This window comes from Arthrobacter psychrolactophilus, from assembly GCF_003219795.1.
Lineage (GTDB): Bacteria > Actinomycetota > Actinomycetes > Actinomycetales > Micrococcaceae > Specibacter > Specibacter psychrolactophilus.
Map to the genome: position 1 here is coordinate 1 of NZ_QJVC01000001.1, position 57,671 is coordinate 57,671.

The 57,671-nt window shown below is 60.8% G+C and carries 46 protein-coding genes (1 of these 46 running past the window's edge); 20 read left to right on the forward strand and 26 right to left on the reverse strand.

The window, feature by feature from the left end; all coding sequences use genetic code 11:
- Nucleotides 1–232 (forward strand): hypothetical protein (locus CVS30_RS18070; RefSeq protein WP_220033840.1); only part of this gene is annotated, 232 nt, incomplete at its 5' end.
- Nucleotides 233–815: 583 nt separating this feature from the next.
- On the opposite strand, the gene CVS30_RS00010 is transcribed toward CVS30_RS18070, so the two are convergent.
- The 6 genes from CVS30_RS00010 to CVS30_RS00035 all read right to left on the reverse strand — a co-directional run bounded on the left by CVS30_RS00010 (nucleotide 816) and on the right by CVS30_RS00035 (nucleotide 8,745).
- Nucleotides 816–2,939: an HNH endonuclease signature motif containing protein gene (locus tag CVS30_RS00010; protein WP_110483292.1), complete on the reverse strand. Its 2,124-nt coding sequence runs from the start codon at nucleotides 2,937–2,939 to the stop codon at nucleotides 816–818.
- Nucleotides 2,940–3,270: 331 nt separating this feature from the next.
- Entirely contained in the window at nucleotides 3,271–3,597 is a 327-nt protein-coding gene (gene trxA, locus CVS30_RS00015) for a thioredoxin (protein WP_110483293.1), read from the reverse strand.
- Between the two features lie 16 nt (nucleotides 3,598–3,613).
- Entirely contained in the window at nucleotides 3,614–4,570 is a 957-nt protein-coding gene (gene trxB, locus CVS30_RS00020) for a thioredoxin-disulfide reductase (RefSeq protein ID WP_110483294.1), read from the reverse strand.
- Nucleotides 4,571–4,693: 123 nt separating this feature from the next.
- Nucleotides 4,694–6,097, reverse strand: a complete 1,404-nt coding sequence (locus tag CVS30_RS00025) for an ABC transporter substrate-binding protein (protein ID WP_110483295.1) — start codon at nucleotides 6,095–6,097, stop codon at nucleotides 4,694–4,696.
- A gap of 134 nt (nucleotides 6,098–6,231) precedes the next feature.
- Nucleotides 6,232–8,028, reverse strand: coding sequence for a murein biosynthesis integral membrane protein MurJ (murJ, locus tag CVS30_RS00030; protein WP_181419635.1), 1,797 nt, complete (start codon nucleotides 8,026–8,028; stop codon nucleotides 6,232–6,234).
- 177 nt (nucleotides 8,029–8,205) lie between these two features.
- A complete protein-coding gene (locus tag CVS30_RS00035; RefSeq protein ID WP_181419636.1) occupies nucleotides 8,206–8,745 on the reverse strand; it encodes an NUDIX hydrolase in 540 nt (179 codons plus the stop codon).
- 127 nt (nucleotides 8,746–8,872) lie between these two features.
- Between CVS30_RS00035 and CVS30_RS00040 the strand changes: the two genes are divergently transcribed.
- The 4 genes from CVS30_RS00040 (at nucleotide 8,873) to CVS30_RS00055 (ending at nucleotide 13,965) form a co-directional block, all read left to right on the forward strand.
- On the forward strand, nucleotides 8,873–10,315 hold the full coding sequence (locus CVS30_RS00040; protein ID WP_110483297.1) for a CCA tRNA nucleotidyltransferase: 1,443 nt from the start codon (nucleotides 8,873–8,875) through the stop codon (nucleotides 10,313–10,315).
- 37 nt (nucleotides 10,316–10,352) lie between these two features.
- Nucleotides 10,353–10,982: a histidine phosphatase family protein gene (locus CVS30_RS00045; RefSeq protein ID WP_110483298.1), complete on the forward strand. Its 630-nt coding sequence runs from the start codon at nucleotides 10,353–10,355 to the stop codon at nucleotides 10,980–10,982.
- 74 nt (nucleotides 10,983–11,056) lie between these two features.
- Nucleotides 11,057–12,505, forward strand: a complete 1,449-nt coding sequence (locus CVS30_RS00050) for a glycosyltransferase family 87 protein (RefSeq protein ID WP_146233274.1) — start codon at nucleotides 11,057–11,059, stop codon at nucleotides 12,503–12,505.
- Between the two features lie 2 nt (nucleotides 12,506–12,507).
- Entirely contained in the window at nucleotides 12,508–13,965 is a 1,458-nt protein-coding gene (locus CVS30_RS00055) for a phytoene desaturase family protein (RefSeq protein WP_110483300.1), read from the forward strand.
- A 60-nt stretch (nucleotides 13,966–14,025) separates the two neighbouring features.
- On the opposite strand, the gene CVS30_RS00060 is transcribed toward CVS30_RS00055, so the two are convergent.
- From CVS30_RS00060 to CVS30_RS00070, 3 genes are all read right to left on the reverse strand, one after another.
- A complete protein-coding gene (locus tag CVS30_RS00060) occupies nucleotides 14,026–14,415 on the reverse strand; it encodes an META domain-containing protein (protein ID WP_110483301.1) in 390 nt (129 codons plus the stop codon).
- Between the two features lie 91 nt (nucleotides 14,416–14,506).
- The gene (locus CVS30_RS00065) at nucleotides 14,507–15,211 is read right to left on the reverse strand and encodes an ABC transporter ATP-binding protein (RefSeq protein WP_110483302.1); all 705 of its coding nucleotides are present in this window, start codon (nucleotides 15,209–15,211) and stop codon (nucleotides 14,507–14,509) included.
- Between the two features lie 33 nt (nucleotides 15,212–15,244).
- On the reverse strand, nucleotides 15,245–16,354 hold the full coding sequence (locus CVS30_RS00070) for an ABC transporter permease (RefSeq protein ID WP_110483303.1): 1,110 nt from the start codon (nucleotides 16,352–16,354) through the stop codon (nucleotides 15,245–15,247).
- 196 nt (nucleotides 16,355–16,550) lie between these two features.
- Between CVS30_RS00070 and CVS30_RS00075 the strand changes: the two genes are divergently transcribed.
- From CVS30_RS00075 to CVS30_RS00090, 4 genes are all read left to right on the forward strand, one after another.
- On the forward strand, nucleotides 16,551–17,843 hold the full coding sequence (locus CVS30_RS00075; RefSeq protein WP_110483304.1) for a sensor histidine kinase: 1,293 nt from the start codon (nucleotides 16,551–16,553) through the stop codon (nucleotides 17,841–17,843).
- Nucleotides 17,836–18,486 carry a response regulator transcription factor gene (locus CVS30_RS00080; protein ID WP_110483305.1) on the forward strand — a complete coding sequence of 217 codons (651 nt, stop codon included), beginning with the start codon at nucleotides 17,836–17,838 and terminating at the stop codon, nucleotides 18,484–18,486. Before CVS30_RS00075 ends, CVS30_RS00080 begins: the two co-directional genes overlap by 8 nt.
- 228 nt (nucleotides 18,487–18,714) lie before the next feature.
- A complete protein-coding gene (locus CVS30_RS00085; RefSeq protein ID WP_110483306.1) occupies nucleotides 18,715–19,902 on the forward strand; it encodes a C40 family peptidase in 1,188 nt (395 codons plus the stop codon).
- Between the two features lie 354 nt (nucleotides 19,903–20,256).
- A complete protein-coding gene (locus tag CVS30_RS00090) occupies nucleotides 20,257–24,939 on the forward strand; it encodes an NPCBM/NEW2 domain-containing protein (RefSeq protein ID WP_245934351.1) in 4,683 nt (1,560 codons plus the stop codon).
- A gap of 90 nt (nucleotides 24,940–25,029) precedes the next feature.
- On the opposite strand, the gene CVS30_RS00095 is transcribed toward CVS30_RS00090, so the two are convergent.
- Together CVS30_RS00095 and CVS30_RS00100 are read right to left on the reverse strand one after the other, a co-directional pair.
- Nucleotides 25,030–25,686, reverse strand: coding sequence for a response regulator transcription factor (locus CVS30_RS00095; RefSeq protein WP_110483308.1), 657 nt, complete (start codon nucleotides 25,684–25,686; stop codon nucleotides 25,030–25,032).
- Between the two features lie 23 nt (nucleotides 25,687–25,709).
- Nucleotides 25,710–27,020, reverse strand: coding sequence for a sensor histidine kinase (locus tag CVS30_RS00100; RefSeq protein ID WP_110483309.1), 1,311 nt, complete (start codon nucleotides 27,018–27,020; stop codon nucleotides 25,710–25,712).
- 133 nt (nucleotides 27,021–27,153) lie between these two features.
- On the opposite strand from CVS30_RS00100, the gene CVS30_RS00105 reads away from it, so the two are divergent.
- Together CVS30_RS00105 and CVS30_RS00110 are read left to right on the forward strand one after the other, a co-directional pair.
- Nucleotides 27,154–28,836 carry an ABC-F family ATP-binding cassette domain-containing protein gene (locus CVS30_RS00105; protein WP_110483310.1) on the forward strand — a complete coding sequence of 561 codons (1,683 nt, stop codon included), beginning with the start codon at nucleotides 27,154–27,156 and terminating at the stop codon, nucleotides 28,834–28,836.
- A gap of 197 nt (nucleotides 28,837–29,033) precedes the next feature.
- Nucleotides 29,034–30,236: an MFS transporter gene (locus CVS30_RS00110; protein WP_110483311.1), complete on the forward strand. Its 1,203-nt coding sequence runs from the start codon at nucleotides 29,034–29,036 to the stop codon at nucleotides 30,234–30,236.
- On the opposite strand, the gene CVS30_RS00115 is transcribed toward CVS30_RS00110, so the two are convergent.
- Nucleotides 30,233–30,979: a phosphatase PAP2 family protein gene (locus tag CVS30_RS00115; RefSeq protein WP_110483312.1), complete on the reverse strand. Its 747-nt coding sequence runs from the start codon at nucleotides 30,977–30,979 to the stop codon at nucleotides 30,233–30,235. The genes CVS30_RS00110 and CVS30_RS00115 overlap by 4 nt on opposite strands.
- A gap of 179 nt (nucleotides 30,980–31,158) precedes the next feature.
- On the opposite strand from CVS30_RS00115, the gene CVS30_RS00120 reads away from it, so the two are divergent.
- The 6 genes from CVS30_RS00120 to CVS30_RS00145 all read left to right on the forward strand — a co-directional run bounded on the left by CVS30_RS00120 (nucleotide 31,159) and on the right by CVS30_RS00145 (nucleotide 37,674).
- Entirely contained in the window at nucleotides 31,159–32,103 is a 945-nt protein-coding gene (locus CVS30_RS00120; protein ID WP_110483313.1) for an ABC transporter ATP-binding protein, read from the forward strand.
- 2 nt (nucleotides 32,104–32,105) lie between these two features.
- Nucleotides 32,106–32,996 (forward strand): ABC transporter permease, encoded by an 891-nt coding sequence (locus CVS30_RS00125; protein ID WP_110483314.1) that lies wholly within the window; start codon nucleotides 32,106–32,108, stop codon nucleotides 32,994–32,996.
- Between the two features lie 10 nt (nucleotides 32,997–33,006).
- Nucleotides 33,007–34,287 carry a sensor histidine kinase gene (locus tag CVS30_RS00130; protein ID WP_110483315.1) on the forward strand — a complete coding sequence of 427 codons (1,281 nt, stop codon included), beginning with the start codon at nucleotides 33,007–33,009 and terminating at the stop codon, nucleotides 34,285–34,287.
- A 33-nt stretch (nucleotides 34,288–34,320) separates the two neighbouring features.
- The gene (locus CVS30_RS00135; RefSeq protein WP_110483695.1) at nucleotides 34,321–35,004 is read left to right on the forward strand and encodes a response regulator; all 684 of its coding nucleotides are present in this window, start codon (nucleotides 34,321–34,323) and stop codon (nucleotides 35,002–35,004) included.
- A gap of 65 nt (nucleotides 35,005–35,069) precedes the next feature.
- A complete protein-coding gene (locus tag CVS30_RS00140; protein ID WP_110483316.1) occupies nucleotides 35,070–36,356 on the forward strand; it encodes a M18 family aminopeptidase in 1,287 nt (428 codons plus the stop codon).
- 73 nt (nucleotides 36,357–36,429) lie between these two features.
- On the forward strand, nucleotides 36,430–37,674 hold the full coding sequence (locus tag CVS30_RS00145) for a low temperature requirement protein A (protein WP_110483317.1): 1,245 nt from the start codon (nucleotides 36,430–36,432) through the stop codon (nucleotides 37,672–37,674).
- A gap of 4 nt (nucleotides 37,675–37,678) precedes the next feature.
- On the opposite strand, the gene CVS30_RS00150 is transcribed toward CVS30_RS00145, so the two are convergent.
- Nucleotides 37,679–38,329, reverse strand: a complete 651-nt coding sequence (locus tag CVS30_RS00150; RefSeq protein WP_245934352.1) for a DUF1345 domain-containing protein — start codon at nucleotides 38,327–38,329, stop codon at nucleotides 37,679–37,681.
- A gap of 7 nt (nucleotides 38,330–38,336) precedes the next feature.
- Nucleotides 38,337–42,002: a TM0106 family RecB-like putative nuclease gene (locus tag CVS30_RS00155; protein ID WP_110483697.1), complete on the reverse strand. Its 3,666-nt coding sequence runs from the start codon at nucleotides 42,000–42,002 to the stop codon at nucleotides 38,337–38,339.
- 143 nt (nucleotides 42,003–42,145) lie between these two features.
- On the opposite strand from CVS30_RS00155, the gene CVS30_RS00160 reads away from it, so the two are divergent.
- A complete protein-coding gene (locus CVS30_RS00160; protein ID WP_110483318.1) occupies nucleotides 42,146–43,618 on the forward strand; it encodes a TIGR01777 family oxidoreductase in 1,473 nt (490 codons plus the stop codon).
- A 252-nt stretch (nucleotides 43,619–43,870) separates the two neighbouring features.
- Here the strand turns inward: CVS30_RS00160 and CVS30_RS00165 are convergent, their stop codons facing one another.
- Complete coding sequence (locus CVS30_RS00165) at nucleotides 43,871–44,761, reverse strand: LysR family transcriptional regulator ArgP (protein WP_181419637.1); 891 nt, start codon at nucleotides 44,759–44,761, stop codon at nucleotides 43,871–43,873.
- A 68-nt stretch (nucleotides 44,762–44,829) separates the two neighbouring features.
- Here CVS30_RS00165 and CVS30_RS00170 point away from each other — a divergent pair, with 68 nt between their 5' ends.
- A complete protein-coding gene (locus tag CVS30_RS00170; protein WP_110483319.1) occupies nucleotides 44,830–45,450 on the forward strand; it encodes a LysE/ArgO family amino acid transporter in 621 nt (206 codons plus the stop codon).
- Here CVS30_RS00170 and CVS30_RS00175 read toward each other — a convergent pair.
- The gene (locus CVS30_RS00175; RefSeq protein ID WP_110483320.1) at nucleotides 45,447–46,514 is read right to left on the reverse strand and encodes a LacI family DNA-binding transcriptional regulator; all 1,068 of its coding nucleotides are present in this window, start codon (nucleotides 46,512–46,514) and stop codon (nucleotides 45,447–45,449) included. The two genes, CVS30_RS00170 and CVS30_RS00175, sit on opposite strands and share 4 nt — an antisense overlap.
- A gap of 119 nt (nucleotides 46,515–46,633) precedes the next feature.
- Between CVS30_RS00175 and CVS30_RS00180 the strand changes: the two genes are divergently transcribed.
- Nucleotides 46,634–48,403: a glycoside hydrolase family 35 protein gene (locus CVS30_RS00180; protein WP_110483321.1), complete on the forward strand. Its 1,770-nt coding sequence runs from the start codon at nucleotides 46,634–46,636 to the stop codon at nucleotides 48,401–48,403.
- 25 nt (nucleotides 48,404–48,428) lie between these two features.
- Here CVS30_RS00180 and CVS30_RS00185 read toward each other — a convergent pair whose 3' ends face one another.
- From CVS30_RS00185 to CVS30_RS00230, 10 genes are all read right to left on the reverse strand, one after another.
- Complete coding sequence (locus tag CVS30_RS00185) at nucleotides 48,429–48,836, reverse strand: hypothetical protein (protein ID WP_110483322.1); 408 nt, start codon at nucleotides 48,834–48,836, stop codon at nucleotides 48,429–48,431.
- A gap of 68 nt (nucleotides 48,837–48,904) precedes the next feature.
- Nucleotides 48,905–50,026 (reverse strand): GmrSD restriction endonuclease domain-containing protein, encoded by a 1,122-nt coding sequence (locus CVS30_RS00190; RefSeq protein WP_245934353.1) that lies wholly within the window; start codon nucleotides 50,024–50,026, stop codon nucleotides 48,905–48,907.
- 88 nt (nucleotides 50,027–50,114) lie between these two features.
- Nucleotides 50,115–50,927, reverse strand: coding sequence for an HAD family hydrolase (locus tag CVS30_RS00195; protein ID WP_110483323.1), 813 nt, complete (start codon nucleotides 50,925–50,927; stop codon nucleotides 50,115–50,117).
- Nucleotides 50,924–52,093, reverse strand: a complete 1,170-nt coding sequence (locus CVS30_RS00200; protein ID WP_110483324.1) for a cysteine protease StiP family protein — start codon at nucleotides 52,091–52,093, stop codon at nucleotides 50,924–50,926. The genes CVS30_RS00195 and CVS30_RS00200 overlap by 4 nt, the downstream gene beginning before the upstream one ends.
- On the reverse strand, nucleotides 52,090–53,520 hold the full coding sequence (locus CVS30_RS00205) for a phosphoribosyltransferase domain-containing protein (protein ID WP_110483325.1): 1,431 nt from the start codon (nucleotides 53,518–53,520) through the stop codon (nucleotides 52,090–52,092). The genes CVS30_RS00200 and CVS30_RS00205 overlap by 4 nt, the downstream gene beginning before the upstream one ends.
- A complete protein-coding gene (locus CVS30_RS00210; RefSeq protein ID WP_245934354.1) occupies nucleotides 53,517–54,686 on the reverse strand; it encodes an HpcH/HpaI aldolase/citrate lyase family protein in 1,170 nt (389 codons plus the stop codon). The genes CVS30_RS00205 and CVS30_RS00210 overlap by 4 nt, the downstream gene beginning before the upstream one ends.
- Nucleotides 54,687–54,770: 84 nt before the next feature.
- Entirely contained in the window at nucleotides 54,771–55,520 is a 750-nt protein-coding gene (locus tag CVS30_RS00215) for a hypothetical protein (RefSeq protein WP_110483327.1), read from the reverse strand.
- Between the two features lie 9 nt (nucleotides 55,521–55,529).
- Nucleotides 55,530–56,081 (reverse strand): TerD family protein, encoded by a 552-nt coding sequence (locus CVS30_RS00220; protein ID WP_110483328.1) that lies wholly within the window; start codon nucleotides 56,079–56,081, stop codon nucleotides 55,530–55,532.
- Nucleotides 56,069–56,611: a hypothetical protein gene (locus CVS30_RS00225; RefSeq protein ID WP_146233276.1), complete on the reverse strand. Its 543-nt coding sequence runs from the start codon at nucleotides 56,609–56,611 to the stop codon at nucleotides 56,069–56,071. The genes CVS30_RS00220 and CVS30_RS00225 overlap by 13 nt, the downstream gene beginning before the upstream one ends.
- Before the next feature lie 50 nt (nucleotides 56,612–56,661).
- Nucleotides 56,662–57,671 carry the 3' portion of a toxic anion resistance protein gene (locus tag CVS30_RS00230; RefSeq protein ID WP_110483330.1) on the reverse strand. The gene runs 184 nt beyond the window's last position, so the window shows 1,010 of its 1,194 coding nt (coding positions 185–1,194); its start codon lies beyond the right edge, outside the window; the stop codon is at nucleotides 56,662–56,664.

Consider the following 57,671-nt stretch of genomic DNA (forward strand, 5'->3'; position numbering starts at 1 on the left):
AGCCACTGGTCAAAACCACTGCCGCGAACGGTCAATCCAAATTGCCGTCTCTGGTCAGTTTAAAGTTGCAGCTAACAGGATTCCAAAGAAATCTGATTTACTGACGCCGCGGTTCTTCTTGGCGTCCATGCGCGAGGCCTTGATGACCACGAATCCGTGCGTGGCATTGCTGCGGTGTGTGACCCATATGAAGGTGCTGTTGATTGAGCATTCGACGTTAGTCGTTGGATGACGAGCGCTCTTTCATCTCAAGCTCGTGCCGCCATCAGCAATGACGATCCGCCATGCAAGATCCGTAAGTAGTTCAAAGCCGCTGGTTGGACTGCAGCTCACGACGTTCTATCTACTTTGAAGAGAGCCAGTAGGAGCGGTCCCCGGCGGGTAGGTGTGGCGCAGAGTCACCGATAGCCACGAACCTCGAAAATTGGGGCACGGAACCAGCTTCCTGTTTCGCCTCCAAGAGGACATCCATGAAGGCATCTCGGTTGAACGGAAAGAACGCTACCAACAGCTATACCTTGCAGAATTACTTAGGGCTGCGTGCTCAGTTCCAGCCCGGGAACAGCAGCGCATACGCTTCCTTCTAGGACTTCTCCTGCACCTCTCATCCAGATGATGCTCGAAAGCGTCGAGACGTTTCGTCCCAGTGCTTTACTCTATAGATGCTGTTCCTTCTCCATGGCGGCTAAACAAGATATTGCTGGAGCCTAAGAAAGAAAACATTCAGTAGAAGCTAGCCCTTCATCGCCGGAAGTGCCTGAGCTTGAAGAAAATCTCGTGTTTCACGTGAAACGCAGATCGGATGAAAGGTAGCTTCAATCATCATTGCTGTCGTCAGGAGAAGAACTACCTTGGCCTTCATCCGCTATCTCTGGATAGTCCAAGAGGTATTGGCCACTCGCAAAATATTGTGTGCGGAATTTGCGCCTAACAATCTTCATGAGCCACTTTGGGAGACGGGGTCCTTGAATATCTGGCGACTCAGGAGGGATGTATCTACCAGACGGGGATGTCCAAGCAACTCCTGATTCGGTCTTGCTAGGAGTCCAGCCACGAAGACGAATGGCTGCCCGTTCCGGAGTTTGATCGCTGCGATGGTGACCCGATCGAGTGCGGTCGTCCTTGAAGTGCTTGAGCTGGTGATGGTGTTTACACAGACATTCAAGGTTATCGAAGATGGTCAGTCCACCGCTTCCAAATCTTCTGATGTGGTCAACTTCGGTGTACGCCGCCTTAGCCGTGCAGCCTGGGAACTGACAGTATTCGTCCCTGATACGCAGCATGGTGCGCATTGCTTTGGTGATGCGATACTGCTGCGGAGCGCAATCAAGTGGCTTGTTGCTTATCGGATCGGTGATAACGCGGTACAAGCTGGGCGCCTGATCCATGAGGCGTTTGGCAACATCCATGCTGATCGGGCCGGCACCTTCCATCCATGCTGGTTCATTTGTAGAACCCAAAAGTGATAACAGCGGAACCACGACGATTGGCATCGCTTGGGGGAGCGGCGGCCATCGTTCCGCAGAGGGTGCAAAAAATGCGGATGATGACGCAGTTTTCCCCTCAGTCGATGAGCCCATTTGAGCGGAGGGGTACCCCGGGCCTTGAGCAGGGGAATTACTTTGCAGCTGCGGCATGGGAAGCAGTTGTGGCGGGTTGGCAGTGTCAATCCAATCCGGGCCATTCCTAATATCTGGTTCCCGAAAAGCAGGCTCGCTGTAGTCGGGATCTTCGAAGCTTGGAAGTTGATTAGCTGCAAATATCATCTCACCACGGCCTGGGTCGGGGAACGCCCCCTCGGAACAAAGTTCAGCTTCGGACGGCAGAAGTCTGGAGAGCTCTTCCTCGACGTCGTCATATGAATCTGACACGTAGCTGAGCTGTGCCGGGATCTCAGAACCACAATCAGTCGAGCCGGAAGTCACTGCCTTGGAAGATCCCTCATTTGAGGCAGGAGCAGGAACAATCGCTTCAGCAAGGGCAGGCGTGGGTGGTGCGTAGATGTTGTTCTGTGCCATGGACTGATTCAGCAAGAGCGTCGCCGCAACATCCGCACGAAGCTGTTTAAGAGTCCGTTCTTCATGAACGCCTTGCGCCGCTTGAGCGGTGAGGGTGCACTGATCCCAGATACCTTCCACGGTTGGCGACGGTGCGTAGAGGCTAAGCCACGACATGCCATCCCGGGCTCGACTCACCTGCAGGGATCTATTCGAATAAGCCTGCAGGGTCCGTGGAGTGATGGTTTCGGGATAAGACCGCTCCCTTAGCCGACGAGCCTTCTCCCGAAAACTTGGCAAAGTAGCATTCTGCGCCTTCGTTAAAAGTATGGATTCAAAGGAATCAATAGTCTCGGCAGCTATACCGGCGGTGCGTAGAAGCTCGCATTCTTCGACAATAATGAACGCGTAATCCCAAGCGACTTCACCGTCGTTCATCCCGCGCAACGTTGCAGGGCACTGCCGGACAAGGGCGGTGGCGGCCTGAATCAATCGATTAGCGACGCCTTCAGGTATCTGAAGAACGGCCGCGATTTCCGCTCGAATGCCGGTGAGGGCCGTCTGCCGTTGCCACCCATCAAGGGCGAGTATGCCAGCCTCTAGAAGAGCACTGGACTCCAAGCGTTCAATGAGCACAGCGACAAGTGCCGCACATTGATTTTGATGGCGCTTCATGGCGGCAATGCCATTTGTGCATTCGTCAGAAAGAACTCGGGCTGCATCCATTCGTGACCAGGTGGACTCCGGAAGTTGCATGGGAGGCTCGCCGTCGGGCGAGGGGCTGAAACGTGGAACCGGTAAATCCGGAAGGTCCTCAATGGTGGCCAGGATATCGCTGAATGCTTCGACCTGGGGAAGGGCCAGCTCAGCGATAGCGTCCGCCACACTCCCTGCGGCGGATGAAGCATCCCGAGCAAACGGGAAATTCATTGAACTGCCCATATTCCAATTTTAGTACTGGCATTCTAGAGAGTCAATAGAAAGTTCAAAACATTGAACATTAGTACAGTCACCCCAAGGGCAAGAGGATGCCTGCCAGTGACGGCGCATAAACACATGAAGCTCGCGAAGTTTCACGTGAAACTGAGTCGGGATCTTGAAATTAGCTAATAAGGAAGGAAAAGTACCCTTCCAGCAAGGAATCGACAAGAAATTTTTGACGCTTAGGATCAATCTGGGGGAAGTTGAAATACGCTCAAAAAGTTGTGGGCCAGACAATGTCTGGCCCACAACGTCAATAATGCAAGATGCCACTAAGTGGCATCCGCAGCTCCTACTTCAGAACGTCTGCAAATTCCTTTTCAAAGTACTGCTTGGGGCGTGCGCCGATGACGGTGCTGGTAACCTCGCCACCCTGGAACAGGTAAACGGCGGGGATTGAGGTGATTCCGTACTTCGCAGCAATTGCGGGGTTGGCGTCGACATCAACCTTAACAACCTCGACCTTGTCCGAGTAGTCCACTGAGATCTCATCAAGGATGGGACCAAGCTTGCGGCACGGACCGCACCATTCTGCCCAGAAGTCCACGATGACGGGCTTCTCAGACTTAAGGACTGCTTCGTCAAACGTTGCGTCAGTTGCGCTCTTTGCGTTGCTCATGGCGAACTACTTTCTCTTAGGAATTCTGTTGGGCTAGGAAGTGCTCCACGTCAAGCGCAGCGGCACAACCGGAACCGGCAGCCGTGATGGCCTGACGGTAGGTGGAGTCAATAACATCGCCGGCGGCAAAAACGCCGGGCAGGCTGGTCTTGGAAGTGCGTCCCTCTACGGCAATAGTTCCGGCCTCGGTAAGTTCAAGTACTCCCTTGACCAGATCCACACGAGGGTCGTTTCCAATGGCAACGAACACGCCTGTTACTGCAAGTTCGCTCTTCTCACCAGTGACCAGGTTGTTCAGCTGAAGGCCGGTGACCTTAGCATCGCCTTCAACAGCAACAACTTCAGAGTTCCAAACGAACTTGATCTTCGGATGGTTCAAGGCGCGATCGGCCATGATCTTGGACGCGCGCAGTGTGTCGCGGCGGTGGACCACGGTTACAAAGTCGGCAAATTTCGTCAGGAAGATTGCTTCTTCCATTGCGGAGTCGCCACCGCCGATCACGGCAATGTTGTGACCCTTGAAGAAGAATCCGTCGCAGGTGGCACAAGAGCTGACGCCGTGGCCAACTAGACGCTTTTCACCCTCTACGCCGAGCTCACGGTAAGCGGAGCCGGTGGAAAGGATAACGGTGCGGGCCTTGAATTCCTGGCCGTCAGCCAAAGTGACCGTCTTGATTTCGCCCTCAAGTTCGACCGACGTGACGTCGTCGTACATGATCTCGGTGCCAAACTTCTCAGCCTGAGTACCCAGGTTTTCCATGAGGTCGGGGCCCATGATGCCTTCGGGGAATCCGGGGAAGTTCTCGACTTCGGTGGTGTTCATGAGTTCACCACCGGCGGTAACGGAACCGGCGATCATGAGCGGCTTGAGGTCCGCGCGCGCGGTGTAGATCGCAGCGGTGTAACCTGCGGGACCAGATCCTACGATGATGACGTCACGGACATCGCTTACGGGGGTGGCTTGCGTGCTCACGGGTGGGTGTTCCTCTTCCTTCTTGATGGAACCGCACCAGGCGGCCCATTGGGACCTTCGATATCCACAACCGGCCCGAGGGCGTGGTTATTCCACCACGGCAATGCGCGGTGCGATTGTGAGCTACTTAACGCTGATTTCGGTGATCTTCAAACCGTACGGGTAAGTGTTGAACGGCTGAAGTTTAGGTAGCTCTGTGAAGTTGACGATGATGTATTTTGCCTTGACACCAGAAGCTGCGGTCAACGTGAAATCAGGGGCGCTGAAGGAGCCGCTGCCAATCTTTGTCGCTCCGGCAAGTTCCGGTTGGCTGTTAGTCAAAATGTTGAATTGTCCACCGGTGCCAGCGAGCTGATTGATCGTCACGGAGCTGATGGTTGATTCTTCGGCCAGCTCCACGACCAAATTGACTCCGTCGGTGAGGCTACCAAAGTTCGCGTCAGAGAATTCCACAGTGGGCCAGTACGTGGCCTTGTTGCCGTCGAAGGCATCCTTGAGGCGCGGGTAATAAGTCTCGCTGTAGTTCTGAACGCCAGGGGCGTAGGCAGTGATGTCGGTGAGGTTCTTGACGACAGGTGTCACCGGAGCAGGTTCGGCGGGTGCTTCAGAAGTCTGCTCCTGAGTGGCGTCCGCAGTGCTTGCCGCGGAGGTGCTGCTCCCCGCCTGGTTACTTGAGCCACCAAATAGTCCGCCAATGTGCTGGACGGCAAAAATCAGGGCGACAATCAGCAGGACAGCAACGATTCCGCCAGTGAGTAGTCGCCCACTCGTGCGCGGGGCATTCTCGTCGTCGTCCTCGTCGTCGAGCAGTTCCGCTGCCGCATACTCCTCTGATGAGCCACGCAATTCCGCCGGGAAGGTACCCGGGCGGCGTGCCTCGACAGGGGCCTCCGCGGGAACTTCGTCGACAGCGTCATAGTCCTGCTCGTCCCAGAGCGTGACTTTCTCTTCCACTGGTGCCTCCGGAGCCACAGGGGCTGCCGGAGCGGCAACAGCGGGAGGTACGACGGCGGGTGTCGGGATTGGCGTCGAGGTCACCGCCGCAGTGCGAGGGGCCGGCTGCTTGGTTACCTTGGGCAGTGCTGCCGATGGTGGCAGGGGTGAATTGTCGTCGTAGACATAAGCGCCTCCGGAGGGAGCCTCATCACGGGCTCGGCCGAAAATTTCGGTGCTCAGCGTGTCTGTAAAGAAGGGTTCTTGGTAGACATCCTCGGCCGGTTCGGTGGGAACAACGAGGTCCAATAGATCCGCAGGCGTGGTCCGGGACGCGATGAGGTAGGTGCTGTTGTCCTGAACTCCTAAGTCCAGAATCGAGACGTTGGAGACGCGGGTGCCGATGGCTACCTCACGCGAACTTTGCGTCAGATGCGCAGAGTTCTCAACGGCAGCAACCAATATACTGACTGGTCGGTTAAGGACTTGGTCCAGACCGTCAAGGATGACATCGTTCTCGGCGGAGGCCAAGATACGTCCGGTCACCTTGTAGCGGCCGCCTAGGATGGAGCCCACATCAATAGGTTGTGGCACCAAATCCTCCTCTTAAAGCACGGGGCTGGTGCGAGTTATGCACACGAAGCCATATTTTGACTGATTCTATAGGAAAACACGGTAAATTCCATGGTTGCGGTCTTGACAGGCCGCTAGCAATTAGTGAAATTTACTCATCTTGCGGGAAGCCGGTTACGTACCTTGGCCATGACAGGATTCAGCAGGGCATCTACCTCGGCTACGCGCAGCTGTTTCAGGATGACGATGTAGACCACTGCCATGACAGTTCCCACTACGGCCAGAGTTACCAGTGCAGCCGGAATTGAAGACCACATGAAGCCACCCGTCGTGGAACTGCCGAAGAGGTGCAATATGAGTTCACCGATGATTCCGGCCACCAATGCCGCGACGAGGAAGCGCATGTGCGCGCGCATGATGAGTCCGCCACCGTAATCTCCGAGTTTGGCGCGGAGGAAGAAGTGACTCACGACCGGTCCCAGGACATTCGTCAGTGTGTAGCTCGCGGCGAGCCCATAGATGATGAACTCCTTAGGCAGGAGAGCTGCTGACAACGCAGCGACCAGACCGATGCACACCATAATGCACTGAATAACAAAGGGTGCGCGGGCATTTTCTTGAGCGTAGAAGGCCCTATTGAGAATGAAATTAACGCTGTAGAAAGGTGCGCCAATAGCCAAGATAGACAAGGTGATGGCTATCTGGCGAGCCACGACCTCTTGGCTACCACTGAAGAGCATGCCGAAGGGGCCCGAGAGAATGAGAAGGGCTACGGCGGCAAATACTGTCGCGATGCCCGTGCTCCGCAGAGCCCTCGCTATGGAGTTTCGAAGCTCAGACTGGTCGTTGTTGGCAGCCGCATGTGCCATGGCCGTAAACATCACCGTAGCGATCGACAAGGCAATGATCGAGTGCGGCATGATGTAAAGCTCGGTCGCTCGATTCAAGACAAGGTTTCCAGGAATACTGAACCCGGAGGTGCTGTCGTCAGCGTGAGGAAGGGTCGCAACGCGGGTAATGACAATGAAGCTGAGATTGCCAATGACCATGGTGCCCATGGCCCACGCAGCAATTTTGGCCGTCCCTCCGAGCCCGGAGTTGCGCCAATCAAACTTTGGACGCAAATTCAGACCCAGACGATGCACGGGGATCAAGAGCACAGCCGACTGAACAATGATGCCCAGAGTTGCCGTGCCCGCCAAGATCCACGTTTGGACAGGGGTCCAGTTATCTACTGTGGGCGGGTTCGCGGTGGCGGTTCCGGACACTGCAAGAAAGACCAGTAGACCGGCAATCGCCACCACGTTGTTGATAACAGGCGCCCAGGCATAGGCCTTGAAGGAATTGTGGGCGTTGAGTACCTGCCCCAACAGCGAGAACAGGCCGTAGAAAAAGATCTGCGGCAAGAGGAATAAGCCAAAGGTGATAGCTAGATTCAGGTTGTTCCCAGAATATGAGGTGAAAACACTCATGATGGGCGACACCAACACCAAAACAATCACCGTGATCGCCAACAGGCCGACAACGCCCAACGTCAGCAGCCGTGAGATGAAGTCGGATCCTCTATCTGGATTTTTGCTGGCCTTGGCGATTTGCGGGATAAGCACCGCATTGAATACGCCGCCGGCCAGCATCAAAAAGATCAGATTGGGAAGCATGTTGGATGCCTCGAAAATGTCACCCACGACAGTTCCGGCCACCGCAAAACCAAGCACAATTCCCTTGATGAATCCAAGGATGCGCGATGCCAAGGTGCCGATGGCCATTGAGGCACCCGAGCGGGCTGCGCTGGGTGTGGCATTCGGAGAACCGTTTGCGGAGTCCTCCGCTACCGCCTCACTCAAGGGCGACGGTGCTCGACCGGCATTGATGTGGGTTGCGGCGGGCTGCAATTGGGTATGCGGCACCGCCTGCATGGCCGACTGCGGAGAAGCCTGGACAGCTGTCAACATGGAGGTATCCAAGCTGACTGGAGCTGAAACAGACCGTGGCGCTGCGCTGGGTTTCGGCGGGACAGAGCCCCGTTCATGGTTAGACATTGTTTCCATCATCTCACTGCAGGCTCAAAGAGTCTTGATAGCGACTATTTTCCGAGTGTGGGAACGGACACGGCCAAAGCTGACGAAGCTCTAAAAGTATTCGGGCAACAATTCTCGAGCCAGATCGGTGATCCGACGCTCATTGGGGAAGGAGAGCTTCTTCGCCAGTTCGCCCAAGGGGATCCAGGCAACGTCAACAGCCTCGTGATCGGGATCGTTCTCAATGGTCAGGTGTCCACCCGTGGCACGCAGGAGGAAATGATGAACGGTCTTGTGAACCCGATGGCCACTGACCGTGAACCAATAGTCAATGCTGCCAAGTGTGGCCAAGACAACTCCGGCAATGCCGGTCTCTTCTTCAATCTCACGCACAGCGGCTTCGGCATGATTTTCCACACCTTCGGGGTGCCCCTTCGGCAGACACCACTCCAGGCGACCACCGCGATTGATGCGGGCGATGATGGCAACTTGAGGGACGCCGTCGCGCATGTCAATGACGACGCCGCCGGCAGAAACCTCTTCAACTGTGGGTAACTGGCTCGGGGTACTCGTTGTGGCGGGCACAACCTGAGAACCCATTGCCACAGGCAATGGATTCTTCTTGGGCGCGCGCGGCACAGGGTGAACCATGAAGTCCACTCTAGCTATCTTTGACCATGGATGATGACAGGGCCGGGGAGTGGTTTCCCGGTGTCTTGCAATAACGCCGGAGGAGGGCAATCGCGCGGGGGCAAAAGTCTGGCATCCTTAAGGAACCATGGATTTAGTGCTTGATACCTCAAAATTTGACCCGGTGGTTCTTGAGCTAGGCCGGCTTTTCGCCGACGCCGGCTTTGAACTCTCCCTCGTGGGTGGACCCGTCCGCGACCTCTTCCTCGGACGCACGTCCCCGGATTTGGATTTCACGACGAATGCCACGCCCGATGAGATTCTCGCCGTGGCCAAGAAATGGGCGGACTCGCATTGGGAAATGGGCCGAGAATTCGGCACGATTGGTTTCCGCAAGCGCAACGCGGCAAAAGAAGTGTTGCTCATCGAGGTCACCACATACCGGGCCGAGGCCTACGATCCGGAGTCGCGTAAGCCCGTCGTAGCGTTCGGACGGTCCCTGATTGACGACCTGCAGCGTCGTGACTTCAGCGTCAACTCCATGGCTCTGCGTCTGCCGGAGATGGAACTCATCGACCCGTTTGGTGGTGCGAAAGACCTGGCCGCCGGGCTTCTGCGTACCCCGGGTGCGGCGGAAGATTCCTTCTCTGATGACCCCCTGCGCATGATGCGCGGCGCTCGCTTCGCCTCTCAGCTGGGCTTTTCACTGCACCCGGACGTCTTGACGGCCATGAAGGGTATGGCCGAGCGCATCAGCATCATCTCGGCCGAGCGTGTGCGCGATGAACTCGTCAAGCTCATCTGTGGTGCCCACCCGCGCGCCGGCATCGACATCCTGGTCGAGACCGGTCTGGCCGATCTGGTCCTGCCGGAAATTCCCGCGCTTAAGCTCGAAAGCGATGAGCATCACCGACATAAGGACGTCTACCAGCACTCCTTGCAGGTTTTGGAGCAGGCCGCTTCCTTAGAAACGGGTCCTGATGGTCCCGTTCCCGGCCCCGACTTCGTCCTGCGTTTTGCCGCTCTCATGCACGACGTCGGCAAGCCCAAGACCCGCCGTTTTGAAACCGGCGGTGGCGTGAGCTTCCGGCACCATGACCTGGCAGGGGCGAAGCTTACGGCCAAGCGCATGCGTGCACTGCGCTTCGACAATGACTCCATCAAGGCGGTCTCGCGCCTCGTGGAGCTGCACATGCGCTTCTATGGCTATGGCGAAGCCGGCTGGACCGACTCGGCCGTGCGCCGTTACGTCACCGATGCAGGTCCCGTGCTGGAGCGCCTGCACCGTTTGACCCGATCGGACGTCACTACCCGTAATCAGAAAAAGGCCGACAGGCTTTCTTTTGCCTACGATGATCTTGAACAGCGCATCGCTGTTTTGGCAGAGCAGGAAGAGCTTGACTCGATTCGACCCGATCTTGATGGCGGAGCCATCATGGCCCTGTTGGATATCAAGCCGGGACGGGTTGTGGGCCGGGCCTATAACTTCTTGCTTGAACTTCGCATGGAACGCGGACCCTTGGGCCCCGAAGCAGCAGAAGCTGAACTTCGCGCGTGGTGGGCAGAACAGCCCGAGTCACAGCCTGAATAGCAAGCATCACTAAGTGCATTGATTGGAATATACGACCATGAGCCTGACTGAAAGTACCTCCGCACCCGCTGTATCTCCGGCCATCCCGGGCGGCCCGAAGCTTTGGCTGCTGCGTCATGGCGAAACCGAATGGTCGCGAAGCGGACAGTACACAGGTTTAACGGATCTGCCGTTGACCGAGCTGGGGGAAACTCAGGCTCGCTCCGCACAGGCCACACTGTCCGGCGTCGACTTTGATCTGGTTCTCACCTCACCACTGCAGCGGGCCCGGCGCACAGCCACCCTAGCGGGGTTCCCAGAGGCTCAGGTAGAGCCCAACGCCGTGGAGTGGGACTACGGAGATTACGAAGGCATTGACAGCGCCGTGGTCCGGGCCCAGAACCCGGGCTACTTGATCTGGGACAGCGGTGTGCCGAACGGTGAGGCGCTTGAGCACGTTGGCGCCCGCGCCGATGAGATCGTCAAGCGTGTCCAGGCTGTCACGCGCGAAGACGGCGCACCGGCCAATGTTCTGGTCGTGGCGCATGGACACTTCCTGCGTATCCTCACGGCTCGCTGGCTAGGTCTCGCGGCCGGGGAAGGACGCCACTTCATTCTGGGCACGGCCAAGGTCTGCACCCTTGGCTGGGATAAGAAGACTCCCGCCGTCGAGCAGTGGGGCCTCTAAATAGTTCGTTGAGCTGGCCGCAACTGCGCGGTTTGGCAGCAGGGTAGCTCCCCGGAACCGGTAGGCTCGTGGGCATGCAGGATTCACAGGCTTCGGGGAGTTCCACCCGGCATCCGATTGTTGTGCCCTCACGTAGCGATTCTCTGCTGCGCGCCATGACTGAGCCGGTGGGCGGCCCACTAGGTAAACACACCGCACCGGGCGTCGTTAATCCTGGGTTCTTCACGGTCGAACGGGTCTTGATCCTCATGGCTGCTGTGTCGGCCTTCATCGCCGTCATGGGGAAGGCGCATTGCCGCACGGTGGGATGGACGACGCCGGACCAAGAATCGACCGTTTGCTGGTCCCTCATCCCAAACTCCTTCCTTGACGACAAGATCGGGACACTTTTTCCGTTCTTCAGTCAAGGTTCGCCCTTTGACCAACCTGTCCTTGCTGGCTGGATTGCCGGTATTACGGCGTGGCTAACGGCGTCCTCCGGTGACGGGGCCCTGCGGCAGCTCGCCTTCTTTGACGTCAATGCGGCGCTCATCGCCGTGCTGTGGATTATCACCGTTATCATTGCGGCTCGCACAGCCGGGCGCCGCCCATGGGACGCCGCCATCGTCGCGGCGAGCCCCCTCTTGATTTTGACCGCATACGTCAGCTGGGATTTCTGGGCCGTGGCCCTCGTGAGCTTGGCGCTGTATCTTTTTGCGCGCCGCCACGTTTTGTGGGCTGGCGGCGTACTCGGCGTCGCCGCATCGGCCGCACCCTATCCCGTAGTCATTCTGCTTGTTCTATTGCTCTTGGGCATTCGCGCCGGCATGGCCACTCAGATGTTGGAGATGATCGCCGCGGCAGCCATCTCCTGCCTGCTGCTCCTAGCGCCGGTCATGGTGCAAAACCCGCCGGCTTTCCCAGACTATTTGAAGGGTCTCTTGGCGGCCGAGCCGTCAGAGTCCTCGATCTATGGCGGCTGGAACATTATTGCCGCGCAATTGGGATTTCCTTCGTTGAGTCTTGGCATGACTAATGCCCTATCGGCCATATTTGTGGCAGCATTAATTCTCGGTGTGGCATATGTAGCGCTCTCGTCGCTAACCCCGCCCCGAGTTGGGCAGCTCACTTTCGTAGCTGTGGCAGGCTTTGTGGTGTTCAATAAGACGACTCAGCCGTGGGATGCGATGTGGCTGCTGCCGCTCGTGGCATTGGCAATGCCGCGCTGGAGGCCGGTGCTGCTCTGGCAGGCCGCCATTGTCACGCACTTCATTGCACTCATGCTCTATCGCAGCAAGACCCTAGGAGACATTGGCAATCAACATGCCATTGATTCACCGTACTTTGTCATGGCGGCGTTCCTGGCCGGGGCGGCGAGCTGCGCGATGATCGCCCTAGTGATCAGGGATATATACTCGCCGAGGCATGATGTGGTGACGCATGGAATCGCGGCCGATCCTCAGGGTGGCGTTTTCTTGGAGGGGCCACGAGATCCGGCTGGGGCGTTGCGGGATCATGAAATATCCACCCGAGGTAGTGTCTAGGCATGGTGGACGTTGCTATCGTGGGCTCGGGGCCAAACGGCCTAGCCGCGGCGGTCACGATGGCTCGTGCGGGACTATCCGTAAAGGTCTTTGAAGCCGCAGATTCCTTAGGTGGCGGGACCCGCACCCAAGAGGTGACGTTGCCTGGCTTTCGCCACGACATATGCGCCGCGGTACATCCAATGGCCCTGGCGTCACCATTCTTTCGGGCTTTTGAGCTGAACCGCAGGATTGAGTTGATTGTCCCCGAGATTTCCTACGGGCACCCCCTCGATGGTGGTCGGGCAGGAATTGCTTACCGAGACATGGATCGCATGGTTGCGGCTCTGGGGGTCGATGGGCGCGCCTGGCGAGCCATGTTTGCACCGCTCCTGCAACGGCTCGACGGCGTTATTGATTTCACGCAAGCGAGCCTGTTGCGCATACCTCAGGACCCGCTGGCGGTGATTCGCTACGGGATGCGGACCCTACTGCAGGGCACCCCGGCTTGGAATCTCGGCTTCACAGAAGATGTTGCACCTGCCATGCTGACGGGAGTCAGTGCCCACGCCATGGGGCGCCTGCCGACACCTGCGACGGCTGGTGCCGGGCTGCTGCTGGGCACGCTTGCCCATGCGGGCGGCTGGGCGGTTCCCCGTGGTGGGTCGCAGGCCATTGCCCAGGCTATGGCCGAGGATTTCGCGGCTCACGGCGGCCAGGTAGAGCTGTCGCACAAGGTTGAGAGTCTCGCCGAGGTCAAGGAGGCGACCGGCGCGAAGGCTGTCATCTTCAACACCACACCGAGGGCCCTAGTTGAGATGGCTGGTGACGAACTTCCGGAGCGATATAGACGGAAATTGGCATCTTTCAAATACGGGGCCGGCGTGTGCAAGGTTGATTTTGCGTTATCGGGGCCCGTTCCGTGGTTGGCCGAGGAGCTACGCAAGGCGCCCACACTGCATTTGGGTGGGAGTCGAGAATCCATTGCCTTTGCGGAGAATGAGGTTTTGGCGGGACGGCATCCGGAAAACCCTTATGTTCTCGCCGTTCAGGCTAGCGTTGTGGATGACAGTCGTGCGCCTCAGGGGCAGCACACCTTCTGGGCCTATACACATGTTCCTGCCGGTTCCGCCCGTGATTGCACGGAGGACATCATTCGTGCCGTGGAAAAGTATGCGCCCGGGTTCCGAGACTTAATTCTGGCTAGCCGGACGGAAACCGCTCAGGATGTGGGCCGCTACAACCCGAATTACATCGATGGGGACATTAGCTCGGGTGCGGTGACCTTGCGGCAATTGCTGCAGCGCCCGGTCATGGCTCCAGATCCGTGGCGGACGCCCGTCGCGGGAATTTATCTGGGTTCGGCCTCGACCTCGCCGGGACCTGCCGTGCACGGAATGGGAGGCTGGTTCGCGGCTAGGTCAGCACTTAAAAACACCTTCCACTTGCCAGTCCCGGAGTTGGGGATTTCAACTCCTTAAACCACGACTGACCGGCACAAACGTGCCGGTCAGTCGTGAATCCTGTGAGGAGAGATGCCGTTAGTTGCGGCGATCCAGCGTGCCGAGAACGGCACCCTTGGCATCGGTCACGGTCATGACGTCGCCCTTGATGCTGGCGCCTGCGGCTTTGGAGAGCCAGGTGTCAATGTTGTCGCAGGCCATCATGGTGCCGCTGAGCTGCTGGAAGGTCAATTCATCCTCAACCAGGTACCACTGGCCGGTGATGCGGTTGCAACCATCGCTACCGGTTACGAATCCGGCCTGGTCAAAGCTGGCGTCATTCTCAGCTGCCAACGACATCTCGAAATAAGGCTTCTTATCAGTATCGTAGCCTTCACCCCAGGTGCCAACAGGGCCGGTTGCGGCACCGCAGGAAGAGATGGTCAAGGCAAGAAGCAAGCTGCCGGCAAGGGCTGCAAGGCGTTTCATAATGAGGGTGGCTCCGATCGCACTGGTCTAAACGTCCGTTTCCCTTATGCTATTGCATCCCCGGAGATTCATCCCCTTCCGGTGGAGGCGCTTAGCCCAGCAAAACGGGCTGATTGGCAGGCGCCGGATCGGTCAGCTCGCCGTCGAGCATGCTGGCCACAGCATCGCTTAACGGTACGAACTCGGTGTCGTGCGTGACCATGAGGGTAGCCACGTTGAACTCCTTGCAGACAGTGACCAGCAGCCGAACAATGGATTCGCTGCGCTCACGGTCGAGGGCAGCGGTGGGTTCATCGACAAGCAGGACCTTGGGTTGTGCCATGAGTGCCCGAGCAATATTGACCCGCTGACGTTGCCCTCCCGAGAGCTGGTGGGGGCGCTTCTTGGCTGCTGCGCCCAGACCCACAAGTTCGAGAAGCTCCCCAGCCCGCGACTTGGCGGCCCGCAATGAGGCGCCGCGCAGATGGTCCGTGATGATGAGTTGTTCGATGGCGGTCAGGGAGGGCAAGAGATTTGGCTGCTGGAAAATAATGCCAATCTTGTCGCGCCGCAGCACTGCCAATTCCTTCTCGTTCAGGGCGGTGGTGTCGACGCCGTCGACCATCACGAGCCCCGAGGTGGGTTTGATGAGGGTCGCAGCCACGGCCAAGAGGCTGGACTTTCCCGATCCGGAGGGGCCAATGAGGGAGATGAATTCACCCGGGTGGGCCGTGAGATTGACGGAGTTTAGCGCCGTCGTGGTTCCCTCGCCGTCGGGGTAATCGAGGGTGACATTGATGAGGTTCAGGGCAGTCATGATGTTTCCTTAGCTAAAAGTTGTAGGGGATTTCTAATTGCCGCCGAGGGCGATCATGGCGTCGACCCGGGTCACCTTGCGGACCGCTAGAGCGGCGCCAGCTAAGCCAAGGAGCACGATGCCGACGACGGGCAGCACAGTCGTTGCGGGAGTCAAGAGGAGAGGCGCGAATTGCCCCGCGAGGAGTCCACCGGCAACACCCACGAGTCCGCCGAGCCCGGCGCCGGCCACGAGCACCAGGGTTGCCTGGGTTAGCGCGTCGCGCAGCAGATAACTGCCGGAGGCGCCCATGGCCTTGAGAACAGCGATATCGCGGGTGCGCTGCACGGTCCAGACGGTCAGGAAAGCAATGATCACGAGCGCCGAAATCCCATAGAGGAACGCCTGCATCATGAGGAGCGAGCCGTTCTCACTCTTATAGCCGCCCAGCCCTTGGAAGGATTCGCTGCGCGTCGCGCTGACCGTTCCCGCGGCGGCATTGGCGGCGGCGCTGTCAACGCTGGCGCCCGGCTCGTACGTCACGGCCAACACCGTGGCCAGCTGCGAAGGGTCGCTCAGGTGCGCGATGTTCCTCCACGAGGCAAGCGTGGTCCACACAACCGAACTATGCGAGTACCACTGCTCCGGGACGATCGCGGAGACTGTCAGTTCGGTGCCTGCAATAGTGACGGCGTCGCCCACGGCCAGGGACAGTTCCGTGGCAGTGTTTTCGCCAATCACCACGGTCGAATCGCTAATGTCCGACGGCGCGATCCCGGCCGCCGCTTCCCCCTCACCAACTCCGAACACGGCAACGGAAGAAATTCCCTTATTGTCTCCCGCTGCCTGCAAACGGTTTTGGCTGATGCCGAGCGGGACCGCCGATTTCACGCCTGCGCTGCCGGCCCAAGAGGAAAGTTGTTGCTGCGTCACCTGACTTTCCGTGAAGGACACTTTGGCGTCATTGGCGCCGGGGGCCCCAAACACCAGCTGGTTAACCTTGTTACCAGAACCCAGCTGTTCGATAGCGGAGGTGGACTGATAGCCCAACCCCGTGGTGAGCCCGGACAGCAGCACCAGCAACAGGGAAATCAACGCCACAACGGCGGCCATGAGGGCAAACCGTCCTTTGGCAAAGCGGATGTCTCGGATCGCGAGGAACATGGTGGCGCTTCTTTCGTAGTCCGGAGGATTTCCGGGAAATTTTCTTGATACTTCTACTGTCCCTTTGACGGACGTCTGGCGAATCGTGGGGACGGTTGATCGTGAGGCAGCAACTGGTTGATGCCCAGATCAACCATTTGGTTGATTCGCTGCCGATGGCTCGGTGCGCGTCGACGACGGGGCCTAAGCTGGTGGCATGTCTGCTGTGGAAGCCTCACCCGTCACAAGTGGCACGATCCTGCGCTTTCTGCGCGTCACCCTGCATGTGGGCTTTGCCGTGTTGCTTGGCGTGGGCACAGTGCGGCTTCTCATCGCCCCGGCAGCCCAGCCAGCTCGGGGATGGTTTTTGCTCTTGGCCATCATCCTGGCCGTGACGTATTTGCTGGGCACGGTGGCCGAGAAACGTTTTTCTGCTGGCGCCCTACAGCGCAATCCACGACGCTATGCCGTGCTGTGGTTGGCTCTAGTCACCGTCATGTGGGCCGCACTGATGATTGGCTCGGTGGAGTTTTCTTGGCTGGTCTTCCCCCTATTTTTCCTGCACCTGCATCTTCTGCCGCGCTGGATTGGGCTCGGCACAACGATCCTCATGACCATCTGTGTCATTGCGGCTCAATGGGTGTCCTCGGGCGCAGCTTTTCCGCCGTTGCCCGTGATTGTCGGGCCTCTTTTTGGGGCGGCTTTCGCCGTCGCGACCTCAAAGGCGTACCGCTTGCTCTTTGACGAGGGTGAATATCAGCGCCTCGCGGCCGAGGAACTTCGGCGCACACGTGCAGAGCTGGCCGCCACGCAGCATGAGGCCGGGGTCTTGGCTGAACGGGCGCGCCTGGCGCGAGAAATCCACGACACCCTCGCCCAGGGTTTTTCCTCCATCATCCTGGTGTCCCGGGCAGCCCAGCGCAGCCTGGAATCAGGAGATCTGGAGTCCACGCAGGAGAGCCTGAGCATGGTGGAAGCCACGGCGTCGGAGAACCTTGCCGAGGCCCGGAGTTTTGTGCGCGGGCTATCGTCCCCCGCACTGTCCGAAGTCTCGCTCGTGGAGAGCCTGTCCCGATTGTGCAGCAAGACCCAGCGCGAAGCGGCCGCCCGGGGCGGAACCTTGCAGTGCAGTTTTCGTCTCGATGGTGAACCGCTGGAGCTGCCCCAGCCCTATCAGGTGACCCTGTTGCGCGCCGCCCAGGCGAGTCTGGCAAATGTCTGGCTACATGCGCAGGCGGGGTCCGCCGTCGTAAGTTTGGCGTTTCAAGGCAGTGAGGTGACCCTTGATGTGTACGACGACGGACGCGGATTTTCCCCGGAAAGCCTCACCGACACGGTACTTCCGCGGGCGGACGGCAGCGGTTTCGGGCTGATGTCGTTGCGGGAACGAGTAGTTGCTCAAGGCGGAACCCTGGCTGTTGAATCGGCGCCGGGGGAGGGAACGGTGGTGGCTGTCCGGCTGCCGCTGGAAGGAACCATGAGCCACAAGCTAGGTGCTGAGCATGACTGAGATTCGAATCCTCCTCGTCGACGACCACCCCGTGGTGCGCGCCGGATTGCGAGCCATGCTCTCAGGGTTCGAGGGGTTTAGCGTGGTGGCCGAGGCAGCCGAGGGCGCGGCCGCCATCAAAGAGGTGCAGCGCCAGCACGCACTGGGCGAATCGATCGACATGGTGTTGATGGATCTGCAGATGGGCGACGGGATGGACGGGGTCAGCGCGACCAAGGCGATCCGAGCGCTGGAGGATGCGCCGCCCGTGCTGATTCTGACGACCTATGACACGGACGCCGACATTCTGGCCGCCGTGGAGGCCGGGGCGAGCGGGTACATGCTCAAGGACGCGCCGCCCGAGCAGATTCGTGCGGCGGTGCAACAAGCTGCCGCGGGACAAACGGCGTTGGCGCCTGAGGTGGCGGCGCGACTCATGGGGCGAATTCGCAATCCCGTGCCGGTTCTGTCAGCGCGCGAGGTAGAGCTGCTGGAGTTGCTGGCGACCGGAATGAGCAATAAATCTATCGCGAAGGCACTGTTTATCTCCGAGGCGACCGTGAAGACTCATCTGGTGCATATTTACGACAAATTGGGTGTGGATAACCGCACCGCTGCTATCTCCGTGGCCGTTTCCCGTCGAATAATTCGTAACGCCGGGTGAATTTCTAGCGATAGTCCTAGCGCCCGAGGAGATCATGGTTCATGCTAAAGGGGTGAGTGCTTTTCCAAATTACTCCAACGAATGGATTCACGAAATATTTGGACTTTTTGGGATGAAATCGGTTGCGTCACTTGATGCGGCGTAGGCTCACGTGAACCGTATGCAATGAAGCAGGGGGACTAGTTAGTGTCGTATTCGGGAAGTAAGTCACGGCCGTATCAACTCAGCATGGCGGTGGTCTGCGCGTTGCTGGCCTCCGGTGGTTTCGTGGCAGCAGGATACGTTGGGACCTCCTCAGCCGATGCCGCAGCAGCTCTCAGCGCTCAGGCGGCGAGTCAAACGCCCACTAACTCTGTTGAGATTGAGCCGGCAGCTTTTGAGGTCTTCGCCGCCCCAGGGCTAGGGGCGAATATCGCGTTCGGCAACACGCTGATTTTGGCACAAAAGCCGGCGGCCGAAACCATCCTTGACCTAACCGATCCCACTAACCTCACCGATCCCAACGGCAACACCCCTCACCTGGCCCGTTCGGTGACCGCCATGCGTGGGGACATTCCCGAGATCTCCGCCGAGCTCATTTCACAAGTACGCAAGAATATTTTGGCCGCCGCTTATCAAGGGCTGGGCCATCGCTACGTCTGGGGTGGCACCAGTTTTGAAAACGGCTGGGATTGCTCCGGATTCGTCCAATGGGCCTATGGTCAGGCAGGAGTGGCTCTGCCGCGCACCGAACAATGGCTGCCCATGGTGGAGACCGCTAATCCCCAGCCGGGAGACATTGTGGTGCAGAACCCGGATGGGCCCTATCACTGGTCTCACATTGGTATTTACATTGGCAATGGAAAGATGATCAGCGCACTGAATCCTTCTGTTGGCACCATCCTCCACACGCCTGGGGCCGTGAGCAGCTCCTCCACGTACTTCACCATGGCGGCTTTTGCTACCGCCGATGAACGGGCCAAGGCAGATGCGGAAAAGGCTGCGGGCGACAAGTCCACCACAAAGCCCAGCACTGGCGCGGCAAGTAAGAGCCCCACGGCCAAGCCAACCACGCCAACACCCACCAAGACACCGAGCCCGACGGTTCCAGCCACAACAACGCCAGTCAACACACCTAGCCCCACAGTTCCGGCAACGACCGCTCCTGTCACCACGGCGCCGATAACAACACCTCCGGCAACCAAGCCGCCAGCGACTAGCGAACCGGCCACTACCGCCCCCGCGACAACGGAGCCGGAGCCAGCGCCAACTAACCTCGTCAAACCCAGTTCAGCGGAGCCAAGTTCGGAGGCAGTTGCCGTAACCGAGGTTCCGCCACCATCGAAGAGTGCTACCTCAGAGGCCAGCAAGGGCGTCTCGTCTACGTCAGCAACGCCCAGCATGAGTCGCAGTGCCACATCAGGGCCAACGCCTTAGCCAGCTAAATTCACAGCACGTCAATTTCTCTCGTTTCACCCTTAATCGTCATTCCAGAAGCCCTGTTCATCGGTATTGCAACGGTGAACAGGGCTTCTTGCTGTTTCGCCGCAGGAGTCAAGGGAGAATCTCCCACTTCGTCATAAAAAGCATGATCTGAATCACAATCGGTTTTTCCTTGACCTGCGTCACATCATTAAGTGATTGTTAATGCGTGTTTGAGTCAGAATTCCGTCAAGAACTATCGTCCATGCGTGAAAGCGAGCCCGAATGTCCCTGCTCCACGAAAGAACCCCAGCACAGCTGAGGACAAGACCTCCAGCCCGGAGAGCCATAAGCCGGAAAGCCACCGCCGTGGCTTTGGCCGGTTTGCTCGCCGTGGGATCAGTGCCCGCCCTGGCACTTTCGCAGGCTGCCATGGCAAGCCCCGGAACACCCATTGCCGCTTCGACGATCAAGCCCAATGTTCCAGTTGATGCCAACGGCGCCACGCTCGGGTCTATCAGCGCATTCGCGCAGGCCGACAATGTGGTCACGCTGACTCCCGCCAAGGGTGCCATTCGCGTGACCTTTCTCGATGATGGAAACTTCCGTCTAGAAGCAACACCCACGGGCACCTTCGCCGACCCGGCGAACACTCCCGCCGTCCCTGCCGACCCGCAGCGCACTGCCAACATTGTGGTTGGTCAGAATGATTTCACTCCTGGCGCCGTGACCGTGAAAGAGGCCGGAGGTGTCATTTCCATGACCACCCCAAAGGTCACGCTCGAGGTCAACAAGTCAACGGGGGCCTTCACACTCAAGAAGTCCGACGGCACTGTGGTGTGGCAGGAATCTTCGGCGCTCAGCTTTGGTAGCGGCACCACGACCCAGCACCTCAAGCCAGTGAGCGGCGAGCAATTCCTTGGCGGTGGCATGCAAAACGGCCGAGTAGTGCACACCGGATCCTCGATCAATGTCTCCAGCAATTACGACTGGGACGACGAAGGTCATCCCAACGCTGTTCCCTATTACATGACAAGTGCGGGTTACGGAGTTTTGCGAAACACCTTCTCCGCGGGTTCGTACACCTTCACGGACAATGAAACGACAACCCATCGGGAAAACCGTTTCGACGCTTACTACTTTGTGGGCGATTACAAGGAAAGCATCAACAGTTACACGAAACTCACGGGTCGGCCCAACCTGCCCCCTGTGTACGGGTTGGAGTATGGCGACGCCGATTGCTACAACCGCTCAAACCCCACATACCAATCTTCCGGTGGCTCCGGCAGTACACCGAAGCAAGTCACCTTTGACGCAGTTACGACTGCTCAGGCTTTTGCTGACAATGACATGCCTGCCGGCTGGATGCTCGTTAATGACGGTTATGGCTGTGAATACACGCCCGACGCTGCCGACTTTGATAAAAATGCTCCCTACGATCCTGCGAGCCCCGACAAAGGTCTCGGCAACACGGTCAAGGCCATTGAGGCTGTCTCAGGAATGAAAACTGGTCTCTGGACCCAGCGCAGTCTGACCAAGCAGGAAGTCGAAGTGGGCACGGATGGCATCGCCCTTCGTAAGCTCGATGTGGCCTGGGTTGGAGAAGGCTACCGCATGGCACTGACCGGTTGCGAAAGCGCCAAGGACGGTATTGAAACGTACTCCAGCGGTCGCGCCAACACCTTGATGGTTGAGGCCTGGGCAGGCGCCCAGCGCTGTGGTGTTCCCTGGACGGGCGACCACTCCGGAAACTTGGACTCCGTCCGCTGGGGCGTCTCCGCCCTGGCCGGGGCCACGAACTCCGGTCAGGCCTTCACGGCGTCGGATGTTGACGGGATTTTCGGTGGCAGCACCGAAAGCTACGTCCGTGACCTGCAGTGGAAGGCATTCGCCCCGGAGCTGTACTCCATGAGCGGCTGGGCCAGCGTGGACAAGCGACCGTGGCTCTACGGCGATGCAGCTACAGAGATCAACCGCAAGTACCTGCAGATGCGGCAGGAACTTATGCCGTACATTTACTCGCTCTCTGTCGAGGCCAACCGTAACGGTGTTGGCATGATGCGCAGCATGCCGTTGGAATTCCCCAACGATGCGCTGTCCTACACCAAGGAAGCCGAAACACAGTTCATGGTGGGCAGCGATTACTTGATCGCACCCGTGTCCACCTCCAGCTCGGTTCGTAACGGTATTGTCTTGCCAAGCGGTAGTCAGTGGGTTGATTACTGGTCGGGTGAACTTTACGCAGGTGGCCAGATACTCAACGGCTACAACGCACCACTCGAGAAGCTGCCGATATTTGTTCGTGCCGGCTCGGTCGTCCCTCTTGGCGAGATTGCCCGCAACGCATCATTGGTTGCCGAAGACTCAGCCCTGACGGTTGACGTTTTCCCCTCCGGCGAATCTTCCTTCACCTTGAACGAAGACGACAATGTCACCCGTGAATACAAGATTGGCAAGTCCAGCTCACAGAATTTCACTGTCAGTGCACCGGCTAAGAATGGTGGCGACGTAGTCGTCACGATCGGGAAGCGCGATGGCGACTACGCCGGCAAGGCCGCTGCCCGCCCGTACAACTTGGACGTACACAGCGGCTCACAGCCTGCCTCCGTCACGGTTGGCTCCACCACACTGACGAAGGTGGCAGACGCCGCAGCTTTCAAGGCCGCCACGACTGGTTGGTACTACGACGCTACTGACGCTGGCGGAACCGTCCACGTCAAGGCTGGCGATATTGCCTCCAACGCGACGGCTACCGTGACGTTGTCGGGCACCTCGGCCGTTGGTGGAACAGATTCCGATGCGATGGCCGCTCAGGTCGCTGTCAACCTCGAAGCCAAGGTTTTTCAGGGGCAGAAGACCACAGCGTCCGTCACGTTCAAGAACAATGGCAGCAATGCCAAGAAGAACGTCGTCATCACCCCCGTTCTGGCCGACGGCTGGACCGTAAGCAACGTTCAAGGCGCAACTGTTCCTTCGGTTGAACCCGGGGCAACCGTGCAAGCAACCTTTGACCTGGTCCCCGGAGTGAACTCGGCTGCTGGTCAGCAGAGCGTCAGCGCCAAGGCCAGCTACGAGGACTCGAAGGGCACGAGCCGGGAAGTTACAGGCTCCAATCAAATGTATGTTGCCTACGGTTCTTTGACTGGGGCGTTCAACAACATTTCGGTCACGACCGCCAGCGGTTCCCACGTGGACAAGCTCGGCAACTTCGACGGCGGGGGAGACTCCTTCAGCGCCGAACAGCTCGCAACCGCTCCCGTCCCGGCTGGCGGCGTCAAAGCTGGCTCCACCGTGACGGTCGACGCTGGCCTTGACACAGAGGTCAACTACACCTGGCCAGAGGTTGGCCCGAATAAGAACAACGCGGTTGCCCTTAACGGGCAGACCATCGCCGTTAGTGGCAAGGGCACGGATTTGGCTATTTTGGGATCCTCGGCCATCGGAGCTGGCGGCAGCCCTACCCTGACCATCACCTACGCGGACGGCACCGTTCAAAAGCAGGTGCCGTACTTCCCCAATTGGCTGCCCCAGGGAGACACCAAGGGATCCAAGGTGGCCATCAAGTCCATGGGTCGCAACAACCAAACCCAGCCAGCCAACCCGGAATACACCACCACCGGCTACCAGATCTACTCCGCGACGGTGCGTCTTCTGCCCAATAAGGAACTCGTCTCCATACAGCTGCCCGTCAATGAAAGCGTGAAGTTCTTTGACTGGCAAGTGGTGGACTTCCCGCTGCCCACGGCGCCGGACGCTGACTCGTTCATCTCCGATGTGGCACCCGTAAGCGCCACCAACGGCTACGGGGTCATTGGCAAGGACGTGGCCAACAAGGATTCGGCCGCATCGGCCGATATTCCGCTGACCGTTGTTGACCGCACCGATCCGGCCAACCCCAAGACAACCACCTATGAGAAGGGCATGGGCGTTCATGCGGCCTCCAACCTCACGTACTACGTGGGCGAACAGTGTTCGGCCCTCACCTCGGAGATTGGCCTGGAGGGCAACTTTGGTGGCACCATCATTTTCACCGTCGTTGGCGATGGCAAGGTGCTGTACCAAAGCCGCACACTGGTCAACGGTTTTGCTCCGGAGAAGTTGAATATTGACCTGACGGGCGTTTCCTATGTGGAGCTCAAGGTTGATCCGATCTCTGGAGGTTCCATCAACGGCGCCCATGGCGTGTGGGGTAACGCGAAGTTCCTGTGCGCACCGGCTGCTCCCGTTGATGAGGAGGCTCCCGTCACTACGGCGACCGTCAGCCCCGAAGCCCCGGCCGCAACGAGCTGGTTCACCACGGCACCAACTCTCACCTTGGCTGCCACGGATAACGATGGCGTTGCTTCGACCAAATACCAGATTGGTGCCGGCCCTTGGATGGACTACACCGGGGCGGTAACTCTTCCGGAAGGCGTCAATACCTTCAAATACCGTTCAAGTGATGCGGCAGGCAACGTTGAAAACGAAAAATCTGCTGGCGAGTTCAAGGTAGACACTCAGGTTCCGCTGATCACTGCGACAGTTGATGGTGACGCGCGAACCGTGGCGCTGGACGCCAGTGATTCCGGTTCGGGTATTGCCACGGTGGAGTACTCCACTGATGGTGGCAAGACCTGGCAAAGCTACACGGATGCCATCAAGGCGGGGAACGACGGCGTGTCCGTCGCCTACCGGGTTACCGACAAGGCCGGCTTGGGTGCCGCCTCAGCAGTCGACGTTGTCGTGGCACCGGTGGAAACACCGGAGCCCGCAGCGCCAACGATCAAGGCACCCGCCAAAGCCGTGTCCGGTGAGACGCTCACGATGCAGTTCACCGGGCTTGCTGCGGGCACCAAGTATGTCTTGATGACGAACGCCAAGCCCGGGAAATCCCAGGCGGCGGGCGACCTCAAGCTTGCCGATGTCACTGCCGGTGCCGATGGTTCCGCGACCGCTGAGGTGAGCGTGCCGGCGTCGTTGTCTCATGGCATGCATACCCTCTTCCTGCAGAAGGGGCAGACCGTGGTGGCTAGTTCCGCCATCGTGGTGAGCAAGGGGAAGGGTAACAAGTAGCCCGTCCTTAAATAGGCAGGGCCCGTCCGCATCATGCGGGCGGGCCCTGCCTGCGTTCTCGGCCGAACCATCTGGCATGCCGTGGGCGGCTCAGTTCCGGGTTTGCAGGAACGCCAGCACGGCCAGGACCCGGCGGTGGTCGTCAGGACCGGGGTGCAGGGCGAGTTTGAGGAAAATGGCACTGATGTGTTTCTCCACGGCACCGGCGCTGACCACGAGGGCCCGGGCGATCCCGGCGTTGGTGAGCCCCTGCGCCATGAGCCCCAGAACTTCAGACTCCCGCGGACTCAGCGCATTCAATGGGTCCGTGGCGCTCCGGTTACTTAGCAGCGCGCCCACCACCTCCGGGTCGAGCACCGTCCCGCCAGCGCAAACGCGTGTAACGGCGTCGGTGAAATCCTCAAATCGGGCCACCCGGTCCTTGAGCAGATACCCCAGCCCCGCGCCGCTGCCCGCACCCGCCAGCAATTCGCCAGCGTAGCTGAGCTCAACATATTGCGAGAGCACCAGAATGGCCACGTCTGGGTGCCTGGCCCTGACCTCCAGCGCGGCACGCAGCCCTTCAACCCGGTGCGACGGCGGCATGCGGACATCGGTGATGAGCAGCTCCGGGGCATGTGTCTCCACAGCCTCGAGAAGTTCGACGCCGTCTCCCACCGCCGCGCACACCTCGCCACCGATTTCCTCGAGCAGGCGCACGAGACCCTCTCGCAGCAGGACAGAATCTTCAGCTATGACAACACGCATGGCATCCACACTAGTGCCCGCGCTCAGCCATTAAGCGGGATGCTGGAGCGCAACGCGGTGGGCCCGCCCTCCGGACTGCTGATCTCTAACGAACCGTCAACACCGGACAGCCGGTCCACAAGCCCGGCCAGGCCGTGACCCTTGCCAACATGGGCGCCTCCGTCGCCGTCGTCCGAAACCTGAATGAGCAATTCGGCGGACTGGGCGTCAACGGTGACCGTGGCGGTGCGGGCGCCCGAGTGCTTGGAGACGTTGGCGAGGGCCTCGGAGACCACGAAATAGGCGGCATTTTCCGCACTTTCGGCCAGCCGGGCGCCATGGACAAGGCTGCCGTTGACCGTCACGGGGACAGCGGATTTCGCGGCCAGGGATTCGATGGCGGCACGCAACCCACGATCCGCTAGCAACGGCGGGGCGATGCCGCGGGAGAGCTGACGCAGCTCGGCGAGGGCCTCGCGGCTCTGCTCGAGGGCGCCATCCATGAGTGCGCGGGCGCCGTCGGGATTACTTTCCATTTGTCGCTGGGCTGCCTCGACATCCATCTGCAGGCGGATTAGTCGCTGCTGTGGGCCGTCATGGAGATCACGCTCGATCTTACGCAAGGTACTGGCCTCCTCCTGAACCACCTGCGCCCGGCTGACTGTCAGTCCCTCGGTGCGTGCACGCAGGGCTGCGGTTTCGTTGGTGAGCAGTGCGCGGGAGGTGGCGGCGTCGGCCAGAGCGAGGGCGCGAATGATGAAGGGGAGCAACAGCAGGAACACTGCGCCATACGCCAGACCAAACCAGGCCTCCACCGTTTCGGAGCTGACGCCCAAGTACGTGTCGAGGCCAATAAGTTCGGCAAGGTTGGTGTTTCCCGGTGGCAGGAATCGCATCCAGAACCATTGCGTCAGGCCGCCTGCCGTGGCGGCGAGGAAGGTGATTGCTGTGCAGAATGTGGCGGTGCGCAGCGGGAAGGACACGAGGAAACCGTGGATAAAGTCCTTCCATAGTTGCGGATCGGTCACGTTCTTGAACATGCCACCGATGGAATATTTATGAGGTGTGCGGTAGTGGACGGGCGGGATGGTTCCGGCCCAGCGGCGCAGTGCCGCGCGGTTGACGCCGGCGAACCAGCGGGCGGTGGTGAGGCAGGCAATGAGGATGGGCAGTCCCACCCAGATGATGAAGGTGCCGATGCCTAGGGTGAACAGCCCAGTCAACGCCGTGAATGAGGCCAGGGAGACAAAGAACCCGGGCAGGATGTAGGCCAGGTCGGAGCCTATGCGGCGCCAGGTTGTGGGCTTCCAGATGAGCCAGGACTGTTGACTTGCGGGTGCTGGGGAGTCGGTCATGTTTCAATTCTGGTTGTGGCGGCGTCCTGAAACCATCATGCCAGCCGGTCAAACAGGGGTGGGGATCTCCCTACCTTGCGGCGGCTGCGTGAGCGCGGCCGGTGCACGTCATAAGTGATGGGAGAATTAGCATGTGGGACACATTGACGTTGCAAACATTGACTATTTTCTCTCCGACGGCCGACAGCTGCTGAACGGGGTGAATTTTCGCGTCTCCGATGGCACCAAGACGGCGCTGATTGGCCCCAACGGCACGGGCAAGACCACGCTGTTGCGCATCATCTGCCAGGACATCAAGGCCGATGAGGGTGCCGTGTCGCGCTCTGGCAGCATGGGTGTCATGCGCCAGTTCGTAGGCCAGGTGCGTGACGAAAGCACCGTCCGAGACCTGTTGCTTTCGGTTGCCGCGGACAACATTGCCGCGGCAGGAAAAGCCGTAGACGACGCCGAGCAGGCCATGCTGGAACGCGATGATGAGCCCAGCCAGATGGCATATGCACAGGCGATCGCCGATTGGGGCGATGCGGGCGGCTATGAAATGGAAACGACCTGGGACGAAGTCACCATGGCCGCCATGGGTATGGATTTCTATACGGCCCAATACCGTAAAGCCGCAACACTCAGCGGCGGTGAGCAGAAGCGCCTCGTCCTTGAGGCCCTGTTCTCCGGACCAGATGAGGTCCTGCTCCTCGATGAGCCCGACAACTACCTTGATGTTCCGGGTAAGCGCTGGCTTGAAGCGAAAATGGCCGAGTCAAAGAAGTCTGTCCTGTTTGTCAGTCACGATCGTGAACTATTGGCGAACGCGGCAACCCGTATTGTCACGCTCGAACCGGGGATCAACGGCGCCTCCAGCTGGACCCACGGTGGCGGTTTTGAGTCGTATGTGAAGGCCCGCGAGGACCGCAATGCCCGTTTCGAGGAATTGCGGAAGCGTTGGGACGAGGAGCATATCAAACTCAAGGAACTCGTCAACATGTATAAAACCAAGGCAGCGTTCCGCTCGGATATGGCCAACCGCTACCAGGCAGCTCAGTCGCGCCTGGCACAGTTCCTGGAGCAGGGCCCGCCAGAGGCGTTGCCTATTGAGCAAAACGTGAAAATGCGCCTTAAGGGTGGGCGCACGGCCAAGCGCGCCATCATCGCCGAGAAGTTGGAACTGACGGGGCTCATGAAGCCCTTCAGCACCGAGGTTTGGTTTGGTGACCGCGTGGGAGTCTTGGGCTCCAACGGTTCAGGAAAGTCGCACTTCCTTCGCCTTTTGGCTGCCGGCGGCTCCGACCCGGACAAAGAACATGAGCCCGTGTCCGACGTCGATATTGCCCCCGTGCCGCACGAAGGTTCCGTGAAACTCGGTGCCCGCATCCGCCCCGGCTTCTTTGCCCAGACGCATGCCCGGCCGGATCTTTTGGCGCGCACGCTGCTGGACATCCTGCACCGCGGCGATGAGCACCGTTCGGGCATGGGCCGTGAAGCCGCTGCCGGCGCCTTGGACCGCTACGGACTCGCCTCTAGCTCGGAGCAGAAATACGATTCGCTCTCCGGCGGTCAGCAGGCGAGGTTCCAGATTCTGCTGCTGGAGCTCTCCGGAGCAACCTTGTTGCTGCTGGATGAGCCCACAGACAACCTGGATCTACATTCCGCCGAGGCGTTGGAGAAGGCCATCGATTCCTTTGAAGGAACCGTTCTCGCCGTGACCCACGATCGCTGGTTTGCCCGTTCCTTCGACCGCTTCCTCGTTTTCGGCTCAGACGGCAAAGTTTACGAATCCGACGAGCCCGTATGGGACGAAAAGCGAGTCGAGCGAGCCCGCTAAGGCGCCCACAACGAGAAATGACATAGTTGGGCATTCTCGCTACAGCTCGGTCTATAGCGAGAATGCCCAGCTATAGCGGAAACGTCAAACTGTGGCATATTTCATAGCTGCGCAAGACATGCCGCTAGAGTTGACGCAACGCCGTAAAACTTCGGCGTTATGTCGTTGCTCACCCGTGTGTAAAGAGTAAATCCCTTATGAATAAGCAGGCGGTCCGCGCGGCCACCATCGCCACTTTTGCCGTCTTCGCCATCAACGGTTTCGTGTTTGCCAGTTGGGCTGCGCGCATCCCGGCAGTGACCCGTATTCTCGATCTGACGTCGGGTGAAATGGGCTTGTTGCTGCTCATGATCGCCGCGGGATCTGTAATTGCGCTGCCGACCGCGGGAACCGTCATCGGCAAGGTCGGTACGACAGGGACGATCCGCACAGGCGGTTTCACGGTAGCTTTTGGCGGGCTCATCGTGGCGTTCGCCTTGTCGCAGCATAACGTTGCGCTCACGGCTGTGGGTTTGTTCTTCTTTGGCATTGGGATCGGGCTGTGGGATGTTGCCCAGAACATCGAGGGCGCCGATGTTGAACGGCTTTTGGGCCGGACCATCATGCCGCAGTTCCATGGCGGTTTTAGCGGTGGCGCCCTCGTCGGCGCGCTCGTGGGTGCCGGCCTATCCGCCTTACAGGTCAGTATGTCCGCCCACCTGCTCGTCATCGTCATCGGCGTCAGCATCTCCATGGTGATTGTGCCACGCTACTTCCTGCCGGAGACTGCCAACAGTGGCAGCCAGCAGACGCAAACCACCACGGCGCTGAAGGGGCGCAGCGCCTGGAGTGAGAAGCGCACGCTTCTCGTGGGGCTGGTAGTCCTCGGTGCCGCGCTCACCGAGGGGGCCGCCAATGACTGGATCGCCAAGGCAACGGTCGATGGTTTGGGCACGAGTGAATCCGGTGGAGCCATCATGTTTGCCGTGTTCGTCGCGGCCATGACACTCTTCCGCTTCTTTGGTGGCGGCCTCATCGACACCTTCGGGCGCGTCCCCGTGCTGTATGGCAGCCTCGGATCGGCCCTAGTCGGTCTGGTCTTGTTCGTCGTGGCACCTAACATGTGGCTGGCCGGACTCGGTGCCGTGTTCTGGGGTGCCGGATCGGCCATGGGCTTCCCCATGGGCATGTCCGCCGCGGCTGACGATCCCGCCCGGGCGGCCGCCCGCGTCTCAGTGGTCTCGACGATTGGCTATGTCGCCTTCCTCGCAGGCCCGCCCTTGCTAGGTTTCCTCGGCGACCACGTCACCATTCGATGGGCGCTCTTGGCCATTGCCGTCGCCATCATCGCCTCCATCCTGACGGCTCCTGCGGCCAAGCCCCTGCCCGCCAGCGAGTACCAAGGAGCAGGCTCACACTAATAAGGAGCGACGTCAGACGCTCCGCTAGGCGGTGGAGTGGCAATGACCTGCCCGGAGTAGGCTTCCGAGTAGCTAGGGTGTAAATCAAGCCTTGGAGTATTCCGCAATTGGCATTTATCCTTCACGGTGGCCCATAACAAAAGGGTGAGGCCCGCGCCGAGCAGCGCCCCGGCCACCGTGTCGGAGATCCAATGCGCGCCGAGATAGGTGCGGCTATACATCATGGCCACACTCAGAATGGCTCCGCTGATCCAGATCCATAACCGGCCAATCACAATCGCGGTCGTCACCATGGCCGCCACCGTGGCGCTCACATGCCCCGACGGGTATGACCCGGAATCAACGTCCACCAGACGGTCAACGGGCCGAGGCCTGGCCACGAGGAACTTGATCAGATGGGTTAGTGCCAGGGCGCCGAGATTAGCGCCCGCAACGAAAAAAGCCAGCCGGTGGTGGCGACGCAACAGCACAAGGAACAGCAGGCTCGCGTAGATGACCATGCCGGTGTTTCCGACAAAATCGAGCACCACGTTGGCCGTGGTGAGCCACGGTAAACGGGACGCCACCATGAAGTGGTACCAGGCGTCGTCGACCGTTTGAAAGAACGGCTGGTTAGCCGAGGCCCACACAGTCACGGCACCTGGGACAACAAGTGCCAAGGCCGGCAGCGCCAGCCACAAGAGTCTTACGCGGGATGTGGCCAAGGGGTGCAAGGCCGGGACCCTGGAATATCGTGAAGGCATTTGGCAAGTCTAGGCTGCTATTTCGCCGTAGCCATGCGGCATCATCCCTTCGGATTACCCTGAATGAACCCTGAATCATCCCTGAGGCAGACGAAAAGACGCTCGGCATTGCGTACGGTAGTTATAGATTCGCATACCGGGCTGACCTGGCCTGGAGATCATCCAAAGGGGATGTCCACATGATTGAGGCAGTAAACCTGGCCAAGCACTACGGTGCCAAGACCGCGGTCGGCGGTGTCACCTTCACGGTCCAACCCGGCATGGTGACCGGCTTCCTCGGCCCCAATGGTGCCGGCAAGTCCACCACGATGCGCATGATCATGGGCCTGGACAAGCCCACCCGTGGCACCGTGACCGTCAACGGCAAGCCGTACGTCCAGCACCGCGACCCGTTGCACCAGGTCGGAGCGTTGCTCGACGCCAAGGCCGTGCACACCTCGCGCAGCGCCTACAACCACCTGTTGGCCATGGCCGCCACGCACAATATCTCGACCAAGCGCGTCAACGAGGTCATCGACATGACCGGTTTGGCCGCCGTCGCCAAGAAGAAAGCCGGTGGTTTCTCGCTCGGCATGGGCCAGCGCCTCGGCATTGCGTCCGCTCTCTTGGGCGATCCCCAGACCCTGATCCTGGATGAGCCGGTCAACGGCCTCGACCCCGAAGGTGTGCTGTGGGTCCGTAACCTGGCCAAGCACCTCGCCAGCCAGGGCAAGACCGTTTTCCTCTCCTCGCACCTCATGAGTGAAATGGCGCAGACCGCCGATCACCTCATCGTGATTGGTCGCGGACAGATCATTGCCGATGCTCCCATCGCCCAGATCTTGTCCGGAGCGCAGCAGGCCAAGGTTCGTGTCCGCACCTCCGAGGTCACCCGACTGAGCCAGCTCCTGGGCAACAACGGGGTCAAGGTTGAGTGCAACGAGAATGAAACCCTGGAGGTCTCAGGTCTCGACGCCCGACAAATTGCCGCGATCGCCATGGAAAACAACGTCCTGGTCTACGAGCTGACGCCGCTAACCACGTCGCTCGAGGACGCATACTTCAACCTGACCAAGGATGCGGTGGAATACCATTCGCAAGAATTCAACAACGAGCCGGTTGCTGCCGCTGTGAAGGGACTCTAAAGATGAGCACGACGACGATTTCCTCACCTCAGCGCTCGGCCCGGGGGTCGCTGACCTTCGCCGGTGTCTTGCGCAGCGAGTGGATTAAGTTCCGTTCCCTGCGCTCCACTCAGCTGCTGTTGGCGTTCACCTTCCTAGCGGTTGTTGGCGTCGGCACCATGGCGGCATGGGTTCAGGCCATGTCGCTGGAGCAGGCGATGGCGAACGGCATGAACATGGGCATGCCAGGTGCTCCGGTTGAGCCGATGACCTTAAGCCAAGCCCAAGCGGCAATGGGCTTCAACATCTACGCCATCCCCAACGCCGGTCTGCAGATCGGCATCCTGATCTTGGGCGCTCTGGCCGTACTGCTGATCTCCTCCGAATTTGGTACGGGCATGATTCGCTCCACCATGACGGCTGTACCGAAGCGACTGCCGGCGTTCTTTGCCAAAGCCGTGGTTTTGATTGTTGTTTCCTATGTTCTGACCTTGCTGGCAGCCATCGCTACCACGGTCATTGCCATTCCGATCTTTAGCTCCTACGGCATCGATATTTCCTTCGGACTGGACGGTGTGGCCTACTCCATCTTGATGGGCGGCTTGTACGTCGCGGGCGTTGCCCTGATCGGTTTGTCCCTGGGCACGCTGTTGCGCAGCTCTGCCGGTGGCATCATCGTCTTGGTAGTGATCTTCTTCCTGCTCGACTTCGGTACCCAGCTGATGAGCTTGATGCCCGGCGAATTCTGGAAGTACGTCAACCAATACGTACCCAGCGTGGCGGGAGGCCGCATGCTGGAAATTACCGAGAAGGCAGCCTTCATTAGCCCCCTATCCGGGGGTTTGATCTTCGTGGGCTGGATCCTGCTCTTCATGATCCCCGCCATCATCTCCCTCAAGAATCGTGACGTCTAAGCTCACACTTATGCGCACCTATGACCAGGCGGGGGACGCGGAACGAACGGCCGCGCACCCCGCCGACATCCCCTCCGTTGAACGGCGGGCCGCAGAATTTACGGCCCGCCGTCGCGGCGCTATCAGAAAATACTTTCACGCCCACCCCCGCATCATGGATGTGGTGGTGGTTGTGTCATATCTGGCCGCCGGCACGGGCCTTTTTGTCGCCGGGAACTATGAAATCAATCTAGCCGTACATCTGGTCATGATCGTGGCAACAGCCACGGTGCTGATGTTCCGCCGGGACCGGCCCCTGACTGTGTTGGCGATGCTTTCGGTTTTCGAAATTATCCACATCATCATGGTTCCGTCCTCGGGAAATATTGGTGCAAGCCTCTGGTTTGCGCTGTACGCCGTGGCGGTTCGCTACCGCACCGTGGTCAGCTTTGTCTTGGCGGTCCTCGCGGCCATGCCCTTGACCTTTTATATTTTCTTCTTTTATCAGTACCCGGTGGAATTTCTTGTGGCCGATGGTCCCAGTGCCCAGGCCAGTAACGTCATTTCGGCCATCGTCATGCTGCTCTCGAACATCATTGCCGCCGGTATTGGTGCCTCGGTACGGCGCAGTCGCACTCATGAAGCAGAGTTGCGGCAATGGGCCGTCAAGAATTCTCAGCTCGCCTCCGTCGCCGAACGCAACCGGATCGCCCGGGAGATGCACGACGTCGTGGCCCACTCCCTGACTGTCATGGTGGCACTTTCTGATGGGGCCGCCGTCGTGGTTAAACGCGATCCAGCCAAGGCGGGGGAAGTGCTGGGGCAGTTGTCCCAGACCGGCCGCACCGCGCTCTCGGATATGCGCAGGGTGCTGGGTGTTTTGCGGGAAGACGGTGGCGCCAACCGGGCCCCGCAGCCGGACCACACCGATATGGGCGCGTTGATCGAGGGGTTCCGGCAGGCCGGATTGCCCATCACCTTGACCCAATCGGGGCCGCCGCTGCCCGACGACCCGGCGCTGGAGCTGACGGTTTACCGGATCGTCCAGGAGTCGCTGACCAATGTGTTGCGCTACGGCACGGCGGTGTCCCGGGTGCAGATCAGCATCGACAATAACTTGTCCGAGGGGGAGCTGAGCGTCCGCGTGGCCGATGACGGTCATGGCACCATGAACGAATCGATCGGCACGGGAAGCGGCATCGTGGGTATGCGCGAACGCGCCGGAATCTTTGCCGGAACGGTCGACGCCGGACCCGGTCCCCGAGGTGGGTGGACCGTCGAGGCGACCCTGCACCCGAGCGAAGGACCCTAAATAATGGAGCAGCTAGTGGAAGAGACCCGTGCCATGCCGGAACAGAAAATCAAGGTTCTCCTTGTGGATGACCAACCGTTGTTGCGGATGGGCTTCCGGTTGATCCTCGAGGGCGAGGACGATCTGGACGTCGTCGGTGAGGCGTCCAACGGGATTGAGGCGCTGGCCGCCGTGGACCGTCTTCAGCCCGACGTGGTTTTGATGGATGTGCGCATGCCGCTCATGGACGGGATACAGGCAACGGGCAAGATCAGCTCATCATCGTCAGAAGCCAGGATCATCATCCTGACCACTTTTGATCTGGACGAGTACGCTTTTGCCGGGCTGCAGGCAGGTGCCAGCGCCTTCCTCCTCAAGGACGTGGCGCCGCAAGACCTCGTGCAGGCCGTGCGGCTCGTGGCCAGCGGAGACGCCGTCGTGGCTCCCCGCGTCACGCAGCGCCTGCTGGAAAATTTTGTGCGCAGCGGGCATCCGCGACCCCCGCAGCAGGTCGATCCTTTGCTGGAGGACCTCACACCGCGCGAGCTTGAGGTGGCCCAGTGCATCGCCCAGGGGCTCTCCAATGCCGAAATCGCGCACAAGCTCTTCCTCTCCGAGGCAACCGTGAAAACCCATGTGCGCCGGATCCTGACGAAGCTACATCTACGCGACCGGGTGCAGGTTGTGGTTTATGCCTATGAAACCGGCATGGTGGTCCCGAGCAACCCCGACTACTAGCCAAATTTGGCCGGACCGCGGATTGGAAAAGCATGCGGCGGCACGCTTCGTGATTGAATCGAGCTATGACTTCTGTTGAACATATCCTGGACCTTCGAGACTTTATTGCGGCGTCGCCGTCGAGCTTTCACGCGGCCCACACCGCCGGTCAGCGCCTAGCTGCGGCTGGTTTTACGCAACTGGCCGAAGACGAACAATGGCCCGTTCACGGCAAGTTTTTCATGATTCGCGACGGCGCCATCATCGCCTGGGTCGTCCCACCAAAGGCCACAGCGACGACGGGCTTCAATATTCTCGGCGCGCACACGGACTCCCCGTCGTTCAAGCTCAAGCCGAAGTCCACGACGGGCCGCTTCGGCTGGTTGCAGGCCGGCGTTGAGGTGTACGGCGGACCGTTGATCAACTCCTGGTTGGACCGTGAGCTGCAATTCGCCGGCCGCCTGGTGGATCTGGACGGCAGCGAAAAGCTCGTCGCGACAGGCCCGCTCCTGCGCTTCCCACAGCTGGCCATCCACCTCGATCGCAGCAGCAACGACGGGCTTCAACTCGACAAGCAGCAGCACATGAACCCGATCTGGGGACAGGGCAATCCCCAGGGCGAGGACCTGCTGGGACTCTTGGCGCAGCGCGCCGGTGTGGATGCCAAGACCATTGGCGGCTATGACATTGTCGTGGCCGATACGCAGCCGGGGCAACTCTTTGGCGCCAGGAACGAGTTCTTTGCCGCCGGCCGCATGGACAATCTGACCTCGGTTCACGCCGGACTCGTGGCCTTGATCGCCGCCGCGGATGCCGTGGCCGAGGGTGGAGACCAGCCGATTCCCGTGCTGGCAGCCTTTGACCACGAAGAAATTGGTTCCGGATCGCGGTCCGGCGCCTGCGGGCCCATCTTAGAAGATGTCTTGACCCGAGTCTCGGATAGCCTGGGCGCATCGGTGAGTGACCGCCGTCGTGCTTTCGCGAACTCGATGTGCGTCTCCGCTGATGCCGGTCACGCCGTCCACCCGAACTACTCCGAGCGGCACGATCCGGCCAACCTCCCCGTGCTCAACGGCGGCCCGTTGCTGAAGATCAACGCGAACCAGCGCTACGCCACCGACGGTGTGGGGGCCGCCTTCTGGGCCAAGCTGTGTGCCGCCGCGGGCGCGCCGTACCAAGAGTTCGTCTCCAACAACACGGTTCCGTGCGGTTCCACGATCGGCCCGCTGACGGCCACGCGCCTGGGCATCCGGACCCTAGATGTTGGCACGCCGCTGCTCTCGATGCACTCGGCCCGCGAATTGTGCGGCGTCAACGATCCGTTCTACCTGACCCGGATCGCGGAGACGTTCTTTGCCGGCACTGTTTCCTAGCATTTGCGCGGTAACCGCGTAGGATCGAGCTCTGAAAGCTCCGCTCGTCTCCACGCAAAGGACTGCTGTCACCATGCCAAAGAACGCCTTGAGCCATGCGCTCGTGAAGATGGGCGGACGCGACCCGCACGAATTGGGTCGCGTCTCCACGCCGTTGGAGCTCTTCTTTGACCTGACCTTCGCGATCTCCTTCGGGGTGGCGGCGGCGCAGTTGGCGCACGCCCTCGCGCAGGGGCATGTGGCGGCCGGGCTCACGGCCTTTGGCTTCGCCATCTTTGCCGTGGTCTGGGCCTGGATTAACTTCAGCTGGTTTGCCAGCGCCTACGACACCGATGACTGGATCTTCCGGGTCGTCACGATGCTGCAAATGGTGGGTGTTTTGATCCTTGTCATGGGCTTGGAACCCATGTTTGCCTCTGTCGTGGAGGGCGAGCATGTGGACAACCGCGTCATGGTCATGGGCTATGTCATCATGCGGCTGGCCCTGGTGTTCCAATGGCTCCGGGCCGCCACACAAGATCCGCAGCGGCGGGCAACGTGTCTGAGATACGCCCAATTGCTGACGCTGGCCCAGCTGGGCTGGATCGCCGTGCTGGTGGTTGAGACCAGCGTGCCGGTCATGTTCTTGATGACGGCCCCGTTGTTCATTTTGGAGATGTGCACCCCCGTGATCGCCGAGCGGAAAGTCACCACACCGTGGCATGCTCACCACATCGCCGAGCGATACAGTCTGCTGGTCATCATTGCGCTGGGTGAATGTCTTCTGGGAACGGTTGAGGCGCTGCGGGCCTTGGTGGCAACGGAAGGCTGGACGGTGAGCACGGCGGTGGCTGGCCTGGCCGGCGTGGTGTTGGCCTTCGCGCTCTGGTGGCTGTATTTTGCTCTCCCCTCGGGGCGGGCGCTGCACGGTCAACGCCACCGCTCCTTCATTTTTGGCTACTCGCACATGCTCATTTTTGCCGCAATTGCAGCCACCGGCGCCGGATTGCACGTGGTGGCCTACTACCTCGAGGGCGAGGCGGTCATCTCCGCGGCTGCCGTCGTGGTGTCGGTGGCGATCCCGGTGGCGGTCTTCTCCCTGACCTTGACGTTCCTGCATTCGGTCATGGTGGAAGCGGACCGGCTGTATTACAAGATGGGTGCACTTTTGCTCGTCCTGCTCGCCGGTGCGATTGCCCTGGCAGCAGCTGGCGCACCCATTGCCCTGTGTCTGGTGATAATCGCGATAGCGCCCCTTGCGACGGTCATCGCCGATGAAAACGTTGGGCACCAGCATCGAAAAGCAGCCATGCAACGTCGGGAGGCCACGCAGGATTGAGCGCTTAGGCGGCCAGACTCACCACGAGGTTGATCGTGGTGGCCAAGATTCCCGTGCCAAAAACAAAGGCGAGTAGGCTGTGCCGGAATACGGCCGAGCGCATGGCCCGTGTGGTGATATTGGTGTCTGAGACTTGATAGGTCATGCCAACGCTAAAGGCCATGTAGGCAATATCGGTGTACTGCGGCGGCTCGTCTTGGTTGAAGCCGATGCCGCCGGGTTCGTCCGAGTAGTAAATCTCCGTGTAGCGCAGTGTGAACAGCGTGTGCACCATGAGCCAGGACATGGCCGTGCACGTCATGGCCAAGAGCGCCAACAAAAGCCGCCCCGTTCCCGTCACGTCCTTGCTGCCCACCATGACAAGGACGACGGCGGCCAGCGAACCTAACGCTGCCAACAGGATCAAGAGATCCGACAGCCGTTGGCCCGGGTCTTCTTCCAGCGCATGGGCGGCGGTTTGGCGTGCATCCATCGGGGCGATCTTCAGCCACACCCAGGCGTTGTAGACCAAGGCCGCCACCGTCCACGCAATGGCGGGGGCGTAAATCCAGTCACCCACCAAGCCGGTGAGAAACGCAGCGACGACACCACAGAGCACCATGGCGATCATACGCAGCCGGCGGTGTCGGGCCCGGGCTGAAGCAGCAGGGTTCATGGGGTGATCATGCCATGGACGCGGGCGCTTGTCCCGCAGCGCATAGCCCGATGAAGGCGCCCAGCTCCGCCATGCCGGCCGGTGTGGACGGCATGAAGCTGGTGAGCCTGGGGGAACGGATGATGATGGCCCGCCATTGTCCGCGGGATACGGCCACGTTGATGCGATTCCGATGCAACAGGAATTCCATGCCGCGCGGTGCCCCGGTGGGGTCGGCGCACGCCATCGTCACGAGCACGACGGGAGCCTCCTGCCCCTGGAACTTATCCACGGTGCCGACCTTGACGTCCGGAAGTCCGGCGTCGTCCAAGACGCCGCGGACCAGATGCACCTGAGCGTTGTACGCGGCCACGACGAGGATGTCTTCCTGCCCCAAGGGACGCGGCGTCTTGTCCTCACCGGGGGTCCAGATCAGACCCAGATGGGCCTTGGCTTGCGCCACGACCTGGGCGGCTTCCTCGGGCGAGGATTGCACGTTACTCTTCTCGCTCGTGGCGTCCGGGGTTACGAAAACAGTCTCGATCCCGGGGCTCCGCCCGGCCAGATGGCGCTTCGATGCGGCCGGCGCGGACTCGAGTTTACCCTCGTAACTCAGCGCCGAAACAGCAGCGCAGAGCTCGGGGTGCATGCGCCAGGAATCGGCCAAGAAGTACCCCAAGTCCGCCGAGAGTGTGGGCGTACCTGCCGACAACCAGCCCAGCGCGGACTCGTCCACGGGTGCCGGATGCGAGCCCTGGGTGACCTGCGGCAGCTGCTGCGGGTCACCCAACAACAGCAACCGTTTCGCCGATTGCGCCACGGCCAGCGTGTTAGCGAGCGAGTACTGCCCGGCCTCGTCAATCACGAGCAGATCCAAGGAACCTTCGGGAACATTGGAACCCGTCATGGTCCACGCAGTTCCGCCGATCAACGCACCCTCGGGGCCGTCCAACAGTTTGCCAAATTGCTTGTCGTCGGTGATTTTCCACGGCACGTCGTGGGGCGCCGCGAGTTTCTTGCCCACCCTTTCGGCGTTGACGCCGGCCTTTTCAACGGCGGCGCTGAGCATATTCTCCACAACGGCGTGCGACTGCCCCACCACGCCAACTTTCCAACCCTTGGCGATCAAATTGGCGATGACATGGGAGCCCACATGGGTTTTTCCTGTGCCGGGAGGGCCCTGAACGGCCAGGTACGAGTGGTCGAGTTGCAGCACAGCCTCGGTGATGGCGCCAATGTAATTGTGCTCCTGCAGGCTGTGACCATCACCTAGCACGACGGCGGAGGGCAGGATAGCGCCGTCGACCAGACGCGGCTTGGCCTTACGTAGGATCTCGATGCCCGGGTGCGCTGGCAAGTGCGGAAGATTGCTGCCCACCCGGTTGGCTAGGGTGGCCAGCGCCGTGCGGATACTCACGGTGGGAACTGGCTTATTGGGGGTCAGGGCCATGGGGTGTTGGTCATACGCCGGCACTTTGGTCGTGGATTTTTCCGTCACGACGAGCGTCGTAACACCCGGCGTTGCGGGGTCGGACTGGTCTTCCACGATCGCGATGTTGAAGAGACCGCCACGCTGGGTGGGGTCCTGGCCCTCATCGGCCATCCCGTCCGGCAAGGGTGCGTCGAACATGCCAAACCACGAGCTTCCGGCACGGAAGTCCGAGCCTTCCGTGGCAATTCCCGTGAGCCTGAGCGTGCGCGACTCCGTCCGGGCGCGCGGGCTGGCCTTGTCCCAGCCGGAGAGTTCTTCGACGAGCTGAACCTGGAAGATATTGCGTTCCTCAGACCAGTCGTCAATAGCCGCGCCGAGGCGGTCAAAGTGCCCCCACCAAAACTGCTTGTCCTCACGGCGATGGTAGCTGGCGGCCGCGGCCACCATCTCGATGGCCCGCTCGTCATCGCTGAAGACGTGCCCCTTGCTTTCCGCCAGGTTGTTGATGAAGGCCTGGAGCTTGAGCTCATCGTCCGTGGGCTCGTAGCCACTTTCCTTAGCCTCAGGCACATCAAGTTTCCCGCTGCCCTGGGTCCACTGCGGGACCACGGTGGCCGCAGCAATATCAAAGAGCCAGTCCCGCAGCCGCAGGGTGGAAAGGCAGTCGTACTCGTTGTAATCGGAGATGGACGCCAAAATTTCTTCCGCTTTGGCGGCCTTGAGAGAGTCCCCGGCCAGTCCGGCGTCGCGGGCTTCACAGTAATCCGCATAGGCGACGACGGAGGCGCCGGCATCCTTCACATCGCCGGACCGGGTGCTGGCCCCCATGTAAAAGGGTTCGAGCTTCTTGATGGAGTAGGAGCTCTCGCTGATTCGAACGGACTGGCGGACGGTGTCGAGCAGATCAACGAGCAGACCGGAACGCAGCCACTCATCCACGATGTCCTCGCCTGCGGCGTGCAAGACAGAGAGATTTCGCAGCGCAGATTTTTCGTAAGGCGCGTAATGGTAAACATGCATGTCCGGCCACATGGCGCGGCGCTTTTCCACATAATCGAGGAAGGCGAGGAAGGCTTCGCGCTCCTCCATGCGCGAATGCGCCCAGAACGGTGTGAAAACCTCGGGGGTGCCCGGGACGGCGTTAGGAACGGGTGCCTCGATGGAACCAAAGAGGTACTCGATGCCCCACTTTTCCGTCGTGGGATCTTGCCAGAGTGGATCGCCCTCGAAGTCGAAGAAGATGTCACCGTCGTTCGGGGCGGGCAATTTGCTCACGGTTGGCAAGACCTTGTAACTGAGCTGATGCGCCTCGGCGCCTATTCCAGTGACGACCGTGACGACGTCGCTTTCCAGCCCCAGCTGCATCCGTGCCTGATCGCGCAGCCGGGCGAGCGGACCCGTGGCCTCGTCGCTGGGCAGGGCGGCTAGCTCGTCGATCGTCTTCAGGCCCTGTGCCATGAGCTTGCGTCGTTGCGCGGCGCTCATGCCGTTGACGAGCAACAGATCCCGGTGCTGTTGCACCTGCTGCGCGCAGTAGTCACAGCGCCCGCAGTAGCTGACGCCCTCCTGCAACCACGCGACCGGAAGCGGCTGCGCGCGGTGCGCCCCCGTTAGAGCCAGGAACTGCTCGCGACGTTCCCGGAAGACCGGCAACAGATCCGGCATGGGGTGGGCGCTTTCGCTGCGATCACCCAATTTCAGGGTCGCCACGGGCGCCACGGGAATCTGGTATTTCTGCAGCTGGTCACCGTACGCGGCGAGCTGCAACAGGGCGCTGACCTTGGCGTGCCGCGCCAGCTTGGTGTCCCAGACGGCGTAGGAACCGTCGGACTGTTTCATGAGGAAATCGGCAAAACCCACGAGTGTTCCGTCAAAGAACGTGGCCTGAAAAACAACGTCGGCCCCGGCCCGTAACGCCTCAAGGGTTTCCTCGCGCTTGGCCTCGAGCGCCGCCCAGGTGGGGGCAGTCGGCTTGCCGTCTGGGCCCACCGTGCGGTCTACGGACTTCACGCCCTTGCCTGTCACGGGATCCCACGGACCGTACTGGGTGATGAACTCGGAGAGGATCTTGTGCTCATAGGCGTCGCCGAGCGTGGCAGCCCGCTCCAGCATGGCATCCCTAGCAAAGGCCGGCTTGGCGGTTCGCCCTAATTTCTCATCCAGCAAGCGCAGGGTCCGATATTGGCACTCGCTAGCCGTGACGAGGTCCGAGGCCGAAAAAATCAGTGCGGCGTCGCCTGCGGGGGAGTCGAGCAAAAACATGTCGGTGCCTTCCGTGCTGAGTGGGTGCAGCACCTTGAATCTAGCAAGCCGCACGGACATTCTCGGCACCGCTGGAGGGAACTGGTGGAACTCTGTCAGCTTGATGGGGCAAGATAAGAGCTCTCACCCACTTTGGAGGCTTCATGATCACGCTGCGCCGCGAAACTCTTCTTCCCTTCCCCCGTGCCCAGGTCTTCGAATGGTTCTCCCGACCCGGCGCCCTGGTGCGGCTCACGCCGTCGTTCTTTGGGACGATTCTGGCCGAGCCGAGCGACGGGATTAATCCAGGCTCGACGGCGGCCATGGGGGTTGGCGCGCCCGGTGGGGCTGGGATGTGGCTGGGGTCGGCGGCGGGCACTGTCCGTGGGCTGTTGCCGGCCTCGATTGCGGGCAAAAAGTGGACCCGCCCGGAGCTGCGCTGGGACGCCCTACACACCGAGCTCGTGCCGGGCGTGAGTTTCACGGATGTCATGGACAAGGGCCCGCTCGCCTCGTGGTCGCACAAGCACAGCTTCAGCGATGGCGCCGAGCCGGGCACAACCCTCATGGTGGATCACGTGCAGTACGAGCTTCCCGCGCTGGCTCGTGGGGAGTGGGCGCGCACCAAGATGGCGGCCGAGCTCGAGCGGATGTTTGCGTTCCGGGAGCGGCAGCTGCTCGGGGACCTAAGCTTTCATGCCGCTCATCCCGGGAAGCCACTGAACATCGCCATTTCCGGGGCTTCGGGGCTTGTGGGTCGGCAATTGAGCGCGCTGCTGGGCGGTGGTGGGCACAAGGTTTTCAAGCTCGTGCGACGTGCCCCGAGCGCTGCCGACGAGATTTTTTGGGATCCGGAGGCCGGCGCGATTGATGCGACGGCCCTAGCACAGTGCCAAATGGTCATTCATCTGGCCGGTCACCCCATCGGCGGCCGATTCACCGAGGCCACCAAGAACGCCATTCGCGAGAGTCGGGTCCGCGGGACGCGACTTTTGGCCCAGACCCTTGCGGAGTTAACGTCCGACGGCGTGGACCGCACCTTAGTCTCGGGTTCCGCCGTGGGTTACTACGGGGCCACGCCACATCCTGAAACGAGCGAACCCTTAGCGCTTGTCGAGTCCGATCCCGCGGGGCACGATTTCCTGGCCAGCGTCTGCCAGGAATGGGAGGCGGCCTGCGCGCCAGCCGCCAAGGCCGGCGTTCGTGTGGTGAATATCCGCACAGGTATTGTGCTCTCGGCCGCCGGGGGAGTCTTGCAGCGACTGCTGCCCCTGTATTTGGCGGGCGTCGGCGGGCCCTTGGGCAAGGAACAGTGGCAGAGCTGGGTGGGCATTGACGATATCGCCGGGATCTTTGCGCATGCGGCCTTGTCACCGGAGGTAGCGGGTCCGCTCAACGGCGTGGCGCCGGAACCTGTCACGGCCGAAGACTTTGCGCAGACCTTGGGCACAGTATTGAGCCGGCCCTCCGGGCTGAAGGTGCCGCCCCTGGGACCGCAATTACTCCTCGGTGAGCAGGGAGCCGCCGAGCTGGCGTTGGCCAGCCAACGCGTTTCCGCCGCCGCCGTGCTGGAGAGCGGCTATGTCTTTAGGAACGGCGATCTGCGCTCGGCGCTGGAGCACATCCTCGGGGAGTAGCTAGAGCAGGGCCTTGGGGCCGTCTATTGCGGGAGTCTCTCACGCGGCAGGCTCTCATTTTGCGTTTCCCGGCCAAAATACGACGGCGCGATCCGCGCCCGCCACTTCCCTTGGTTGACTTGGCAGATAATGCCCCTTCGCCCGTTCGAAAGGGGCATTATCTGCCTACTGACCGCGGGGTCAGTCATATCCGAAACCGAAAACGCCCATTGGGGTCGCAGTGCGCCCGAAAGACAACGTGCACCACCACCCTCATTGACGCAGCTTCTTGGCGGCCGTGGTCGTGACGGCGTCCGTCAGCGCATCCAACGCCGTGGAATGGATCTTCCAGCGTTGCCAATATAACGGCACCTGCGTCATGTGGCCGGGCAGCAGCTCCACGAGGGTGCCGTTGTTGAGGCCCTCGCCGCAATGAGCTTCCGGCATGAGTCCCCAGCCCAGACCGTGCTTGATGGCCTCGGCGAATTGGAGCGTGTCCGGGATGAAATGTTGGATGCCGTGGATCGTGCCGCCCGTGACGGACGCAAAAAAGTTCTCCTGCAGGGTGTCGCTGCGATCAAATTGCACGGTGGGTGCCGCGGCAAAAGTCTCGGCTGCGAATCCATGCGGAAACCACCGCTCCATAAAGCTGGCCGCAGCCACCGCGTGATACGTCATGGCACCGAGCGGGACCACGGAACAACCCTGGACGGGCGTCGCGGTTGCTGTCACAGCGGCCATGACCTCGCCGGAGCGCAGGAGCGCCACGGAGTGTTGCTCGTCTTCGCGCAGAATCTCGCAGGCCAGGGAACCGTCGCGGGGAAGCTGGGTCAGGGCGCCCATGAACCAGGTGGCTAAGGAATCGGCATTGACCACGATGGCCAACGCTCCCTGTGTCGCGCTGGCCAAGCCCAACTCCGCGGCGGTATCGGCCTCGAGCTGCCGTAGTTGCCGGGCGAGCCGGTGGACCACGGCGCCCGCGGCCGTGGCGGTGATGGGAGTGGAACGCTGCAGCAAGACCTGTCCCGCCACCTGTTCCATGGCCTTGATGCGCTGAGAAACAGCAGATGCCGTGACGTGCAAGACGCTTGCGGCAGCATCAAATGTTCCGTGCTCTAACACCGCCAGCAGGGTGCGTAACTGCTCCGTCTGAAAAGCCACCATTAGTTTTCCTTAGGTATCAACAAAATAATTAGCTGTACTGATCATAGGGGGACTAGTAGTTTCAATGGGTGACATCATTGGATATTTTCTCAAGCACCGCCACGGGCCTCGGGGCCGGGTTGGCGCTCATTGTTGCTATTGGCGCGCAAAACGCCTTTGTCCTGCGGCAAGGTATTCGCGGTGAACATGTTGGTCAGGTCGTCTTGATCTGCATGCTCAGCGACATTGTCTTGATTGCCGCGGGCATCCTAGGGATCGGTGCGGTCATCACGGCCGCGCCCGTCATCGTCGTGGCGATTCGGTTAGCCGGGGCCGCCTTCCTCCTGGCCTATGGTGTTTTAGCCGCCAAGCGGGCACTCAAACCTGGCGTGCTGACGGCGGATGGGCAACAGGGATCACTGAGCCTCAAAGCAGCCCTGATCACTGCCGTGACGCTGACGTGGCTCAATCCGCATGTGTATCTGGACACCGTGCTGCTTCTGGGAACCCTCGCGAATCAGCACGGAGATTTACGCTGGTGGTTCGGCATTGGAGCCGCGCTGGGCAGTGTCCTCTGGTTTAGCGCCTTGGGCTTCGGTGCCCGCTTCCTCCGCCCGGTCTTTGCCAGGCCTGGGGCTTGGCGCGTGCTCGATGCCTTGATCGCCCTGGTCATGCTCTTCCTTGGCGCCAAGATGGCCTTGGGTGGTTAGCGGTGTGGATACGAGGTAGATTCCCGGACCACGAGGCGAGTCGGCACGAGTTGTGTGCTGGGCGCCGGGGCGCCCATGATTTGCTCCAATAAGAGCTGCATGCTGAGGCTACCTACGGTCTGGAAGCTTTGATGCACAGTGGTCAAGGGCGGCCAAAAGGATGAAGACTCATCAAGATCGTCAAACCCCACGATGCTGACCTCCTGAGGGATCTTGCGACCCATTTCGTGCAGCGCTCGCATCGCGCCGAGCGCCATATGGTCATTGGCGGCAAAGATCGCCGTGACATCGTCACGAGACGCTAAGGTCATGCCGGCACGGTAGCCGGAATCGGTGGACCAATCTCCGTACAGGATGGGAGGCGCCTCGATGCCGGCCTCGTTGAGGGTCTCGCGCCATGCGGCGGCGCGATGCGAGGCCGAGAAGGACGTTGCTGGGCCACCAATATGCCAGACGGTGGCATGGCCTAGACCCAACAAGAGTTCGGTGGCCTGACGTGCCCCACCAGCCTGATCTGTATCGACGACGGTGTAGCCATGGTCGGGCGTGGAATCTATCACCACGGTGGGCAAGTCCATGGGTAAGGTGAGGTCTGCCTTGTCGCTGAGATGAGCGTCGAAGATGATAATGAGGCCGTCAACCTGCTGTTCCCGTAGCCGGGCATAGGCGGCAGGGAATTTACTGCTCGCCGGATCTGGCATGGGAATCAGGCTGATGGAGTAGCCCGCCTCGGACGCGGCCTGGGTGATGGCGTCGAGCGTTTTCACGTTGCCAACACTGGACAGGGTGAACATGATGATGCCGATAGTTGTGTAGCGGCCACTTTTAAGTGCCCGGGCGGCACGATTGGGGCGGTAACCCAACAGACGCATGGCGTCTTCAACCTTGCGCCGGGTCGCCTCCTGAACATTGGTGTGCCCATTGGAAACGCGGGAAACGGTTTGCGCGGAAACACCCGCAGCTACGGCCACATCGGCAATCGACGGACCCCGTTTCGATCCAGAGCTTTGTGCCGTGGCTGTTGACGCGAGAGCGGTCGCTTCATCCTCTGTATTTCCGGTCATGGTCACGTAAACATGATAGTCTGCCTCAAATCGTGTTTACGTAAACATTCTGGCTTTGAGCGGTTTTGACACATGACCCGCACCAGAGCCTTCGGCACTTATCGTGAAAAGGAAATTCCATGTCTGTCTTTACCATCGGCGAGCAGGATTTCCTGCTCAATGACCAGCCCCACCGGATCTTGGCCGGAGCCTTGCACTACTTCCGTGTGCATCCGGACCAGTGGGCGGACCGGATCCGCAAGGCACGCCAAATGGGTCTCAACACGATCGAGACCTATGTGGCATGGAATCTGCACGCACCGAGCGAGGATGTTTTTGACACCTCGGCCGGGCTGGATTTGGGCCGTTTCTTGGATCTCGTAGCGGCTGAAGGCATGCACGCCATTGTCCGTCCCGGACCGTATATTTGCGCGGAGTGGGACAACGGCGGACTCCCCGGGTGGCTCTTTAGCAAGGGGAACCCCGTTATCAGAACCTCGGATCCCGTCTATATGGCTCTGGTGCGCAGCTACATGGAAGCCTTGGCGCCCATCCTAGTGCCACGGCAGATCGACCGTGGCGGGCCCATCATCTTGGTCCAGATAGAAAATGAATATGGTGCCTACGGTTCGGACATGCACTACCTCGAGCAACTCGTGGAGCTCAACCGCGAGATTGGGCTGAGCGTTCCCTTCACCACGGTCGATCAGCCGGAACCTGCGATGCTGATCAATGGCAGTCTGCCGAGCCTGCACAAGACAGGATCCTTCGGTGGAAAGTCAACGGAACGCCTTGCGACCCTGCGCGAGCATCAGCCAACAGGGCCACTCATGTGCTCGGAATTTTGGATTGGCTGGTTTGACCACTGGGGCGCGCACCACCACACCACCTCGGTGCAAGAATCCGTTCACGAACTAGAGGAACTCCTCGCGGCAGGCGCCTCGGTCAATGTGTATATGTTCCACGGTGGCACGAACTTTGGCATGAGCAATGGTGCCAATGACAAGGGTGTTTACCAGCCCACCGTCACGAGCTATGACTACGACGCGCCCCTGGATGAGGCAGGACAGCCGACCGAAAAGTACTGGGCCTTTAGGGAAGTTCTCGGTCGATACACAGAGCTGGACGATCAGGATATCCCCGCGCCACGGCAGGCGGGCCAGGAATTTAGCGTCTCGCTGACTCAGGACATGCCGCTGTGGGAGTACCTCGATGCCACAGCCTCCTGGACACAGAGTCAGGATCCGCTGACCACTGATGCGGTGGGAAGCTTCAATGGATTCTCCGTGTATCGGAGTCAGATCTCCGTCGGGGAACGCTCCGTGCTCAGCTTTTCCGAGGTGCGCGACAGGGCGCAGATCTTCCTGAACCGCGAGCTTCTGGGCACCCTCTCCCGCGATCAGAAGGACCGCGCGGTGACACTGCCCGCGGGCGCCGCCGGAACCTTGGAAATTGTGCTCGAGGATCAAGGCCGGGTCAACTACGGGGAGCGGCTGGGCGAGGCTAAGGGACTCATCGGCCCCGCCCACATCAATGATGTGCCGCTCCGCGACTGGGAGCTTTCGCCGCTGCCGTTCTCAGATATTGCGGCCCTGTCGATCATGCTCGCCACGCGTCCAGAGACCGCGAATGGTGTATTGGCGGGGCCAGTTTTTGCTCGAGGAACCTTCGATCACCCACTGGGCGGCGACCTTTTCCTTGATACGCAGCACTGGACGAAGGGCTTGGTCTGGATCAATGGTTTCTGCCTTGGCCGCTACTGGGGGCGTGGACCGCAACGGACACTCTACGTTCCAGGTCCCCTGCTTCGGCCTGAGGGTAATGAAATCATCGTGTTGGAACTGCAAGCGGCGCAGCGTGCCGTGGCGTCGTTCGTGGCCGCTCACGATCTTGGGCACACGGAGTTCTAGCCACGTTCTCTGGATCTCAAGGCGACTAGAGAAAATCCATCTCCACCCGAAGGAAGGATTCCGCCGACACGATGGCGCCGTGAAAGGCCTCGTCCTCCGTGGGGGATACTCGGGGTTTGCGCGGAAACCACTCGTGAAGATTCGTATGGACCCGTTGCACACACCCTTGCGGGGGAGCATAAAACAACCCGAAACGTTGCACTGGCCATTCGGCAGGGGTTTCCAGACCCACCAGAAGAGCCGCATTGAGCGCGGGGTTGAACCATTGGGCTATGGGGCGCCGCCGGTCCTCGGAGAACAAGCCAGAAGCGTAGCGACTGGCCGCCAGGGGACTCATTTCCATGCACAGGCGTTCGCGCCATAACGGCAGGATCACTGTGTCATGGCGTTGCCACACTGCTGGGACCAGAGGCTGGTCGCTACGAAAGCCCACGAGTTAATTCTAGCCATTATGCCTGTTCTGACCAGAGGCTCGTGGGATTCGCCAAAGGCGCGGTGGCCTTACTCGCAGCCGACCCCGTCGCCGTCGCGGTCAAGCTTGGAACTGTAACCGGGCTGACCGATGCGGATCGGTGCGGCACCGGCAGCACGCACGGCCGTGCAGTTCTGGTAGTAAACCTGAGCGGCAGGCGCCTCGACTAAGGGGAGCGGAACCGCGGCCGGTGCGGGCGCCGGTGCGGGAACAACCGGTGCCGCCTCAACGGGTGCTGCAGGGGCAATCGGTGCAGGGTCCGGCAAGATCACGGGTTCAAGGGGCGCAGCCGTCTGGTTCGTGGGCACCGCAATATCTGAGCAGCCATCGAGCACCGTGACCATGGCGTCATGCTCGGCCTGCGTCACCCACAAGCTGTAGGTGGCCTTGACCGAGATCTGCCGGGCCACGTAATCGCAGCGATACGCCTTGTTCGGGGGCAGCCAGCTTGCCGCGTCGGAGGCGCCCTTTTGCTGGTTGGCGGGGCCATCCGCCGCGAGCAGATTCAAGGGGTCGTTGGCCAAGGCGGTGCGTTGTTCCACGCTGAGCTGCTGGGCGCCCTTTTGCCACGCATCGTTCAGCGCCACGACATGATCGATCTGAACGGCGCTGCTCGTCGTGGAACCTCGCACAAAATCAATCGTGCTGGCGGTGTACGGTTCCGCCAGGACACCGGTCAACACGACGCAATCACGGGTGCCCGGCTTGAACGTCTTGGCCGTCAGATCGCGGTTGAGGATGTCATTGCGGGTGTCGCAACCATTCCTGTCAACATCGGCCCAGGCCTGGCCGAACTGTTCCCGCGTGTAACCGGTTTTCGGTGCCCGACCCTTGATCGGCAAGGTAGCCAGGACTTCCAAGGCCTTGGCGGCAAAGGCTGGCTGCGCATTTGCTGCCAAATCGGCATTGCCAGCATCGGGGGCATCCTCGACGTCGACGGGAGCCACGTCGTCCTCGGTAGGCATTGCGGAGGGAGTCGGGCTGGCGGTGGGACTTGGCGTGGCTGCCTCAGTGGTGACCTCCGACGTCGGAGCGGCCGCAGGCGCGGATGCGCCGCCGCACGCAGTGGTCACGAAAAGAACGGAGGCGAGCAGGGAGCCCATAAAGAAATCGGTGGCGCCAAAAGAGCGGGTGGGACGTACAGCAGGCAAGGCGGAGTTCTCCCCAGAATAATTGAACGGTGTCCCACCACCATAGCCGTGGCCACCGACAAAGAACTCCACGAGCGGTGGGCGGGGGCTAGCCGTCGAGCTCTGCGGCGATCCTCCCCAAGATTTCTTCTCCTGCCAAGACGCCCCGTACCGAGGTGAGGCGAAGATGAGAAGCCAGGTATCCGACGTCGTGCAATTCCCCGTGCAAGGGGCGGAACGCGATGTCGGCGCTCTCCAGCATGCCTTGATCCAGCAGGGAGTCGCCCGCGGCAATGACGGTCGTGGCGCCCGTGCGGCGCGCCACCTCGGCCAGGGTGTCCGTCTTATTGATGGGCAGCGGCACGCAGTACAGCTTCCGGCCCTGAATGGACACGCCCCAACCGGCCGCCGCGCAGACCGCGCTCAGCTCTGTGACGAAGGACTCGGGCATGGCATCCCGCTCGATGATGGCGTAGACAAAGAGCTCCTCGGCCCGGCGCAAGCGCAGGATCCACGGGGAAAACTCGGCCTTGGCTAGATACGTCTCGATCTGCTCCAGCGGTGCACAGTTCGCGGCCATCGTGGCCGACAGCTGCGCCCGCCAGGCCACGTCCGGCACGCCATGGTGCAACAAGACCCCGCCATTGCTCGTGACGGCGTACTCGGAGGGCGGGCCGGGCAGCTGCACCCGCTCAAACTGGGCCTGGGTGCGCGTTGTGACCGGGACAAAGCTCGCCGCGGCCTTGACCTTGAGCAGTAGCTCCTCCGCCGTCCGGGTCATATAGGACAGGGGAGCTCCGTCGTACACCTCGACCACGACGAGCCCGGGCGCGTCCTTGTCGGCACCCGTGAGCCAGAGGGCGTTCTTGGAGTAAATGAGCGTGCGATCAAGGTCGCAGGCGACAAGAGTAGGTACGCTCATGCGTTGTGAACCGCTTTTCCGTCGGCGCCCACGGCGCTTTTATCGAACTGGGGATGAATGAGCCCAACGCAACTGTAGGGCAGGCCGGGGACCTCCTCGACGGGGACCCCGCGTTGTTCCGCAAGCAACAAAACGTGCGCCACATCGGCGCGGGCCTCGGGAGTGACCAAAACCCGCCACGGTACGCGGCGCAGCAAGACGCGGGTGGTCTCACCCACGCCAGGCTTGACCAGATTGACGTTGTTGATGCCGTATTCGGAGCTGATGCGCTCCACGGCGTCCCATCCGATCCAGCTGGGCACCGGTGCTGCGGCCACGTGCTCGGCCACCTGGCGCGTGACCTGCGGGCGGACGTTATCAAAGTGGGCGCAGATGGCGTCGAGGAAACTGTTAGAGACGTCGCTGGCAGCTAGTTCCGCGTAAAACTTGGCGCCATGGAAATCGTCGGGGCCAATGTGTTCCTTGTTGAACACCGTGCGCGAGACCAGACCGGAAACCGTTGAATTCAGGCAGGCCGAGGGGATCAGATAGTCTTCGCGAGTGCCGAACATCGAGACGCAGTGTCCCGGATCGGCCAAGACCGCCAGATCGTCCGGGAAACGGATACCGGAGCTCGCGGCAAAGTCGTCAAGTGCCGCGGTGAGCTCGCGGGAGATGGCGCCCTTGCCCGTCCAGCCATCGACAAACAAGATCCGTGACGGCTCAAAATGGTCTGCCAAATACCGCAGCGCCGTGGGATCCAGGCCCACGCCGCGCACGATGCTCATGGTGAAGTGCGGCAGCTCGATGCCATGGACGCGCTGCGCCCAGCGGCGCATCAGGATCCCAATGGGCGTTCCCGCGCGAGCCAGCGAGACCAACACCGGAGCCTGGTTTCGGGCCGCCAAGGCCAGTTCCGTCACGACCCCCACGGCCGTTGCAATGCGTTCGCCCGCACGAACCACGGCCTCCTCGTACAGGGCCTGGTATTCGGGGCTGGGCGAGTACTCCATGGGCAATGACTCGGCGTAGTTTGCCGCCCCGGATTGGATGGCCCGTTCGCGATCGGCCGTGGGCGCCTCGAGGGCGACATGGCTCAGGTCCTTCAACAGCCACACCACCTCATCCGCCGCATAGGAGCCAAAATCGGGCCCGGTCAGGGGAGTGGGGAGGGGGGTGGTGCTCATGAGTTTGCCTTACGTGGGGTTCCGGGAAGGTCTGCGGGCAAAAGTACGACGACGAGATCGGCCACAGCGCCCAGCGCCGCACCCATCGTGGGTAGCCCCGCGACGGAGCTGGTGTCCAGTTCCGCCTGGCCGATCCCCGGTTCGGGGAACACCACGAGGGTGCCTGGGCGCTGCTGGGAACCGCTGAGATTGTAGGCAAAACGAATGCCCGGGCCGTCATTGCACAGATCATGGCTGGCAAAGCTCAGGGCGCTGGCAATCGCATAATCGGGCCGGTCGATCGGCACAATCGGGGAACGGGTCGTCGTGGAGAACAGCACCGTGGCCTCGGGCAGCAATTCCCCGAGCGCCGTGGCAACGGCCAGAGGCAGGAACATATTTTCCTCGCAGCCCACGATCGCCAGCGGACCCGCATCCGCCTGTGCAGACAGCTCGTGCGCGAGCCGTTCGGCGATGGCGTCGATGGTGTCCTGCGACGGTGCGCCGACATTGCCAAAGCGGTCACTGCGCACGCCAGCGATGCCGTTGGAGCTCAGCTCGAGGGTGTGAGCCGAGTAGTTGTTGTCCGACGCGATGGCGCCCTGCGGCAACCCCTCGATGAGGGCCGCGGCCCGGCCCAGGATGTCCTCGCCCAATTCAATGCGCCCCGTGCCCAGCGCCGCCACGGAGATGTGGCAGCCCAGTTCGGCGGCCAAGGCATCAAAGCGGGCGCGATCCTCGGTGCTGCGCAGATCGATCAGTGCCGCCACGATATACACCGAATGTGGCACCAGGGCGTGGAGCTCGCGAATGGTATTGATGACGGTGGAGCCGGTGCTGAGCTCGTCGTCCACGAGAATGACCGGGCCCGCGCCGTCGAGCCAGCGCGGGTCGGTGGGCACCATGGCATGCGAGGTGGCGTGCGAGTGCCCCTCCTCAAAGCCGGCCACGGGGGCAACGCCGGGCGTGGCCATCCGCGTCGAGTGAATGTAATACGAGCCCAGGGCGTTCGCGACGAGGCGGCCTAGGCCGGTCGCTGTCTCGGCGTAGCCAATCACGACGGCGTCCGGCACCACGGTGCGCAGCGGCGCCACCTGTGCGGCGAGGGTTGCGATGACGTCGCGGCGCTGGCCCGTGGGGCTTTGGAGAACCTCGGTGAGTGCCGCCGCTGCTGCCGTGAGCCCGTCAGCAGACTTCAGGAGCGAGAGTTCCTGAGCCACGAAGGCGCCCAATAACTCTCCGGCCGCCATGACTAGGGCGGGTTCGGTGGGAACATGCTTGGCGAGCACCTGCGAGACGAGCAGATGCGCGCGCTTGGGATTACGGCGCAGCGCCAATCCCACCAGGTCCTCGATGGCGACGTGGCTGGCCGGATCGCTGTGAATCTCGATGCCTAAGACGTCGGCAAGGTATGCGCCGCTCCAGGACAGGTCGGGGGCGGTACTCATGCCATGCTCGCTTCTAAGAGGTCAACGAAGGTCACGCCTGCGGCGGAGACGCCAAAAGCGTCGGCGCGCAGCAGCGTTCGGCGGGCCCAAGCCTGGTGGGGTTTCATCTCGTTCATCTTGTTCCCGTACGGGGAAGCAGCCGCCCCGCCCGTGACGTTTCCGGCGATCGCTAGGGCATCGAGGTATTCCTCGTGACTCACCACGCTCATGGCGTGCACGAGGGCCACATGGGTGGGATGAATGACGGTTTTACCGAGCAAACCATTGGCGAGATCCAGCTCGATCTCGCGGATCAAGGTGTCAAGGTTGGCGGTCATGATGCGTTGGCGCAGCTCCTGCTCGTGCTGCCCGGCAAAGGGTGTGATGCGCAATTGCGGACGGAGCACCCGCTCGGTGTTGGAGTAGTGCTCCCACACGGGGCCGGAAATGACGAAACCACCGTCCGGCCGGCCCAGCATATTGACGATGTCACCAATCACGGAGGCCACAACATTGACATCGTAAATCGTCAGATCACGGGAACGGCGCAGGCCAAAGGCACTGGACATATCCGTGGCGCCGATCCGCACGGAGAGGATATCTTCGCGGTGTTCGGCGAGCACGGCCTGGATGTGAGTCAGCGCCGCGGCCCGCGTCTCCACATGGATGACGGCAGGGGATTCCAGAATGGGCATGATCCGCAGGCGTCGGCGCGGCGCGGAGCCGGGCACACCGCCGTCGGACTTTCCATCGAGGGAAAGCTCCTGCTGGATCGTGTGCAGGGCCTGAATGAAGGCGGTGGCCATGCCCTGCTCGTTGTCGAACTTCGGGATGACGAAGCCCGTCAGAACGGCGGTGGCGGCGCCGGCGCGGCGGGCCACGGAGAGCATCTGCTCTGGCGTGCGAACCCGGACAAACAGCAGGGGCAGATCCTCATCCCGGAACGCCAAGTCCTGGAGTGCGGCCACCACATTTTCCTCGGCCCCAGCCACATCGGCGTCGGGGATGGAATCCTCAAGGCACAGCACCATGGAGACGCACCCCAGATCGCGCTGGCGGAGCACATCCTTGACGAGATCGGGCCGATTAGCCGGGGTATACAGCGTGCCACCCAGCGCGACAGCCTGAAGATCCGGGGCGCTATCGGCACTCAGCTCACACGGTTGCCGGTGAAAGAGCGTTGTCATTTGTGAAGCGGTCAATGCCCGGAAATGTCGCATGGGCCCTTTCAAATGGTTAGCGGCATGCCTCGTGGCGGTCTGCCTAGTGCTCTAGCGGAGACGGGTCGACGTGGGCGCCCTGTGGGTCATGGAAAAATCAAATTCCTGCCAGATCTGCAGATCGGGCCAATCGTGGGGCACAGGCTCGGCGCGCAGCTCGAGCACATTGCCAATCCGGTGAACCAGCAACACCATCTGGGTGCCGTTGGCGGCCGGTGGCAGCGCCACATTGTCGCCCGAAAAGAGCCGGACGCCCATGGGGGAGTTGCTGCGATTGATGAAGATAGCGCGCCGGAATGCGCGCACATGGCGCAGCGTGATCAGGGCGTCGCTGCCGTGGTACCCCACCAGCTCGCGATTGCCCGAGGTCATGATGGCGCTTCCGGCCCGATGCCCGTCGGAGGTCTGCGCACCTACCACGTGGCGCACGTCTTCCCAAGCAACAGCCGTGCTGCCCGTGACGAGCAACGTGCCCACGGAGGATTGCAGCGGCGTGAGTCGCAGCGCCCGATGCTCCAGATTTAGCTCGTAAATGTCCTTGATGCCGGGCACGGGGAAGAGAAGGGCCACCTCGTGGTCTTCATGCTTGGCCTTCTCCCGCTGCTCGGCGAGCCTTTTGGCGCGCGGGCTAACGGTCGACGCCGGACGCTCGCCTCCCAGCACCAGCCCGGCCGGGCGGGGGGCCTGTTCGGCGGCGGCGGGGGACACGGTGTGAACCGGGGCCGGGGTTATGACGGGCACGGCCTTGATGCGGCGACGGAGGAAGGGTAGATCCGTGCGAGGTGTTGAGGGAGGATTCACGGGGCGGCCCTAGAGGCTAATTCCGTAGTCTTTGGCCACGCCGGCCAGTCCGCTCGTGTAACCCTGTCCTAGGGCGCGGAACTTCCAATCCTCGCGGTGCCGATACAGCTCACCAAAGATCATGGCCGTCACGGTATCAACGTTACTCATGGACAGTTCAAAACGCACGAGTTCACGATTGTCGGCGGTTGCCACCCGGATGTGGGCGCTCCGAACCGAGGCAAAGGTGCCTTGACCGCGGAATTCGGGATCCACGTGAGCGAAGAAGATGATCTTTGAGATCTCGGCCGGCACGAGGGAGAACTGAACATCGATCTGTTCCTGATCGCCGTCACCAACAAAGGTCACCGAGGAATCGGCGCTGACCAGCTGGTTGAAATACACCAGGTGATCATTGGAGACGGCCTCGCCGGAGGTGTCGCACATGACCGCAAACGGGACAATTTCCGCCTGCGGGCCGCGGCTCGGAATGGCATCCCACCCCAGGCCCACCACAACGTGGTCAAGGCCCGGGTTTTCGCCGGTCAGGGCGGCATTCGCCCCTGCCACTAGTGATGCCACGGTTGGCCCTCCAAACGCAATGGGTCCCTTTCGGAAACTGGTTGTTGTAGTTGCAGGGAAACGTCTTGCGCGGAGAACTTATCCGCCAAGAAGCGCCCATGGGTGGAAAGTTCTTCCACGGCGCCGATGCGGATTTGATTTAACAGATCCGCAAGGGTTTGTTCAAGTGTGGCCAACTGCTCGGCAAACATAAACGTCGCCGATGACTCTTCTTCATGATGAGCCGGAGGTAGCGCTAGATACGACTGCAGCGGGGTCGGCACATAGTCGCAGATCATGGCGTTGAGCAGCACGCGTTGTTCCGTGGAACAACCCCTGATCTGAATGTCGGCCACGGCGTCACGCATGAGGTCACCCAAATGACGCAATTGCGATGTGAGCACGGGCGGCAAGATGCTCCCCGAGCGGCGCACGGCCGCACGGAGAGAATCCACGGAGGCGCCCATCTGTGCAATCTCCTGCGCGACGGGGTCGACAGCAGGGCGGTCGGGCACCGGAACCGGTGCACCCCCGCCAAATCTGCCCCCCATAAAACGGCCAATCATAGCGCTACCTTATTTCCTCGACTGTGCCTTCAAGCCTACTCGCGATCGGTCTGGCGTGAGCGCTCCAGGTACGGCTTGGCCTTGGCCAGTCCGTCCTCGAGGGCGTGCACGGTGCCTTCCATGTTTTTCGCGGCCGAGGCACGGAAGGTGTCGATGGCATCCATCGTGGCAAAGACGTTGTCGAAAGCCTTCTGCAAGGTATCGACACTCACGCCTGAGCTGGCGGCCTGCTGGTGGATGCGCACCGTCTGATCCTTGAGCATCTCTGAGGTCTTCAGGATCATGTTGTTCGTGGTCGTGTTGATGGCATCGATCTGGTCCAGCACCATCTTCTGGTTCGCGAGTGCCTGGGCCACAATGACGGCCGTGCGCAGCGCAGAGATCGTGGTGGTGCGGGCGCGGTCAACACCCTTGATGAGTTCAAGGTTGTTCTTACGGATCAAATCCATGGCTAGGTAACCCTGGACCGAAACAGCCAGCTGGGTCAGGATGTCCTGGTGGCGCTGACGGATGGGGAAGAGTACATCGGCTTCGAGCTTCTGGGCCTGTTCGATCTGGCCGGAAGCGCGGGTGGCATCGATCTTTTCAACACAGGCCGTGTCCAAGGCCTTGGCGAAGACAGCGTATTCGCTCAGGCTCTGCATGGTTTCCCACAGCTTGACCTTTTCGCCGGCCAGGGAAGCGTTGTCCTTGAGGAGTTCGTCCTGTCCGGCCATGAGCGACTTGATGATGGCGTCGAGCTGGGTCTGTGCCGATTCGTACTTCTGGAAGTACTTTGCGAGCTTGTTGCCGCCGGGGATGAAGCCCAGGATCTTCCGTCCCGTGCTGAGGTCGGCGTTGTTGGGCGTCAGATCCTCAACCGTGGTGCGCAGGTCGTTCAACGTACCGGCGACATGAGCCTGTGCGCTGTTGCCGCTCTTCTTGGCTCCCGCGATGGACGTCGTGGAGCGATCCAGCATGCGGCTGGACGCGTCAGAGGACGTGGTCATTTCGGAGCCGGCCAGCTTGGAAATTCCGTCAACCTTGGTGGTGAATTCCGGGCTGC

Coding starts and splice junctions, on each gene's coding strand:
- CVS30_RS00180 (WP_110483321.1), top strand. CDS start 46,634: ATGTCTGTCTTTACCATCGGCGAGCAGGATTTCCTGCTCAATGACCAG.
- murJ (WP_181419635.1), bottom strand. CDS start 8,028: ATGTTGACAGCTGTCCAGGCTTCTCCGCAGTCGGCCATGCAGGCGGTG.
- CVS30_RS00095 (WP_110483308.1), bottom strand. CDS start 25,686: ATGCGTGTTGTCATAGCTGAAGATTCTGTCCTGCTGCGAGAGGGTCTC.
- CVS30_RS00070 (WP_110483303.1), bottom strand. CDS start 16,354: ATGTTCCTCGCGATCCGAGACATCCGCTTTGCCAAAGGACGGTTTGCC.
- CVS30_RS00225 (WP_146233276.1), bottom strand. CDS start 56,611: ATGGGGGGCAGATTTGGCGGGGGTGCACCGGTTCCGGTGCCCGACCGC.
- CVS30_RS00085 (WP_110483306.1), top strand. CDS start 18,715: ATGGCGGTGGTCTGCGCGTTGCTGGCCTCCGGTGGTTTCGTGGCAGCA.
- CVS30_RS00135 (WP_110483695.1), top strand. CDS start 34,321: ATGCCGGAACAGAAAATCAAGGTTCTCCTTGTGGATGACCAACCGTTG.
- CVS30_RS00075 (WP_110483304.1), top strand. CDS start 16,551: ATGTCTGCTGTGGAAGCCTCACCCGTCACAAGTGGCACGATCCTGCGC.
- CVS30_RS00035 (WP_181419636.1), bottom strand. CDS start 8,745: ATGGTTCACCCTGTGCCGCGCGCGCCCAAGAAGAATCCATTGCCTGTG.
- CVS30_RS00120 (WP_110483313.1), top strand. CDS start 31,159: ATGATTGAGGCAGTAAACCTGGCCAAGCACTACGGTGCCAAGACCGCG.
- CVS30_RS00115 (WP_110483312.1), bottom strand. CDS start 30,979: ATGCCTTCACGATATTCCAGGGTCCCGGCCTTGCACCCCTTGGCCACA.
- CVS30_RS00145 (WP_110483317.1), top strand. CDS start 36,430: ATGCCAAAGAACGCCTTGAGCCATGCGCTCGTGAAGATGGGCGGACGC.
- CVS30_RS00065 (WP_110483302.1), bottom strand. CDS start 15,211: ATGACTGCCCTGAACCTCATCAATGTCACCCTCGATTACCCCGACGGC.
- CVS30_RS00200 (WP_110483324.1), bottom strand. CDS start 52,093: ATGAGCACCACCCCCCTCCCCACTCCCCTGACCGGGCCCGATTTTGGC.
- CVS30_RS00165 (WP_181419637.1), bottom strand. CDS start 44,761: ATGGTGGCTTTTCAGACGGAGCAGTTACGCACCCTGCTGGCGGTGTTA.
- CVS30_RS00130 (WP_110483315.1), top strand. CDS start 33,007: ATGCGCACCTATGACCAGGCGGGGGACGCGGAACGAACGGCCGCGCAC.
- CVS30_RS00100 (WP_110483309.1), bottom strand. CDS start 27,020: ATGACCGACTCCCCAGCACCCGCAAGTCAACAGTCCTGGCTCATCTGG.
- CVS30_RS00040 (WP_110483297.1), top strand. CDS start 8,873: ATGGATTTAGTGCTTGATACCTCAAAATTTGACCCGGTGGTTCTTGAG.
- CVS30_RS00210 (WP_245934354.1), bottom strand. CDS start 54,686: ATGACAACGCTCTTTCACCGGCAACCGTGTGAGCTGAGTGCCGATAGC.
- CVS30_RS00155 (WP_110483697.1), bottom strand. CDS start 42,002: ATGTTTTTGCTCGACTCCCCCGCAGGCGACGCCGCACTGATTTTTTCG.
- CVS30_RS00110 (WP_110483311.1), top strand. CDS start 29,034: ATGAATAAGCAGGCGGTCCGCGCGGCCACCATCGCCACTTTTGCCGTC.
- CVS30_RS00055 (WP_110483300.1), top strand. CDS start 12,508: ATGGTGGACGTTGCTATCGTGGGCTCGGGGCCAAACGGCCTAGCCGCG.
- CVS30_RS00140 (WP_110483316.1), top strand. CDS start 35,070: ATGACTTCTGTTGAACATATCCTGGACCTTCGAGACTTTATTGCGGCG.
- CVS30_RS00010 (WP_110483292.1), bottom strand. CDS start 2,939: ATGGGCAGTTCAATGAATTTCCCGTTTGCTCGGGATGCTTCATCCGCC.
- CVS30_RS00050 (WP_146233274.1), top strand. CDS start 11,057: ATGCAGGATTCACAGGCTTCGGGGAGTTCCACCCGGCATCCGATTGTT.
- CVS30_RS00150 (WP_245934352.1), bottom strand. CDS start 38,329: ATGAACCCTGCTGCTTCAGCCCGGGCCCGACACCGCCGGCTGCGTATG.
- CVS30_RS00045 (WP_110483298.1), top strand. CDS start 10,353: ATGAGCCTGACTGAAAGTACCTCCGCACCCGCTGTATCTCCGGCCATC.
- trxA (WP_110483293.1), bottom strand. CDS start 3,597: ATGAGCAACGCAAAGAGCGCAACTGACGCAACGTTTGACGAAGCAGTC.
- CVS30_RS00125 (WP_110483314.1), top strand. CDS start 32,106: ATGAGCACGACGACGATTTCCTCACCTCAGCGCTCGGCCCGGGGGTCG.
- CVS30_RS00080 (WP_110483305.1), top strand. CDS start 17,836: ATGACTGAGATTCGAATCCTCCTCGTCGACGACCACCCCGTGGTGCGC.
- CVS30_RS00160 (WP_110483318.1), top strand. CDS start 42,146: ATGATCACGCTGCGCCGCGAAACTCTTCTTCCCTTCCCCCGTGCCCAG.
- CVS30_RS00060 (WP_110483301.1), bottom strand. CDS start 14,415: ATGAAACGCCTTGCAGCCCTTGCCGGCAGCTTGCTTCTTGCCTTGACC.
- CVS30_RS00175 (WP_110483320.1), bottom strand. CDS start 46,514: ATGACCGGAAATACAGAGGATGAAGCGACCGCTCTCGCGTCAACAGCC.
- CVS30_RS00205 (WP_110483325.1), bottom strand. CDS start 53,520: ATGAGTACCGCCCCCGACCTGTCCTGGAGCGGCGCATACCTTGCCGAC.
- CVS30_RS00195 (WP_110483323.1), bottom strand. CDS start 50,927: ATGAGCGTACCTACTCTTGTCGCCTGCGACCTTGATCGCACGCTCATT.